This window comes from Paenibacillus sp. FSL H8-0282 (genome assembly GCF_037963825.1).
GTDB classification, from domain to species: Bacteria; Bacillota; Bacilli; order Paenibacillales; family Paenibacillaceae; genus Paenibacillus_AQ; species Paenibacillus_AQ odorifer.
This window is the reverse complement of record NZ_CP150146.1, coordinates 4,383,027-4,440,697: the sequence shown is the minus strand read 5'-3', so window position 1 is coordinate 4,440,697 and position 57,671 is coordinate 4,383,027. Positions and strand designations below refer to the sequence as shown.

Here is a 57,671-nt window from a genome sequence, read left to right as displayed (position 1 = left end):
CTCATAGACCGTAAGAAAGCCGTATAAGGGGGATTCCAACATGAAAAAGTTAACTTTGATTCTTACTTCCTTACTATTAATTCTCATGACAGGTTGTTCCTTGGAGCCTCCAGAGTGGGCTAAGCCTAGCAGTGGTGGAAGCATGGAGAACATGAAGATTGGATTATCCATATCTACATTGAATAACCCCTTCTTTGTATCCGTTAAAGATGGTGTTTTGGCCGAGGCTAAGAAGCAAGGCTTGGAAGTCCTTGTCATTGATGCCCAAAATGATTCTGCTAAACAAAGTAATGACGTCGAAGATTTGATGCAAAAAGGTGTGAATGCGTTATTGATCAATCCAGTGGATTCATCAGCGATCTCGACAGTAGTGCAAACAGCTAACAGTTTAAATATTCCCGTCGTTACGTTGGACCGTTCCGCAGATCAAGGGGATATCAAAGCTCTTGTTGCCTCTGATAATGTAAAGGGTGGCTCTATGGCGGCACAATATATTGTAGAGCAGCTTGGGAAAGGTGCAAAGGTCATCGAGCTAGAAGGATCCCCAGGAGCTTCAGCGACTCGGGAACGCGGTAAGGGATTCCATGAGATTGCGGACAGCCAGCTAGAGGTCATTGCTAAGCAAACGGCTGATTTCGACCGTACGAAAGGGCTGACCGTTATGGAGAACCTTCTACAAGGAAATCCTGGCGTACAAGCAGTTTTCGCTCATAATGATGAAATGGCGCTAGGTGCTATTGAAGCCATTCAAAGTTCAGGCAAGAATATCCCTGTGATTGGTTTTGATGGAAATGAAGATGCACTTAAATCCATCGAAGCTGGTAAATTAACAGGAACCGTTGCGCAGCAGCCTGAATTAATTGGCCAACTAGCCATTCAAGCCGCTAAGGATGTATTAGAAGGCAAAACCGTAGAGAAGCTGATTGCGGCACCGCTTAAACTAGTTGTTAAAGAGTCAAAATAATAATCATTATAGAAAAAGACTGCGCTCACCGATTTGGTGAGCACAGTCTTTTTTGCTATACATTGCAGCTTATTCTTCAATAACTCTATCCGGTAGCTGTGTAACATAGCTGTCTGACAAATGGAGCAGCTGTAAGGCACGCTCGAATTCGTCTTCTGTGGATTGCAGAGGTTGGTTGCCGTTACCAGATAAAGTATAATGCTGGCCATCCTCGAAGCCACTGCCGGATAAGAAGAGCTCTTCGTTATTTACGAAAGATCCTGTAGGCAAGTAATACCGTTGTGGTAGTAAGTTATAAGTTGATTGATTCAAGAGATCTTGTCCGAAATGAATATGATCTGCAAGAGAGACACCCAATAAATTAGATACGGTAGGTAAAATATCCACTTGCCCGCCTAGTTGTTCTTTTACACTAGGAGTTGTAATCCCTGTCGCTGACATGATCAACGGAATATTAATCAATTCACGTTCCGAATATTCATGGCCGAGAATCTCTTCCAGTAGGAGATGATCATCCTCTTTTAAAGAGAAGATAGGCAGTCCACGATGATCCCCGTACAATACGATCAAGCTGTTATCCCACACACCGTTTTGTTTGAGCTCATCGATAAAAAGTCCCAGCGCATAATCAGCATAATTCTGAGCCCGAATATAATCGCCAACAAGCGTTCCTTCGAATCGCTCTGGAAGTGTCATTTTGTATTTATCCTCTGGGATGGAGAACGGATTATGAGATGACATCGAAATTACATGGGAGTAGAAAGGTTGCTCATTCTGATCCATTCTTGCCAGCTCTGTAGCTGTTTTTTCATACAAAACTTCATCAGAAGCGCCATAGAATACTGTGTCTTCTTCTCCGAAGTAAGTTTTATCATAATAACGATTGAATCCCAAAGCACTATAAAGCTCACCACGGTTCCAAAAGTCGACTTCGTTCGTATGGAATGTTGCCGTATCGTAACCTTGTGCTTGCAGCAGCTTGGGTAAGCTTGGAAGCTCTTTAGGAGCGTACATTTGGGTAGCTGGACCATCAGGGGGTACATAAAAAGAAGTGTTCACAATAAACTCTGCATCTGAAGTGTTGCCTTGTCCAACCTGCTGGTAGAAACGCGGGAAGTAGAAGCTGCTGGCGGCAAGCTTGTTCATATTTGGTGTGATTTCTTGTCCATCAATTTTTAGGTTGATTAAGAAGTTCTGGAAAGACTCCATTTGCAGAATGATTAGATTTTTTCCTTTGGCGGCTCCAAATAAAACCGGATTAGAGATAGCTTGAATTCCTTTAGTTTTATCAATAGTGGATTGCGTAATCTCAGAAACGTCAATTTGTTCTTCCTCTTGATCAGCTAGGAGAGAGTAGGCTTCATAATTAAGAATGCCCATTTGTTCCGCTTTAATCGTTTCGTTCATACTGGCACGGTTTGGAAAAATATTCATTGCACAAATGATGATGGAAATACAGAACAGGACTGCCACCGCTTTACGGTTACTTTTGCGCGACATGGCTTTTTTCCAATCCAGCGCTTTCTGTTTTCTAAACATAACCAAGCTGATGACAATGATATCCACAAAGATAAGCATATATTGAGGACGAAGGACCGAAAATATACTTTTCTTTACGGCTCCCACTTGTTTGACCTGATCTAATACTTGCGAAGTAGCAATGATGCCAAAATGATTATGATATACAATTAATGAGAAAAATAGAGTAGTAATCAATACATTGACAAGCATGTAAATTGCAATTTTTCGTTTCGTAGCGAACCATTCAATCAAGCAAAAGACTAGAAGTACAAAAGGGATTTCTTTAAGCCAAGTGGTCCAAGTAGGGCCATCTTCAAATAGAAAATACCAGGCAAAATAGCTTTTTACAAGCATAATGAGAGAGAAGAATAGCAGAGATCTTTTACTAAGTGTACGAGGTTCTTTAAACGGCATTGCTTATGCCCATCCTTTTCTTTTTAGATTAGTTCATTCTATTACATTGAAGCGTTTAAAATCAACTAGATTTGGGTATGTCTGAGTAAAATTTTCCTGAATATTACAGTTTAGGTGGATTGAATAGTTCACGATATATAAAAATTTTTTATGAAGATGAACTTTTTACAGTGCTCCTGACTCATATAGGGGAGAGAGGTGAAGGCATGGATGTTGTTCGATTGGTGAAAAAAGCTAAAAAGGGAAATAAAGAAGTTTTGCTGCAATTAATCATGTATGAAAAAGATATTTTTTATAGGCTTGCGTACAGCTATATGGGAAATGCGCATGATGCTATGGATGCCATGGAGGAAATGATAGTTACGTTATACGAGAAGATTGATCAACTTAAGAAAGAGGAGTCTTTTTACAGCTGGAGTAAGACGATTTTGGTAAATGGCTGTAAAAGGCAACTTCATAAGCGAAGCAAGCTGGTGTTATTAGAGGACTGGAACATCACTGACGAGAAGGAAAAAGCCGATGTTACATCAGGCGATCCTTATCATAAAAGTGAACAGCAAATGGATATGCAGGCGTTATTGTTACATGTGAACGAGCAGCAAAGAGAAGCAATTCAATTGAAGTATTTTCATGATCTCGATTATCAAACGATAGCTGAGATCACACAGGTCTCGATCGGAACTGTTAAATCAAGGATCTACAATGGATTACAAACGCTGAAAAATCATTACAGAGGTGATGTTGATGAACAATAACGTCGAACAACGATTAGTGGATGAGAAGAGGAACTTAGAGTCCATAACTGCACCTGAGGGTTTAGAAATGAGATTAAGAAATGCTTTAGACTCGGCACCTCCAAAAAGAATAAAAAGAAAAAGCTCGCCCCTCTGGAAGATTGCAGCCGTCATTATATTAGTGATAGTAGTTTCTGGAAACAGCTATAATGCCTTCGCTTATTATGGAAAAAAGTTATTTGGTTTTGATGAGGTGTTAGAGGGAACTTTACAACAACTCAATGAACAAGGAATGGGACAAAGCATAGACAAAAAGACGACGTTAGCAGATGGAACAGAACTTACGATTAACGGAATTATGGCAGATGCCAATCAATTTATTGTATATTACACGTTAAACAATCCTAAGGGACTAGAGGAGACGGGAGATCATTTTAGTCCTTCAAAAATAGAAGGGTTTCTCACGAATTCCAACATAAGAAGTGGCGTATCTTTAATCAACGACGAACATACAGAAATAAAAGGCACGATGACATTTGATAGCGTAAGCCCATTCTCGAAAAAACTGACACTTCATTACTGGGGACCTCCACAGAAAGGGCAGATGAGTGAAGGGAGCATAACGTTTTCTTATAATCCAAATCAAGCGATGGTGACTCAGATCAAACAGTCGATTAATAAAAAGGTCAAAGCCGACAAAGGATCAATTACCTTCAAGTCGATCACGGCCACACCCACCATGACTGTGATTAAAGGGAGTATGAATGTCGAGAATTTCGATCGAATAAGATTAGGGTTAGAAGGCATTCAATTAATTGCCAATGGAAAGCCTGTAGAAATATTAGGTAGTAGCAATAAAACCTCGCTGGGTGGGAGATCATTTGATATTCGTTATGACACCTTGCCAAAAGAATTACATTCATTGCAGCTGGTTGTTAAAGAGTTTGTTGGATATCAGAAGCTGGAAGAGAAGTATCCTCTAAATGCTGATAGTAATGTGCCGATTCTACTAGGGGATAAAGAATTATGGATTAAAGATGTGACCAAGACCGCTCAAGGGATTGAAGTAACTATTGCTACAGTTGAGGATGTAATGCTGGATGGTGTGTCTATAGAAAATGCTAACGAAAACACGGCTTTAAAAACAACAATTAATCAAAAAGAGTCAGAACAAACGAACGGTAAACTCATGAAGGAACGCACCTTATTATTTGATACACAAACGAAACCTGAAAGTATTCTGATAGAAGGAATACATTATATGAAGGAATATAACAAGGTGATTGAGATTCCTGTGGATTAAAAAGGAGTGCCATATCCATAATTTATGAAATATAGTAAGCTATAATAGTCTGAGAAAGTGAGGGGGTTATGGAAAATATAGGTGCTTATAAGGTGAGTCGTCCGTCGTTAATGTCGCTTCTGTTTTCTATGATTTTTTCAAGTGGCATACTATTGTTAAATACCAGAAATAATATGGAGTATAAAGTATTACTTTATTTTGGTTATATATGGTCGGCTTTCTGTCTGATTGTTGTACTCATATTGCTCTATAGGATCATTACGATTAGAAAGTTCATTGAGGTTCGAATTCTTCCGGACTCTATAATAGTAGAAAACAAAGAAATTCAAGCGAATCAAATTGAGAATATTTATGTAAAGGGCTATTTCATACCCGTAATAGGCATTAAACCTGTAGATCACAAATTTCCTCCCTATAGATTATGTTTTAGTTTTCTTGACGAAGAATACAAGGGAATGAAAGAACTAACCGCATGGGCCGAAAGTAATCAGATTAAACTATCTAAAAAAAGATTTATGAGATGGCTTTAACCGGGCTCTTACCAGTCCACCATACCGCGCTATATGCGCATTGCGGAAAGGATGGGTGTCCCAAAAGCCGAAAATGGCTGCTGGGGCACCTCATTTTTTTTGCTCCATCATCGTCCCCCAAACGTCGCTCGTTTCCTCCATCCGCGAATCCTGAAACTTCGTTTGCTTCCTCCATCATCAAGAACCCTCTACTTTTGTCACCTCCGCTATCCCCCCAAAAAAACTACACTTTCTTCGATCACATTTGCACACCCGTAAGCATCTATCGGACTCAGATGACCCTTAGACGCGTCATATCCCACTTTTGGAATTCTAACGGACCGCATAGTCGCTATTGGCCTGAAAAACACCCCGAAAGCAGCCTTTTCAGGGGAATAACTGCACTGAAGTCCGAAACCTTGCTCCAAAGCCGAAATATTCGCAAATAACGTCATCTGGGTCCGAAAGTAACCGTCTTCCATCATCGAGTCCCCAAACCTCGTTCGCTTCCACTATCCGCGAATCCTCATACTTCGTTTGCTACTGCTATCACTGATCTCCCAAAAATCGCTCACATTCTCCATCGTAGACCCGCAAATCTCGCCGATCTATTCTCCATCACCGATTTCTCAAAGTTGGCTCACTTCCACTATCATCACCTTTAAGCCACGCTTTCTTGGATCAAATTTGCGCGCCCGGAAGCATCTAACGGACTCAGATGACCCTTAGACGCGCCATATCCCACTTTTGGAACCCTAACGGACCGCATAGCCGTTATTGGCCTGAAAAACACCCCAAAAGCAGCCTTTTCCGGAGGAATAACTGCACTGGGGTCCGAAACCTTACTCCAAAGCCGAAATATTCGCAAATAACGTCATCTGGGTCCGAAAGTAACCATCTTCCATCATCGAACCCCCAAGCCACACTTTCTTCGATCACATTTGCACATCCGTAAGCATCTATCGGACTCAGATGACCCTTAGACGCGTCATATCCCACTTTTGGAATTCTAACGGACCGCATAGTCGCTATTGGCCTGAAAAACACCCCGAAAGCAGCCTTTTCAGGGGAATAACTGCACTGAAGTCCGAAACCTTGCTCCAAAGCCGAAATATTCGCAAATAACGTCATCTGGGTCCGAAAGTAGCCATCTTCCATCATCGAATTCCCAAGCCACACATTCTTGAATCAAATTTGCGCGCCCGGAAGCATCTAACGGACTCAGATGACCCTTAGACGCGTCATATCTCACTTTTTGAATCCTAACGGACCGCATAGCCGTTATTGGCCTGAAAAACACCCCAAAAGCAGCCTTTTCGAGGGAATAACTGCACTGGAGTCCGAAACTTTGCTCCAAAGCCGAAATATTCGAAAATAACGTCAACTGGGTCCGAAAGTAACCGTCATCCATCATCGAATCCCCAAACCACGCTCGCTTCCTTTTGGAGTTCTGACTGCCGTATAGAGACTGATTACCCCAATACGCTAATAGGTAGAATGAATGGTAAATCCTTAGTTTTTTTGTTGCAAATACAACAATTATGGTATACTATTTTCCTGTCACATCTGCATAACACCATATAATTAGAGCTCGAAATAAGAGTTTATTTGTAAATTGATATTTTAAAAGGAGAAAACGATATGGCTATCAATATAAAAAAGTGCACGTTCGAAGATCTAGGTTCACTTCAAGGAATTAGTGTTGAAACATTTAATGAGACATTTAGTAATCAAAATTCACCTGAAAATATGAAGGCCTACCTGGATAGAGCATTTAACTTAAAACAATTAGAAAAAGAATTGTCGGATAGCTCATCAGAATTCTATTTTATTTATTTTAATGAAGAAATCGCTGGGTATTTAAAGGTTAACACCGAGGATGCTCAATCTGAAGTAATGGGTAATGATTCACTTGAAGTCGAGAGGATCTATATTAGAAAAAAATTTCATAAACAGGGGCTTGGGAAATATCTAATAAATAAAGCTATAGAAATAGCGGTACAATGTAATAAAGAGAAGATTTGGTTAGGGGTTTGGGAAAAAAATAAAAACGCTATTAGCTTTTATGAAAAAATGAAGTTTGTTCATACAGGAACTCATTCTTTTTATATGGGTGAAGAAGAACAAATAGATTTTATTATGACAAAACAACTATAACATTTGTCTAAAATGATGTTAACTAAGAGGAACGATAGGAGGCTTAGAATGAAGCAACTTTATATAAAACAAAAGGTATTCAGTCTAAGTGGTAAATTCACGGTAAAGAATCAGCAGGAGCAAGATGTCTATTACGTAGAGGGCAGTTTTATGCAAATTCCCAAGACATTCTCCATCATGAATACAACAAGAGATGAAGTCGCACTTATTACGAAAAAAGTGTTCAGTTTTTTACCAAAGTTTTTTGTAGAAGTAGATGGTCGAGAGGTATTGACGATTAAGAAGGAGTTTTCTTTCTTTAAAGCACGTTATACGATTGATGCGGCTGACATTGAGGTACATGGTAACTGGTGGGACATGGATTTTCAGGTTTTACAGCGTGGTGTAGTCATCGGTAAAGTGAACAAGGAATGGTTCACTTGGGGTGATAGCTATAAGGTTCAAATATTGAAGGATGAGATGGAGACGCTCATGATTGCATTCGTTGTCGCTATTGATTGTGTGAAGGCTGACCAGGCATCTACATCACATCAGTGAAGATTCAATATTAAAGTTAAAAACTTAGTAAGGTGATGTGGACGGAAAAAATTCAGCAGGTAAAGCTGAGTGTAATTGGTCAGTTTATCTATGATGCGCTGAACGTACCATAAGTAGAGGCAAATTAGGTTTCTGATAGTGCCTATGTTAGATCTTATTGTTGATTTTCATTTTTTGAAAAAACGCCTATTGCGCCCAAACGCTCTCTCCGCGAATGCATATGATGATTATGCCTACTCATTGAAAGGAGCGATCACATATGGGATTTTTTCCAACACCGGGAGCCGGCGGGGGATTTCCAGGATTCCCAGGCGGACCTGGCGGACCTGGCGTGCCGGGAGGACCAGGAGGACCTGGAGGACCAGGGGGACCAGGGTTTCCGGGTGGAACCCCCGGACAATTTCCGGGGGGTGCACCGGGAGGCGTTCAAGCGCCGACGGCTCCTCCACCGCAATTCGTGCCACAAATGTCGTCTACCACATTTGCCATTGATCCCGGCGGGATCAGACGCTGCCTGTTCCGCAACACATACATTTGGCTGAACAACGGCGAGCAATTCTGGTTCTTTCCGGTATTCGTCGGACGTAATTCTATTGCAGGGTTCAGATGGAACGGTTTTTTCTGGTCGTACTTCGGCATTGATTTGAATCGGATTAGCTCGTTCACGTGCTTCTAAGGCAGACAGCGATAGAGAACAGCCAGCAGGCTGTTCTCTATGTTGTGCAAATTATCGTGTCCCGGGAGTTGTGAATTTCGCAAAAGATACATAGTGAAGAATCGTTTCCCCTGACGCTAACGTTAATGCTGGATCAAAAAAGGGACTACTCTGCGAAGGATAGCCTTAAAGCTTGCCGTTACAGACAGCGCGTTGAGCCATCTCATTAATCACGGTAATGCGGAGGGATGGGCACGTTGGTGATCCATTGTGTTATGAATTCAATTAGTTTTTTTGCCGCTGGAGAGGCATTTTTAATGGAGGCGGCTGCAATACCAATAGAACGATAATACTCGCCTTCCAATGGGCGATAACATACATTGTCGGGGAGATGTGACAGAATCATTTCGGGGAGAATACTTAACCCTAAACCATTTTGTACCATGGCGATTATGGCATGATCATCTTCTAATTCATATTTGATCGTGGGTGTGAGTTTATTTTGCGAGAAAATTCGCTTTACATCGGTGTCACAACCCGCAATGGGCATGATAAAAGGTTCATCAATCAATTGCTCAAGGCGGATGGTTGATTGGCGTTCGAGAGGGTGATTCTGCCACATAATGCAGACCATCCTATCTTTTTGAAGAGGGAGCACATGAAAAGCATCTCGAGTAGGAAGATTAACAAATCCCAAGTCAGCGGTTCCATCGGCAATCCATTCTTCTATTTCAGAGTAGTTACCATCAAGTAGTTTTATTTCAATATGTGGAAACTGATTTTGAAATTGTTTAATGATTTGAGGCATCCATTGGATCGATACACTAGAGAAAGTACCTATTTTCACAGTTCCGATTTCGACACCCTTTAATGCAGCTACTTCTTGATTGAGTTTTTCATTAAGTTGGAGGATTTCTCTGATATGTGGGATTAAACGTTCGCCATCGTTGGTTAACCGGATACCCGATCTGTTTCTTATGAGAAGACACAGTCCGAATTCAGCTTCTAAGCTAGAAAGCGCATGACTGATGGCTGATTGTGTTAAATTTAATATCTCTCCTGTTTTGGTAATGCTGCCGATTTCAACTACCTTACTGAAAATTTGATATTTTAAAAGATTCATAATGATTTCTCTCCTCAATAAAGTATGAAAAAAATTCATTAAACTAATAATTAATATTCATTATTTTTATCTTAATTATAATAGTATAATCTGTTTTATATAAAAACATCTACGATTAAAGGGGAGTTTGAGCGGAATGGTTCATGAATCAAACGGATCTTATTATGCAGTCATATTTTCAAGTCAACGTACGGACGGGGATAACGGATATAACATTATGGCTGAAAAAATGGAGCAGCTTGCGTCCGGGCAACCTGGGTTTTTAGGAGTGGAAAGTGTCAGGGATTCTTCAGGAGCAGGTATTACGATTTCTTATTGGGAGAGCTTGGAGGCGATTAGTAACTGGAAACAACATCAATCTCACAAAGTTGCTCAGGAGAAAGGTAAGAAAGAATGGTACCAAAATTACAAAGTGAAAATTTGTAAAGTTGAAAGAGAGTATTCTTGAGTGGTAAAATATTACTGCAAAGTAATTGGGAATCAATCCATTGAAGCGTGCAACAACAATCATTTTATTTCAAAAGGATGCGAAGAAACTTATCCGAGAAAATAGAAGAGTCCGTTAATAATTAGATAAAATATAGATATGGGATGGTTTTTAGATGAACTATCAAATTAAAAGGGCGACCCTTGAAGAAAAAGAAATCCTCAACAACCTAATGCAATTTTATATGTATGATTTCTCCGAGTATATGGATTTGCACCTTGAAGAAAACGGAAAATTTAATGATTATCCTCTCAACGATTACTGGACAGAAGAATCGAATTTCCCATATCTGTTAACTCTGAATGGGAAAAATGCTGGATTCGTTTTAGTCAGAATAAAAAATAGAGATGATGATTTATACTTTTCCATTGCAGAGTTTTTTATTATAAAAAAGTATCGGAGAGTAGGATTAGGTAGACTAGTTGCAAAAGATATTTTTAATATACATAAGGGGCAATGGGAAGTTTACCAAATAGATAATAACGAGCCCGCACAACGCTTTTGGAAAAAGGTGATAGAGGAATACACTGGCGGAAAATTCACTGAACGAATTGAAGCAGGGAGAAAGACACAGGTGTTTGTTAATCGAGTTGAATCTTAAGCTAGGGTACAATAGATCAATAAAAAGCGGCAGTCGTGGACTTTATTTTCTAGTCCAGGGTTGCCGTTGTTTTTTTAGGATCTCCAGAAGTGATGTTATAGGCCAGTTGTCCGGGTATTTTTGAGTAGTACAAAATCACTTCTAATGTTAAAATTACCCAAAAAGTATTTTAGGAGGCTAAAACGGGAATTATGCTAAATATACAGCAGATTGTAGAACTTATTCCTCATCGGTATCCGTTTATTTTAGTGGACAGAATTATAAAGTTGGAGGAGAACAAAAGAGCAGTAGGTATTAAAAATGTATCCATTAATGAACCGTTTTTTAGCGGCCATTTTCCTGAGCATCCTGTTATGCCGGGTGTTTTAATTGTGGAGGCATTAGCCCAGGTAGGCGGAATCACAATGTGCAAAAACGAGAAGCTGATGGGCAAGATAGGGTTATTAGTTGGCATTGATAATGCCCGTTTTAAGCGCCAAGTAACGCCTGGGGATCAGCTTCTTCTCGAATTCGAAGTCAATCGGATGAAAGGTGAAATTGTAAAAGGCAAAGGCACCGCAACAGTAAATAGTGAGCTTGTATGTGAAGCTGAGATTTCTTTTGCATTTGTGCAAAAAGGAGGTTCAAAATGAAAAGGATGCCCTTTGTACGACCAACCGAACATTACGATCTGCAAATTAAGGATATTGACGAGCAAATATGTGCATTGATCAAGCAACGAAAGGAAATCTCGAATAATAATCCAGGATTCCCACCGTTTGAATCTATCTCTAAATGGGCAGAAAATTATGAGCTCTATGAGGATTTTTTGAAAGCGGTATTTGGGACGTTGCTAAGTGAAGATCATTTTAAACCGATGGTTGAGCCAATTGATTTTAGAAAACATATTGCAGTTCTTAAATCAATTGAGAAAGATGGATTTTTTTATACACTGACCTCTATACGCCAATATAGTAATGCTAGTGTGGTCACCCTTAATATAGATTGGGACATGACAACTGAGCTTCCAACAAATTCTCATAACCATAGCTTTTTCGAGCTGTTTATAGGAGAAGAATATGATAGTCGAATGATGAATGGCGGAAGTTCAACCGGACAAGCTTCTTATAATTACGTAATTTCTCCACCGCTTTCTGACGATCCTTCAGGTGTTATATTAGAGTTCAGGGAACATGGTAAACCCTTCAAGAACAATGAGACAGGAAATCAAATTGTTTTTAGGCTGTAGTACTTATTTCTTCTCCTCCGGAAAATATTGCTTATAGCTGTCTCCATTGCTATTATCAAAAGTGGAGATCCGAGCGAAGTTAGTTTGACTCCGCTCTATATCACAGTTAACGGATTTTTAGTGAAATAAAAACCGGCCATCCTGAGGGGATGGCTGTTTTCTGTGTAAGACAACTTAATGATTCATTTCCGAATGCGTTCCTTCCTCAGGAGATTTGCCTTCTGGTGGGATCCAAACGGGACGAATCGCAAAGGATAAAAGCAAAAGTAATGTTAATATAGAGGCTACGATTAAACCGAGTTTTCTAATCCTCGTAGGTGAAACTAATACTATAACAAAAATGACAAGGACAAACCCAACCGACGTTACAATTTCGATTACGGTTATGGGATGTAAAGGTGGCAGCTCTAGATTTATGAGCCCTTAAAAACTACGAAGGTACAGTTTACAATTTAGATATTCAGGAATACGAAAATTGATGACCCCACACAGACTTCAGATGTCTGTATTTTTTTGCTAATTGTGGTTCTATAGTATGATTTTTTGGGATTATTTGAAAAATGGTTGAGAAATACATAGTGTATAGTCAATACTGTGACTTATAATGTTAGCTTAGGTAATGATCTAAAACTCTTAATATAACCTTGAATATATTCATTTACGCAGTAAAAGGCTGAAAGGAAGTCATCTCTTGTTTGAAACCCTACTTTTAAATTTTTTGTTTTTGCTTTTTCCAGTATTAACATTTCTAATATTCTTTGAGAATCGGGCCTATTCCTACAATAGATTGATTCTCGTTTTTATGTCTGCAGTGACCATGAGTCTCTGTATTGCAAAACCTATCAGACTTGAAATTGGCTATATTTTTGATTTGAGGTACATTCCGTTTATTATTGTGGCACTGTTTGGAGGATATAGGAACGTTCTTCCTCTATATATTATTTTGAATGCTTACAGATTCTATGTGGGTGGAGGTGGAGTATTTTATTCGTTTCTATTTGCGACAGCGATTCTGATTTTGGTGCCGTTATATAAAAATAGATTTTTAAAATTACCATCGAAGGGCCGTGTGATTGCGGCAAGTCTGATTGCTTTGCTAATTATGGGGGTTTATCTGTTAATTTTAGGTTTTGTTCAGGATTCTTTAGACAGGCAATTTTGGATTCTTTCATTAAATGCGCTGACAACTCATGTTGGGGTGATGAGTGTCATTATGATTTTGATTGAGAAAATTATCTCCAATATTAAAAATCGGGAACGGATTGTCCAATCGGAAAGATTAAATGTCGTCAGCGAGCTAGCGGCAAGTGTATCCCATGAAATCAGAAATCCACTTACAGTGACTAGTGGTTTTTTGCAGCTATTAAATAAATCTAAAACGATGACGCCAGAGGAAAAGGGCTTTGTAGAGTTATCTCTACAAGAGCTACAGCGAGCAGAAAAAATTGTAAGTGATTATCTCTCCTTTGCCAAGCCACAATCTGAAAACATGGTTTACTCCAATATGAAGGCAGAATCAGAATATACTAAAAATATCATAATGCCTTATGCCACTATGCACAAAGTAGATGTCCAATTTAGTTTTAATAATTCGTTAAATAAAAACTATGACCGAAACCAGATTCAGCAGTGTCTAATTAATTTATATAAAAACGGTATAGAAGCGATGAAGGAAACCGATGGCGGTACGCTATTTATCGATATATTTGAAAAAAAACAAAATATTATGATCAGTATCAAAGATAACGGAGTCGGCATGACTAAAGATGAAATATCGCGACTCGGTAAGCCGTATTATTCCACTAAAGCAGAAGGAACGGGGCTGGGTATGCTTATGGTCTACAGTACCGTCGATAAAGTGAAAGGAACTATTGAAGTCGATAGTGAAAAAGGCAAAGGGACAACGTTCCTTATAACTATCCCAACATAGGCAAGTTGCAGAGAGTATCTTTTGCTGTTTATACCCCACTAGGAGTGTGTAATACCTCTCATGAATGGATTTCGTGTAAAAAGGGTAACGAGCCTGTACGAGTCCCATCTGGAGGTGCAGCAATGGAGATATTTGTAACTATAGGCATCAAATTGGTCATCAGCTTTTTTGGTTTGTGGATCATTACCTTTATTACCGGCCGCAAGACGCTGAGTCAATTGACACCACTCGATTTTCTGTCTTCATTGATTTTAAGTGAAATTGTCGGCAATACGATATATGATGATGAGGTGAAGATCTGGCATCTGCTGTTTGCTCTTTTTATTTGGACCGCATTATCTTATCTGTTCGAAAAGGTGACCACCCATTTTGTGAAATTCGGGAACATGGCGGAAGGCCGGACAGTGCTGCTAATTGACGATGGCAAAGTGGATCAGGATTTGTTGGAGAAATACGATATTGAGTATACCCAACTGCTGTTCATGCTGAGGCAACAAAATATCTTTTCCCTAAGTGAAGTACGGTATGCTCTGCTTGAAACGAACGGCTCTCTATCGGTTATGCGCAAGTCTGAAGCTGAGCAGTCTTCTGCTTTTTCCATAACAGTTATTGATAAAGGCAGGGTACTGGAAGAGTCCATGCGGGGCAGATCGATGAACAAGAAGCAGATTCAGGAACGCGTCAGAGAGTCTGGTTATAATTGCATTGAGGATATTGCCTATGCTGAATATAAAGAAGACGGAACGATCTATATCCTTCCCAAAAACAAACCATAAATCAACATGATAAGACGCTGGAGCCGGGAGGCTCAAGTGTCTTTATTTGAAATCAGGAGTGGCTAGTGAATAATAAATTTTAATGGAGGTAAGGATGATTAGTTTAGGATTATGGATCTTAACCGCTCTAATTGTGCTAGTTGTTGTAATGTTTCACGCAGGAGCATTATTAGATTTTATCCGGCCTAGTGTGCTACAAACTCAAATTTTTGGTCTTCACATTACATTGTTTGGAGTAGTTGTGATATTGGCCTATGAGGGTGGTCGCGGGATAGGCGTTTTTATTGGATTAATTGGACTGTTTACGGGGATCTTGGGCTCTTTTAGAGATTCCTCTAAACCGGAGGATAAAAAGAATATCTGACAGCTTATATATTTACTAACTTTCGGAGGGGTATAACTTTATGGAGATTTCTTTATGTAAAGCAGACGCGAGCGACGCAGAGTTTATTCATGAAATGCAAGTAAAAGCCTTTATGCCATTGCTGGAGAAATATAAAGATTATGAAACCAGCCCAGCCAATGAATCTGTGGAACAAATCAGGGATCGAATTAATCAGTCTTTTGCAGATTATTATATGATTAAGTATTTTGATATTGCTGTGGGCGGTGTCCGTATCGTTAAAAAGGATAATAAAACTTATCGGGTCAGCATCATCTTTATCTTGCCAGAACATCATGGGAAGGGGATTGCCCAGCAGGTTTTTGCAATCATTGAACAGAGATATAAAGATGCAAAGAAATGGGAGCTGGATAGTATTATACAGGAGCAAAGAAATTGCTATTTATATGAAAAGTTAGGGTATAGAAGCACGGGGGAAACCAAAAAAATAAATGACAACTTAACATTAGTTTTTTATGAAAAACATATGAGTTAAAGCCTTAGGGTTATACTTAAAAAAAAAGACAGCGGGCAGTTTATGTCCACTGTCTTTTTCACATACAAATCAATACACTCGAATACGCTTCACAAATAACGATATAATCAATCCAATACCTGCAATTGCTGCGATAAATAAGTAAGCATGTGTAATTCCAGCGGTTAATATTTCAGGCTGTGCAGCGGTTGGATGTGTGTTTGCGAATCGTGTTTGTCCGCTAGACATTAGCGTAACAGCGAACGTTGTACCAAGAGCACCTGCAATTTGCTGAAGTGTACTCATAACAGCAGCCCCATCCGGATAGTATTTCACGGGTAATTGATTTAACCCATTGGTTTGAGCGGGCATAATGACCATAGCTAATCCGATAAACATTGCGCAGTGTATTAAAATAAAGGTTAGGCTACTGGTTTCAGTAGAGTTTCTTGTAAATAGAAAACCAGCAATGGTTGCGATAAAAAATCCAAGCGGCAGCAATAATTTCGGACCGTATTTATCGAATACTCTACCCGTAACTGGAGCCATAGCCCCGTTAATAACACTGCCTGGAAGAAGTAGAGTACCAGCCATTGTGGCCGATAACAATAAACCTCCTTTTAAATATAAAGGTAATAAAATTGCAGAAGATAAAATGATCATCATTCCTAAAAAGAGCATTATAAGACCTATCGTAAACATGGGATATTTAAATACCCGTAAATTCAGCATTGGGGTTTCCAATTTAAATTGCCGTAATACAAACAAGATTAAGCTGATGAAACCAACAATAAGAGGCAGCAAAACAATGATTTCACTCAAAGAATGATCAGCAAAGTTACTAAAACCAAAGACGATTCCACCAAATCCAAAAGTAGAAAGCAAGATGGATAAAATATCTATTTTAGGTTTTGTGATGTTGGCTACATTTTTAATGAATGTTAATCCGAAACCTAATGTAAATAACAATAAAGGTAAGCTTATCCAAAAGATATACTCCCACCCAAAATGATCTACAATTAAACCAGATAGAGTAGGCCCAAGTGCCGGTGCACACATAATAACGAGCCCCATCATTCCCATGACAGTTCCGCGTTTATGTGCAGGAAAAATAATAAGAATAATATTGGTCATTAATGGAAGCAATAAGCCTGTCCCTAAGGCTTGCACTAATCGTGCAATTAATAATGAGGTGAAATTAGGCGAGAGGGCAGCAATTAATGTACCGACGATAGATAATAGCAAGGAAGCTGTGAATAATTGTCTAGTGGTAAACCATTGCATTAATAGGGCGGATATTGGAACGAGGATACCTAATACAAGTAAATATCCTGTGGTTAGCCACTGAACCGTTGAGGCGTTGATTGAAAATTCATCCATTAAATTTGTAAAAGCCATGTTTAAGGCGGTTTCACTAAATAGCCCGACGAATGCACCTAACATAAGCGAGAAGGCCATGAGGGCTGGACGTTTAACTTGAACAGTTGATGATGATTCCATAATAATGATGAACCTCTTTTCAGAATTTTGATTCGTATTATTTTTGCATGATAGATGATATATCAACTATAAGGGGGAGAGAAATGCTTTAAGCACTTCTTACATTATTCAGCACATGTGTTAGCAAAGTCTTTAACGTTGAGTAATCTGAAGCAGATAATCCTGACTCGATAATTTCGTTTAAATTGACCGTCACCTCATTTATAGTATTCTCTAATTTCCGTCCTTCTTCTGTTACATATACATTTACCGCTCGGCGATCTTGCGCACTTGTTACTTTGTGTATGTAACCTTTGCTCTCTAAGCTGGCGATCATTCGGGCAACACTGGCTTTGTCCTTACCAAGATTTGCAGCAATCTCGTTCTGAGATAGACCTTCTTTCTCAAGCATCAGAGCCATAAGTAGATGCTGTTCAGGTGCAAGTCGAAAAGGAGCAAGTAACTTTGTTAAATAATTTGCTATTTCTAAATGCAAATCTCGAATGACCAAACCTAAAGGTTCTCTTGAATCCATATGATCTCTCCTAATTGAAGAATAGATGATATATCAACGTTATTGATTTGTCTATATTAGCATAAAGTTATGTATGCTTGTCAAGTTAAAGAAAATGAATTGAATCATAGATTTAGATACAAGCGGCAAAGTTGTTTAATGCCCAATCACTTGATGATACATAGTCATATGCTGTTGTGAAATTTAAAAAAATTAATTAGGGAGGGATTTAAATGGGGTATAACTGTGTTGGGGGCGTTCAAGAACAAAAAAAGGCTCCAGTTTGTATTAATCCTTGGACATCAACGGGTACGATTCTTGTGCTTTACATTCTTCTCGTCATTATCCTTAAAACTTGTTGGATCTAGAATTCATGTAAACTGATGCCCCAAAGTTTTTTTCTTCGGGGCGTTTCTTTGTTTTCTTTAGTTAGATAATAGACACGTTAAGGATTCAGGATAGACTTAACGGGAATAATCGGGTTGTGTCATAGAAATAGGCTGAGGATTGGCAAGTACCCATTGCACCGCCAGCTCGCATAATCTGGCTGGTTGCTCATTGCCAGCGATGTTGCGGAACCGTTTGGCGAGTACAGCTGCCTCTTGAAGAAGGACGGGCTCTAAAGGCGTTCCCGTGCTAAAATGCCGTATCAGTGCATCCAGCATTTTACGGTAACCGGCATCCCAGTTTCCTCCGCCATTATTAAGGATTTCATGAGACACCCGCCCTGTGATGCGGATAACCTCACCCTGTACCGTTATCGCGTGTCCTGAAGCAGGGACGAGAAAATCCCACAGCTCTTGGTGCTGTGCGGGCCATGCGGCTTCCGTTACCTCGATAGGAGAGATTCCATCATGTCTCTGCAGTTTCGCTATAGGCTCGACATCAAATTGCCGGTACAGCTCCAGGAGAGCATTTGCCGTTTCATCCAGTCGATCTTTATTGTAATTTGTTCTGACGAATTCAAAATCCTTGCCGATACGCCGCACGGATTCCTTCATCTCCGGCGTGATTACTGCTCCTGCATCCAGCATAATTCGCGAGATTTCTGCCATGTGAACTATATCGATATTCCGGCATTGTAATAATCCTTTGGCGAGAGGTGTGTTTTTTCGGTTATTTTCTGCATGGACATTTGCGCCGCGTACCACCAGATCACGCACTACTTTTGTTTTGTAAGAAGCAGCTGCTGAGTGCAGCGGTGTCTCATTCTGGTAATCCAGGGCTTCCATATCTGCACCTAGTTCAAGGAGTAAGGGGACATTTCCGGACCAGGTTGCAGCCTGAGCATGAAGAGGGGTACGCTTATAGTTGTCGGCAGCGTTGATGTCAGCACCCTGCTCCACAAGCCAGGAAACCATTTCATCCGGTATTTGCCGGAAGCTGAGGGCGGTACCTTTGCTGTAACCCCCACGGGCATCCCATTCGCATAGCTCAAATACCTCTTTTAAGGCAGATATATCATTCGTTTTAACCAGCTCGGCAAAATTGGCGGGTAATGTTTTTTTCTTTTTGCCCATCTCATTTTTCCGCTCCTTTATTAATAGATAAATAGCAGATAACTTCTTGCAAGTTTATCATATAGGAGAATTGAACACTAATTTATGCAGGACGAAAAGGTTGAAGATATAAACGTAACTTTATTGGAAAAGAGTGGGGTATCGTTTATATGGCGATCTCGAGATCATAGACTATTAGAAAATGAAAAACATTAAGCTTGTGTCTTGGAAATATATTCGAGATTTACGAAGGACATCGAAATTACGCTAACACAAGGCAATCAGACAAAGTGATCGACTCTGCTTTTTTGATTTTTTAAGTTCGTTCATTTCTAATTTTTCTGAACTCCTTAGGAGTTATATTTAAGTGTTTTTTAAAAGACTGGATAAAGTGATTTGCGTTATTGAAACCAACTCGCTGTGCGATTTCAGTTATCGTGTAGTCAGTTGCTATTAACAAATCACAGCTTTTATTAATGCGATATTTAATTAAGTAGAAATACGGAGTCATATGGATACTTTTCTTAAAACCTCGAGTGCACTCCGATACACTTAGATGTGCTGTATCTGCTATTTCCTTCAATGTCAAATTATTAGAATAGTTTTTGTGAATAAAACTAAGCATTAATTGTAGTCTCTCTTGCTGGAGTCTGTTATATTTAGACGATTCCTCAGAGGATAGAGAAAAATTTGATATAAGGATTAACCATAACTGGACAGTTTTGATAGAAACTTCGTATTCCCATCCCCATTTTTTTTTCGATTCAAATTCTTTTTTCATAGCCCAAAGAATTTGTAGGATTTGATTATGCCAGTCCTTATCTCCTTTGATTTCTAAACTTAACAAGAATGAATTGGTATACGGAAGTACATACTTTTTTTCCATTGCACTTTCAGAATAAAAAGCGAGTAACTTCTCTGGGAAGTTAAAACTAACATATTCACCCTCTTGGTTAAGGTACGTAACAATATGAAGTACGCTCTTATTAATAAAGATGGCCTGACCTGCTTCTAAATCATAATTGATTCCGTTGACTTGTATGGTTAGTTTCCCTTTGGTCACTAAAGTAATTTGTAGTTCTTGGTGCCAATGTAGATCGTTAACCCCTCTGCCATTAGGAATAGATTCATAATTGGTATGAGTGTACATGATGTATGGAAATGCATCATCAGGAAATTGAATGGCTTCGTGTAATTGCTTTTTCAAAGTGCTTATTCTCCTTATTTGACGATATTTCAATATAAATTAAAGATATAGTTGCACAATATTGATCTTGGCGGTGATATTATTATATCCAGCCTAGACTTATCATACAATTCTGTGCACAGGGATTGTCACACATTTTGGAGGAACTATGGCTAGTTCAAATAAACCGCCTATACTATTGCATCCGTTTATTCTGTTATTTATCAGTATTTTGTCCGTTTCTATCTCTTCAATCATGATTAAACTTTCAGATACACCTACTTCAGTGGCCGGGATGTATAGATTGTTTATTTCTGTAATCATCATGCTCTGTTTTACATCTGGGAAAATGGCTCGTTCTACTGAGATGAATAAAAGAGATTGGGTCATCGTTATTTTATCCGGCCTATTTCTAGGGTTACACTTTTTATTCTGGATGGAATCATTGGTCTATACTTCAGTTGCAAGCTCCATGGTGATCTTATCGTTACAGCCGCTATTTGTTATGATGGGGTCTTACTTTTTATTCAAAGAACATGTTAACCTGCTAACCGTTTTTTGCCTGATTGTTGCTCTTTTAGGTTCGATTGTTATTGCATGGGGAGACATATGGGTTTCGAAAGATGCATTAATTGGCGATGGTTTATCGTTAATTGGCACATTCTTTGCTTCAGTCTATCTGTTGGCCGGGCAAAAAGTAAGCGGCAAAATCAATGCAAGTCTATACAGCATTTTCGTTTTTTTTATTGGTGGTACTGTTATGCTCGTGTACAATTTGATAAATAATGTCTCATTAATTAATTATGCTTCATCAGATTGGATTTATTTTTTGCTTCTTGCAATAATTCCAACTATTTTTGGTCAATACATCTTTAACCTTTTGTTAAAGTCGATTGGAGCAACTACTGTCTCGGTTGGGATTATTGGTGAGCCTGTTCTTGCTATAGTCCTTGCATATCTATTATTAGGGGAAACTATATCATTATTCCAGTTTTTAGGTGGCATAATAACCTTACTCGGTATGGGAATGTATTTTTGGTCGAAATCTTTAAAGTACAACATTCAAAATAAGTGAATGAGTAGTTGGAAAATGTTTTAGCTAAATAGGGGGATGGCAAATGGTAACTATTGATGATTTTTTAAAACTTGATGTTCGTGTTGGAACAATTATTAAAGCGGAGTTTTTTGCAAAAGCAAAAATACCTGCGATTAAACTCCAAATTGATTTTGGACCAGATATCGGAAGCAAAACATCAAGTGCACAGATTACTAAACGATATAAGGCCGAAGAGATTGTAGGGCAACAAATCATTGGGGTAGTTAACTTTCCTGCTCGAAATATTGCGGGTTTCCAATCAGAAGTATTAGTTCTTGGAGGAATACCGGATAAAGGGGATGTGGTTCTCTTGAAGCCAGATATTAAATTACCTAATGGGACACCTATTGGGTAATATAGGGTAATTGTAGTATACAAAAATTGATAGTAATCGGAGAGAAGACAATGGAAGAATTAACAAGCTTAGCATCTGAAAGTATTGAGGCAAGTAAAACGGCGCTAGTCGTGATCGACTTGCAGCAGGGAATTGTCCACAGTCCAAAGCAGGGGCCGCATACAAGTGCTCAGGTGGTTGAGAATGCCAGCAAATTAGCCCAATCCTTTACGGAGAAAGGAGGATTTGTTGTTCTGGTGAGGGTGTCATGGCTAGATGGGCAAGATATGCTTAAACCTAAAACTGATTTGAAAATGAATTCCGTGACCTATCCAGAAGGTTGGGACGACATCGTACCAGAATTAGCGAATATCAAAAATGCACATCTGATTACCAAACGGCAGTGGGGGGCATTTTTCGGTACAGATCTTGATTTGCAGTTACGACGCCGCGGAATAGACACGATCGTATTATGTGGTATTTCTACCTCGATTGGTGTGGATACTACTGCTAGAGAAGCTTATCAGCTTGGTTATCATCAAGTTTTTGTAGAAGATGCTATGACCGCGATGGCTAAAGAAGAGCATGATTATGTATGCAAAACTATCTTCCCTCGCATAGGTAAGATCCGGTCGAGCGATGAAGTAATATCCATGTTGAAATAATATAAAAAAACCTCATGCTCTCTCTGTGATCTCAGAGATTGTCATGAGGTTTTTTAATTGAAATTATGTCTTACATAAAGATGAGGAGAAGTATCCCAGCTAAGAAGCAGTAATAAGAGAAATACTTCAAATTACCTTTAGCCATAATCCCCATAAACCAGCGCATGGAGAAATAAGTAACGATAAGTGTAGTAATAAATGCAATCAAGTATGGAATGGCTAGCTGCGAGCGGTTAGGATCGTGGGCAATATCAGATGCGCCCATAACGAGTCCGCCCAAACTGACAGGAATATAAAGCATAAAAGAAAAGCGTAAAGCAGTTTCTTGCTTCATTCCCACAGCGATGGAAGAGATGACAGTTGCACCAGAACGGCTTATCCCAGGAATAAGGGCGACTGCTTGGGCAAGTCCGACTATAACTGCATCCTTCGCTTTTAAGTCACCATCTTGTTTACGTCCGCGAAGGTTACGGATCAACCATAAAGCTACCCCTGTAACAAGCAAGGCGATGGATACGGTATGAACCGACGAGAAGATATCCTCAATCTGATCCTTGAAGAGTAAGGCAACAATTACCGCAGGCAAGGTACCGATGATGATGTACAAAGAGAAGAGGAAATCCGACTTATATTCCTCTTTGCGGGTCAGAATAAATTGAACGAATCCAGTGATCAATCTTCCGATATCTTTGCGGAAAATAAAACAAATCGCAATTAGTGAAGCCGTATTTGTTAAAATTTCAAATGATAGCCCATTTTGTTTTAAGCCTAGCAATTTCTGTGCGATGATCAAATGGCCGCTCGAAGAGACGGGGATTGGCTCAGTTGCCCCTTGAACAAACCCTAGAAACAAGTATTTAAGCCACAGTATAATATCTTCCATTTTACCTCCCAGTATTTTTGTAATCTTTTCAATCATATCGTATTCAATAAAGAAATGACAATAGAACCATCGTGCCATATTCAATTGGACGAGTTATACTAATTCATAAGACTATTAAATGAGGTGGAACTATTTGTAGTACATTACTAAAAATTCAGCAGCATGATATTCCAAGAGCAGCCAGTGTTCTGGCCGAAGCATTTGCCAAAAATGATCCGTTATATCAGCATATCTTGCCTGATGAATCAACCCGATTACGCGTGTTGAATATTTTTTTTCATCGTTACATTGAGATGTTGTATCCATATTCGGATTTACTAACGACTTCTACTAACTTTGAAGCAGTGGCTTTAGTGTTCCATTCGGAGCGTCAGACAGGGACAGTGATTTCGAACGTCAGGTATATGAAACAGATAGTCCTTGCGATAATTAAGTCATTGCCGATTTGCCGAATCATTGGGGTGCGAGGATTTATACGTGGTTTATCTATTTTGTGTAGTATGAGTTCCTTGTGGTTATCAATGTTTGGGGATCAGAAGTATAAACATTTGGATATGCTTGCAGTGCAGGATCAATATCGAGGTCAAGGATATGTATCAAAAATCATGACACCGCTACTCGCGGAATGTCGTATGAGCAATACGTTATGTACGTTAGAGACACAGACACCGAGCAATTTGCCCGTTTATGAGCATTATCAGTTCCGTACGGTTAAGGTCATTCCTCTACCTAATAGCACACTTGAGCAGTATTGTATGGCGTTTACGCCAGGAGTTGCCGAGTAGTTAATAAAAAAGGGCGGTCCCATTCAGCCATTTCATGGTTTTTGGGGCTGTCTTTTTTTTGCGGAGTCTATAAGGGTTAATGAAGCTTCAACAGAAAAATCAGGGAATTTCTCCCTGTAATTCTGCGATCTTTTGTCATCCGGCTAGAATCAATTATTTTGTTTAACAAAAATAGCATAACCTTTGTAGGATTGTTATAATAGAAACATATATTCCCGTGCTTCAGAACCCTATACAGGATGTATAGGGGTTTTATTTCTTTTAGTGAGGGTGATCGAGAACAAGTATGGGGTTGTCCGTACAGGGAAAAGAGGATCGGAGAGTTCCGCAGGAAATTTTAAATTATGAAGTGATGGCGAGGTTAGCAGAAAGATGAATTGGTCGGATTTTGGCGAACGAAACAAACGATTGAATCCCCTGTGGAATTTGGGGGCTGGCATGAACCTTGGCGAAATCCAACCTTACAAAGAAATGGTATCTTTAAGCGTTCTGCTGCAAGTCTATTATCTGGAGCTAGAATCGAATGAGAGAAGATCCAAAGAGGATATTATTGAGCTTACTTGGACTGCGCTGGAACGTTTTAATATCGCCAATCTTGGGACTACCGAATCCGTAGAGCGTCTCGTGGACGGTTTATTGTGGAGCGGGAATGGTGGGGATTTCGAATCCTTTTTCTATGATGATGTGACCCGGCAAATGTCCGTGCAGAAATATAAGTATTTCACGGTGGACGAGGATGCGACTCGCAGCAGTTGGGAAGAGAACGGCAGAACCATCTATCGTCTCTCTGAATATGCAATGGAGCTCATTTTTATGAGCCATGAGATTATTGATGAATTTCAGATCAGCATCAAACTGCTCGAGATTCAAATGCATATAAAGCATGGGCGCGTAACTCGGGCTCTTCAGGATGTTAATGAACTGATCTCCCGTGTCCGCAAGATGACCCAGCAACAGCAAGAATACCGCAATGCGTTACGCCGCAATCCGAAGCATATTTTTAGTGAATTCGGAGTAGCTCGGCATCAGCGACTCGAAGAGATTCATCATCAGTTCGAGGAGGAACGCAAACATTTTGACAGTATTCACCGTTCTCTGGCCCGGCTGGCCAATGATGAGAAAGACGTGATCGACTTCAATGAGATCCGTATTCTCTCTGAACGAGTCGAGCTTTCTAGGCGTGTACACGATGAGCTGGCTGAGGTAGTATTGAATATTTTTGAGATGGAGACCAATTTAAGGTTGAACTTCCCTGAATTATTCTGGGGAGCAGCCGGGTTTAACTTCCGTACACATGTATGGGAGGAATGGGTGAAAGAAGAGGGTCTGCCAAGCGGTGACAGTCTTGAACTGCTGCTCAGCGGATTATTCGCTCCGAATCAGGACTTCGTTTATCCGCTTCCTTGGGCTTGGGAGGAACAAGAGGTAGGGTTTATCCCCGACTTAGTGATGGATGATTTCGAAGATGAGGTGGACACAGAGCCTGTTCAATATATTCCTAAAGGTATTCCATGGGCAAAAGTAGTAGAGCTGTGGCAGCCGGTTTTTGCTGCCTTGGCTGAGCAGGGAAGCTTTACCTTTACTGCAGACGCTTTTTCCGCCGAAGAACTAACAGGGTGGGCAAACACACCGGATGCTGTTGATCTGTGGGTGCAGTTTTTTCATACAGATATTTTAGTGCAGGAACAGGCACCAGAAGGTGGTAGCGGCGTTTCTGATGAATGCCAACAGCTAATCCAATATGTACTTGCAGAAGATCTTCTGTTGGAGAGTTTACGCGGCAAAACGCTGCGGACGAGCATTGCTCCAGAACCAGCCTCAGGGGTACGGTGTTCTGGTCTGGATATGAGTCCATATATGATTACGATCGTGGAGAGGTGAGAAGTTACTAACATGAGTTATACATTAGAACAGGTACAGCAAGCTTCGCGGCTATTTTTTGAATTGCTCCGTAAAAAAGTAATTCCTCTCGATGACCCTGCAGCGGCAGAATGCCTTCAGGATGCAGGAACTTATGATGCACTTCAGTACGTTGCTAAAGAAGGGGGCTGTCGGGTGATGAATTCCGGGCACCGTCTCCATCTGCTAGTTAATCCGCTGGGGTCAGTGTTTGCAACCAATTTCACCCAGTTGAAGAACAAATATTCACGTGTTGAGCGTAAAACTCACTTACATATTATCAATATTATTATTCTGGTTTTTCTGGCCGAAATGGATCAGGATGAGACTCATTTTAAGTCGGGGCAGGACAGTATGTCCTATATTCAAATTGCTGATCAGGTGTCCTCTCTCTTTCAGACGTGGATTCAGATGGATGAGGAAGGACGATTCAGCCAGCAGTGGCAGCTTGATATCCAAGCGATGTTTAAGGTATGGACCAGTCTTTACATGCAGACTAAGAGTCAGGAAGAGAGTGATCTTCTGACCAGAGGCGCAGGCTCACGAATTGGGCTGATTCATGAAGGCATGAAACTTCTGGAGGAGGAGAAGCTCGTATTCATCTCTGAGACAGAGAAGCGTATCTTTCCTCGGGAAGAGCTTTATGAGAGAATGCGTTATTTATATCATGATGTCGATCGATACCAGGAATTAAAGAGCCTCATTGGAAGAACTTTAGCTGAGAAAGACGGTGCTACCTATGCCGCGGATTGAACGCATACGAATTACAGGACTTAAATACGAGAAGATGCTCAAGAAATACGACGACATGATTCTGGACCTCTGTAACGAAGAGGGACCCGCTAATACGCTTATTACGCTCATGAATGGCGGTGGAAAGGGCGTACTGCTGCAATCTATTTTCCAGCTATTGATGCCCAAAACACCATGGGGCAAAGACGGTGAGAACCAGGTTGAGGCTTTTTTTCATAATCATAAAAAACAACTTAAACCGTACACTTTTCACGTAGCTATCGAATGGCATCTCGACAACAATGAGCGCAATGAGTATATGACCACGGGAATCGCTATGACGGCACATAATTCGCTTGATCAGCAGGATATCAAAGTGGATTACTTGCTGTACGCACTTACAGATTACGGTGAAGCGGCTGAACTTACGCTATCAACGTTGCCGTTATTTGACGAGGTGACTGCTGAACCTACGAGTTTTGAAACGATCCAGCAATTTGTGCGCGATCGGCGGGGAGAGATTGTACCTTTTGGCAGCCATAGCTCGGATTTGAAAAGATATTATGACTACCTGGCTACCCGGGATATCCATATCGCCGAGTGGCGTAATATGCGGCGGATCAATGGTGAAGAGGGCGGTATCAAAGGTTATTTTAAAAAAAATGATGCCTTCACCAATCATAACTTGTTCGAAAAGCTGATTATTCCTGAAATCGGATCTAGTCTGAATGAAGGATTAAAGGAAGACGACAATACGCTGCAGCGGATGTTTATCGATACAGCAACAGTGGCTCAGCGCTTGCCGATGCTTGAACAGCGGGAGCAGGTCTATACAGAGTTTCTTAGTATGGCTGCACCACTTTATGAGCTGGTAAAACTAGGCGTGGAAGCAGAAAACGTAGTTCAAGAAACTGAATTACGTGGACGCCAAATCTATACGGTTAGCTATGAAGAGCAGAGAAATGCAGAAGCTGAGCGAAGTAAGATTGCTGATGAACTGGCTGGACGTTATCAGGATGCGAAGCAATTGCGCTTTGAGACAGACAATCTTAAATACTTACGCAGTAAGGAAGAAACGGAACTGAAGCAAGAAGAGTTTAAGAAGCTCAGTGATGATCAGAGCCGTGCGCGTGGTCGGCTGGAGGATTCCAAAGCGCAAGAGAAGAAGCTTGAAGTAGCTTATTTTCTGGCTAAACGGTTGCTCCATACCCGGCAAATTGAGCAGTGGCAAAAAGAAATTCAAGCTATCGAAGGTTCTCTGGAGATGAAAGAACGGCAAGAGGTCATTCAGGCAGCCAAGGAACAGCTGCGGAAACAGTGGAATGTGGTATTTAATCTCTGGCAGCAAACGATCAGAGAGTTTGGGACAGCACAGCAAGACCTAACGGCGGAAGAGAGAAGATTGCGCAAGGAAAGGGAAAGTTTCTTGGTAGAGCTGGCCGGGCTGGATAATCAGATCAATGATTTGACCTTATCTATTCGGCAATACACGGAAGAACTCGGAGCATTCGCAGCCCAATATGGGCAGGATGCCGCCCATTCTCCGGCAGCTACCCTGCAGCGTACGATCTCAGCGGCCAAAACGATTCTTGAAGACATTGGAGACTTGGAAGAACAGCACAAGCAGGAAGAGATTCGGAAGCTGGCACTGCATAAGAGTCATGCTGAGCTGAGTGAGAAACGGCGTTCTTATGAGCGTGAAGCGGACGAGCTTGGGGTTCTGCTTGAGTCACAGACTCAGAAAGAATCCCAATTATGGTCACAGCTCGTTGTACTGCTGGAAATGTATGAAGAGCATAATCGTTTAGGAGCTACTGGCCTTTTTGAAGAACAAGATGTTATCCCGGCACGTTTTATCCGAAAAATAGATGAAGTAGAGCAACAGACTAAACGTTCCAGAAGGGATTACTATAATCAGCTCATGGATGTGGAACTTCAGAACCAATCCTACTGGCTACCCAATTCAGATATTCTGACGGTCAAAGATACACTCGATTCGTTAAAGATTCAATCAACACTAGGTAGTTCCTACTTAAATGACCGTCCGTATCTTGAACGTGAGGAAGAACTGGAGCAATATCCGTTACTTCCATATAGTTTGATTATGACCCGGCGCGAAGCTGATAAAATTCAGCCGGAACTGATGAAGGACACCTTGCTTAAATCAGCGGTGCCGATCTTTATCCGTGAAGAGATGGCAGCTCCGTATCAAGCATCCTTCATGCTTTTTGCGAATCAAGGGCCGCAAATGGTCTTGCAGCCGGATCGTTTCCAGGATTGGAAGAGCAGTATTCAGGGGAAGCTCAAAGAACAGGAGCAGATCCTTCAGGACTCTGAAGCTTATTTATCTAAGTTAAAATCGGTGCGTCAAGAATATGAACGTTTATTCCAAACTGAGAATACCATGACGCTTACAGCCAAGCATGATGCCCTTATTAAACTGCAGGCTGAACTTCAGCAGAGCATTAACAATCTGAGCAATGAGATGGATGAGAACGAAGGGACGCTTACCCGGATCGGACGGGAGCTCGCTGAGAACAAAGTTCTAAGTGTGGAGCATGAGCAGAGAGCGGGGGTTCTGCAAGCTTGGATTGAACGGACGAAGAAACAGGAACAAGATTATAAGGAAAAACAAAAAATAATCGAACGAAAGAATCTGGTGAGCAAAGAGTTAGCAGGTAAAGATCAGCAGCTTGAACACCTAAAGGTGCAAATGGAAAGCTTGAGTGGACAACGCAATAAATGGACGAGAGAAACCGAATATGCGTTGTTCCCCAGACTGCAACGATGGTTTCCTGAGATTGTTTTCCCAACAGACCACCAGCTTTCTGATGAAGGAGAAGTCATACCTGTAGATCCTGTAGAGCAGAATCTTCTCTTGCAGCAGCTCAGTACCGTGGAAAGTCTACAGCAATCATTAACTGAAAATGAACTGGAAGTTCGGACAAGAGCTGCACAGATTAAAGCAGCAAGCGAGAATCTGGCTGAGCTTGAATCCAGCCTGAATCAAGTGGATGTGAATTGGCGGAAGGCGACTGAACCTACGGAAACGTCTGAGACCATTATGGCTGCAAGAAATCGCCAAAAGACGGATACTACTTCGTTGGAGGAAGACTATCAGATTGTTCACGACGGTTACATCCGCTGCCAGACTGAATTGGAGAACTTGCAGAAAGAGTTGCGCAAAGTAGAGAAGGGGATCAAAGAGAAACATGAACGTGCCGTGGAGCTTTGGAATGAGGCGCTAGGGGATAAGGAGACAGAAATTCAGGAGCGCTGCCAAGCGAATGAGCTTATGCTTAATCAGTGTAAAAGATCCTTGGACCGAATCGATGTCCTCCTTCAGACTTTATCCAATCAAATCAAAATAATGAACGCGCATATTGAGGATCGCGTCAACCTACGGAGTGTGCCAGAAGAAATAACGCTGAGGGTTAGAGAAAGCTGCGAGCCTCTAGTAGCCGACTGGCTTCTCCGCATTAAGGATAGCCGGATTAGACAGGATGAGATCTCCAAAAAGGTGAAGGAAGAGAAAAATTCCTTAACCGAAAAACTTGCGAAAAATGAACGGAATTCCGAACTGGAGACCAAGATTCTAGATCGATTGAATACGGTCCATTGGGATAATTTCGCCATTGCACTGCAAGTCCTAGATTCCATGCTACGCAGTTCGCGCGATCAGATCGAGAGCATTCAAAGCGATAAGGAAGGCATGGATCTCTCCCGCAAGATGTGGGTTGGCCGGGCATCTCTACGAGTGGTACAAATCATTGATATTATGAAGCGAATGGAACGCCGGATGATTATTCATAACGAGAATAATTATGCCTTCCCGCTGGTACGTCTGAATTACAAGAATATCAATGTGCCAAGAACAAGCGATGAGGTAGAGCCGATGGTGAGTGACTACTTCAATCAATGCATCAATGAATTGCTCAAAAAGTATCCAAAGATAGAACAAGTGCCGGCGCTGGTAATCAAAGAGGTTATTAATGACGGACGAATTGTCTATGCGGCGCTGCAGAACCGCTTTCCGATACTTCAAGTGTATAAACCGGTAACGGAGAATTATTTCCTCTACGCCGCACCGGAAGATTATCATTATTCGGACTGGGAGATTATTAATCGCGGCGCACTGGATGAAGCAGTCGGCAGTGGTGGGCAACGTCAATCTGTACAGCTGCTGGTCGCAATGATGATCATGACGCATAAACGGGTGAATCGTGAGAATAAAGGCTGGACGGTCTTTTTATATGACAATCCTTTCGGAGAAATGGTCTCCAATAACGTGCTTGACCCCGTCTTCGAAATTTCCAAGGCACTCAAATTCCAATGGCTGATTGTTACGCCGCCGGAGCTGGTGAAGAATGATGTCAGCGTGCGTTTTGGCGTATATTGGCAGCTTTATTTTGGAGGCGTCAAAGGGGACATGCTGGAATCGACCCTGATCAAGGGAGGAAGAAAGCTTATTCCTGTCTCGTTGTTCTGAGTATGGAATGAAACTTAAAGAAGCTCCAGTATGCATCACGCTGCTGGGGCTTCTTTTTATTAAATGTTAAAGATGGTGTGGTTATTTAGGTTTGCGTTCGGAAATATATGAACCGGTGAGCGTTAAAAAAGTTCCCGTCAGGATTGCCCAGGTGATCTTTTCATTCAGAACAAGGGCAGAAGCTGCCACTGTAATTACAGGCACAATATAGATGTATACACTTGTTTTTACAGCCCCCAGAATCCCTACAGCTTTATTCCAAGTCAAAAAACACAGTGCCGAGGCACCCAGACCTAAGAAAAGCAGGTGAGCTACATTTGAAATCTCTTTGAATCTACTCAGACCCAGCTGGAAATCAAACAGAAACAGAGTAGGCAGCATAAACAGCAGACCATAGAAAAATACTCTGCGGGTAGCCCCTATAGTATGAACCTTTAGTAGGCTTATTTTTCGCATCAACACTGAATATATTGCCCAAACCACAGGTGCCAGCAATGCCAGCAAGTCGCCGATGGGGTTCAGTGGCAGAAGATAACTCCCGTTCAGCCCAATTAATATAATTCCTGCCAAGGCTATCAAAAATCCTATAAAAAACTGCCTATGAAATTTCTCTTCTTCTAAAAAGAAGTGAGCGATAACCGCCGTGAAAAATGGAGCGATGGAGACAATCACACCTACATTGGATGCAAGGGTATAGACTAGGGCAATATTTTCTATAAGAAAATATAACGTGACTCCACAAAGACCTGCTGAGATAAAGAGTAATTCCTCTTTAAAGGATGTAGTTCGGATTGGACGTGAATAGATCAGTAACAGTACAAAGTACCCAATAAGAAAACGGAAGAACAGAATTTCCACAGGCGTAAAGTCTTTTAACAGTATTTTTGTGGAGATAAAGGTGGTTCCCCAGATTAAAATCGTAAGCAATGCCAGCAGATGTCCTGTGTTAATCTTGCGTTGATTTATCATTTCGTAAGTTCCATTGATGACTTTACTCCCGTTTGTTGAACAAATATACGCATATATTGCTTAGGGGTTAAGCCTATGAGTCTTTTAAAAAAATTTGTGAAATGGCTCTGATCACTGAATCCGGTTAGAGAGGCCACTTCTATTGGCAATATTCCTTGTTCTAAAAGCCTTTTGGCGTGGTTGATGCGAATAGTTTCCAAGTAACGGTAAGGTGATATTCCTTTCTGTCTGGTAAATAAACGCAGCAAGTAATATTTACTTAAGCCGCTCAATTCACTTAGCTGGTTCAGCGTAATGTTCTGCGCATAATGTAACTCTATGTATTCGCAAATGATTTTAATTTCAGAAGTAGGCTCTTGAGCGGGACAGAGGGTTTCTGTCTCCGTGTATTCTCTCAGAAGCTGCTCAAGGAGAAATAGAAACAACTCTTCTTTTTGAAAATCGGATTGATCCTCTAATATCATTTGGTGCAGATCGTGTAAAGGGCTCGACAGTTCACTTTGGTAGAGGACATTGTGTGTGAACCGCGGTAAGTAGTCTATGCCGGTAATTTCTAGCACATACTCACGCATGACTTCCGGCTGAATATTGATGCAGCGATAGTCAAGCGTTCTCCCGTCTATCTGTTCACAGGCATGGGGATCCGCCGGATTAAAGATGACCACATCTCCGCTGTTAAGAATATGCTCTTCTTGGTTACATAGCAGATGTCTTTTTCCTTGTTCAATAAAACCTATGACATAATAGTCATGAAAATGGTTGGGAAACTTCTGCATAATACCTTCGAATCGATAGGCCTCAAATTTTAAGTCACGATCGAAAACAACTGTTCGAACTTCACGAGTCATTGCTGCACCTTCTTTTCCAATTATGTATAACCATTATAATGTGAAAATTAGGGGCATTCTTGCATGATGTTGCGATACCTCATCTTCTACATGATAGGTTCCTCAGGTGTAATGATCGTTGGAATACTCACAGTAAAAGTTGTTCCTTGCTCCAGAATACTTTCTATAGAGATCGCTCCGCCATGATTATGTATAATATTTTGTGTGATCATATAACCTAAGCCTGTTCCTGTTTCTTTGGTCGTATAAAATGGTTTGCCGAGGGCATTGATCTGTTCCTCTGTCATCCCACAGCCTTCATCCTGCACACTGATTCGGGCTTCTCTGTCATAGGTTTGCACATGAATATAGATGTTTCCCCCATGATTCATTGCTTCCATCGCATTTTTAAGTAAGTTAATAAATACCTGCTTCATCTGATAAGCCTCACCATTGATCCAAATGGATTGATCAGTACAGACAGGGAGGATCTTGAGATTTTTTAGGGCAGCTTGTCCATTCATTAGTGTGGTGACTTGTTCCAGCAAAGACAATAAATCCACTGGTTTACTAATATGAGTGGTTTGGGGTTTAGATAAGACAAGCAGTTCGTTGACGATGAACTCGATGCGTTTCAATTCTGACTCAATAATGGAAATATATTTATCATTCATCCGCTCGGAAGAGCGCAGTAGCTTCATAAAGCCATTAATGGCTGTAAGAGGATTCCGTATTTCATGAGCGATTCCAGCTGCTAACTGTCCTGCTGTGGATAATTTCTCGGACTGTATCAGTCGTTCATCTTCCAATACTTGCTCGGATATATCTTTGAATATGCCAATGTAGGCTTCGTTTCCCTCATAAATGATCGGCAATGTAATCCCATCTACATATTTCTGCTGGTTATTTAAACAATTAATCAGGTAGCAGACAGAACCTGTTGTTCTATCAGTGTTGAATTTCTTTCTTCGTTCTGAGAGAATTTCATAATTAGAGTAGTCTACAATATCCATAGTCGATAGACCAAGCACTTGATCTAGGCTTTCCGCATGGATTAATTGTAAACCTGCCGAATTTGCATACAGAACAATCCCTCCCCTAGTGATAAGCACGGGCTGAGGCAGTTCCTCCAGCAGCTGTAGAAAAGAGCTCTCTTTTTCAAGTAGATGGGAATTCACAACCTGAAGCTGAGTCTCCATTTCCCTGATCAGGGTTTTATTCTCGAATTGAGTAAAATAATATATGGGTTGACCATTGTCACCCAGAAGGATAGATATGGAGACCTTTAAAGATAACCGGCGTCCGGTGGGATGGAAATAATCTACTTCGAGTCTCTGCGGATCAGTGCTCGTAGGTGGAAGAGAACTTCCTAATGAATTGAATTTATGAATCTGATCTAATAGGGTACGGACGGTTGGAGAGGGTGTCGTTAATTCGGTTTCATCATACCCCAAGAGGTCGCATAATGCTGAATTCAGTTTTAGGAACGTTCCATCAAGCGAAATAAGGGCCATACCCATCACGGCTTGAGTAAAAACAAAGTCAAAACCTTGAAAATCATTTGTCCGCACAGCAGGTTACCTCTCTTCTTTATGGGGGAGTGAGTGTTATTTCAAAATGCAATATGTCTAACAGTCATAGTATAAAACATATAACTCAATAAAACATATAAAATTTCTGGGTTATTAGATATTCATACAACAGTTAAATAAAATCAGGTAGAATAGGAAGATACGTTGCATTTTAAGACAAGTGGAGGCGTTGTATTATGTTATCAGTTGTTGGTGAAATTCAAGGAATTAATCGTTACCCGGTCAAGTCATTTGCGGGTGAAAAATTAGAAAGCTGTATGATTGAACCGTATGGAATGCTTGGTGACCGTTTTTGCTCCTTTTACGATGAGTCAAAAGAGGGCTGGCGAAGATATATCACCGCTAGAAATATACCGAATATGCTTACCTATCAAGCGCAATTTATAGATGGACAAATCCATGTAACGGCATCAGACGGGCGAACCTTTGGATGGGATGATAATCTATTGGAAGAAATCCAAAGCCAAACCAAAACTCCAATCACTATGTCTGGTCTAAAAGCTGCACATCCACAGCCAGAACATCCGCAACTCCTATCCGTGGATGGCGCTAGTATTCTACTCATTACGGATGCCAGCTTAAAAAAACTGGAGGCAACCTGGGGGCATTCCTTGGATCAACGTCGTTTTCGCGGGAATTTTGTTATCGCGCTGAATGATGATTCTCTTTTTGAAGGAGATTGGATTGGACGCCGGCTCAACATTGGGGATGTACAGCTACAGGTAGATAGTTTTTGTGAGAGATGTGTTGTGATTACGATGGACCCGGATAGTCTCCAGAAGGACCCAGTGCTTTTGAAAAAATTACATAAAGAGTTTGATTTGCATTTCGGAGTCTATGCCTCTGTAATCAAAACAGGGGAAATTCGAATCGGAGATAAAGTAGAAATAGTAGATTAGTTATATAATCCTAATAGTATAAACTTCCTTTACATTACTCCATGGATAAATTATCCTTTAAAGGATGACGATTTCATATCGGGAGGTTATGTATGAAGAAAAATTTGGCATCCTTATTAGTTGCATTGCTTCTATTGGTGTATGTCCCTACTAGTGTTTTAGCAGCGGATAGCAGCAAAGGGCAAACGTATGTGAACACTCAGAAAGTGGCAGCAGAGAAGGCGGCGTTCTTAACGGAGAAGCTGGGGACGACTAGTCTCCAATATGCTCTTATTGATGGCGATAATATCGTTGTGAGCGGTCAATCTGGATTTAGCCATGTGGAGAGTAAGACAGCACCAAGCGTCACAACGATGTATGGTATTGGCTCGACGAGTAAAATGTATACAACAGCTTCTATTATGAAGCTTGTTGAGCAAGGAAAAGTAGATTTGGACGGTTCAGTCGTATCTTATTTGAATAATTTTACGATGGAAGATTCTCGTTATAAGCAAATCACTGTACGGATGCTGTTGAATCATTCATCAGGTCTTGCTGGCTCGAACTTATCCAATTCTTTCTTATTTAATGATTCCGATCCTATTGCAAAAGATAGTTTGCTAGAGACTTTGTCAACACAACGTCTGAAGGCCGATCCAGGCGCCTACTCAGTATATTGTAATGATGGATTTACGTTGGCTGAGTTGATTGTTGAAAAGGTCAGTGGCACGGACTTTACCACATTCATTCATCAAAATTTCACAGAACCTCTAGGGCTTGAACATACGAAAACGCCTGTAGATTCTGTAGCTTCTTCTCAGCTGGCTAGTGTCTATAATGCTACCTACTCAGCAGCTTTACCCAAAGAAACCATTAACGTGATTGGAACAGGTGGTATCTATTCCACTGCTGAGGATTTGGTGCGTTTTGCAACTATTTTTACAGGCCAATCGACTGGCATTTTGTCAGAAAAGTCTGTAAAAGCGATGGAACAAGAGGAATATAAGCGTGGAATATGGCCTAAAGGAGCCGATAATTCGTTAGCTTATGGATTAGGCTGGGACAGTGTGAACTTATATCCATTTAACCAGTACGAAATCAAGGCTTTGACAAAGGGTGGAGATACAGGTCTGTATCATACCTCATTAGTTGTATTGCCCGAGCAGCAGATGGCAGCAGCAGTAATATCTTCTGGCGGATCAAGTACAACGGACCAGATGCTTGCCAACGAAATTTTACTCAGCGCTTTACAGGAAAAGGGAGTTATTAAGGAACTGAAAGCTACACCTACATTTAAAACTTCGAACAAAGAGGATATGCCGCAAGAATTGCTAAACTATGCGGGTGTCTATGGTGATTCTACGCAACTGATGAAGATAGAGGTTAGTAAAACTGGGGAATTGAGTATATCTTCAATTATAGCTCCTACAATGCCGGCGCAGAAATTTTCCTATAATTCGAACGGAGAATTCTTAGATGCAGAGGGTACAAGTAAAGTTAGCTTTGTGAAGGAGAGCAATGGCCGTATCTATCTTTGGAGTCAAGGGTATGGGGTGATTCCAGGACTTGGTGAAACTGCCGTTACCCAATATGCAGCTGAGAAGCTTGAACCTAATGCCCTATCTCAAGAGGTCACTACTGCATGGCAGCAGCGCCAAGGGAAATTGTATTTTGATGTCAGCGAGAAGTACAGCTCCCAATATTACATGAGTATGCCGGTAGCTGGAATCGCTATGTTCCCTGACGCACCTGGTTATATGGGCTCGAATAAAATAACAGGACCTAATAAAGCAGAAATGACCGTGCAAATCCCAACCATCGCTGGACGCGATCTTGCGGATCTTATTTTTGAAGAGAAAAATGGTGTGGAGTATTTAAAGATTGGCAATCAATTGTTTATACATCAAGATGCGGTTAAACCTATTTATGCAGGCCCGCAATCTATGGTAACTATCCAATCAGATGGATATGCTAGATGGTATGGAGTTCCTGAAACGGCAACAGGTAAGATAATGACAGTAGAGTTGCCAACCAAAAGTTCCTTTGCCGTCTATGATGAGAATGGTGTATGTGTGAATTACTTTACCATTAGCGGTCTTAAACAAGTCAAACTTCCTAGCAACGGCAAAATTGTATTTGTAGGTGATGTCGGTGCGAAGTTTGAAGTGACCCTCAAGGCGCAATAAACGTATATAAAAAAAAGAATCCTGTTATCAAGATTTTCGTCTTGGTAACAGGATTTTTTATTTGAAATTTTGTGAGAATTCTCTTATTTTATCTACCAATATCCCTTTGAGCTGATCAGTACCTTCCTTTGGAGCCTTATAGGCCTTATAACCTCCAAAAGATTCAATACAAATCGCAGCTTCTTTCAGATCATCAGGGAAATTTTTCTCTATTAATTCTTCGGTTTTCTTAGGTTTCTCGTTGCAAATGTAGTAGCCCATCTTCTTAGTCAGTAACTCATCTTTATTTTTTTTGATAAAGTCACGAATGGCTTTATATATTTTTTCATCTCTTACTCCTGCTCCTAAAATAATGCTATCAAATGCCTCGATATTCGGCTTCTCTAATTCTATATTGCAAATTTTGCTCTGAGGTAGCTCTTCTGATAATACTTTTGCACATTGTTCTGTTGCTCCAGATTTTGTAGCGTATAGAATAAGTATTGCCATTGTGTTCCCTCTTTTCAGTTAAGATTAATCGCGTTCCCGCATAGAAAAAATCTCGCATATCAATTATCTTGATTATCAAGATATAGTATATTTTATCGAATATACTGATCATTTGTCAAGCCAACGGCAAGCTCCTGAGTGTTAATTAGATATCCTTATTATGGTATCATGGGAATAATATTAATCTAATGCTAACTATATCTTTAATGAAATATACAAAAATAAGAGGAGTGAACGTGAATTGGGGATCACCGTAATGCTAATCATCTATTTGTTGCTTGGAATATTCGTGATTAAAGTAGGCATCGATAACTCTAGAAGTACGCAACTATCAAAAGAAATATTAAATGAGTTAAAAGAAATCAAAGAACTAATGATCAGAAATAAATACGAATGAATTCTATATAAGAGTGGAGGTGAACGAAAGTGAAAATTGGACTTATACTTATAATCCTTGCTTTTTCTAACCTATTTCTAAGGATATGGATTGTTGGCCCGGATAAAGAAAAACTTCCTGAAGACGGTTATGAGCTTAATATAAAAGGGAAGCTTATACTTGCACTTGTGGGATTAATTACGGGGATTGTGATAATAATTGCCGATGGCCCAGAGGGTACGGTTATAAAATGGTTTTGGATTGTAGTTATAGTAGTAGCAATAGGGTTTCAGTCGTTTATCGACTGGAAATTTCTAAAACATACGAAACAGCACATAGTTTCACTTATTCTGTTAGTCCTAGGTGTGGTATTAGTTTATTTTATATTCTGATCTAGTTTCATTCGTACCGGTATCGGACCCAGATGATGTTAATTGCTAAATAATCGCCTTTTGAGCAGCGTTTCGGACTCCAGTGCAGCTATTCGTTAGAATGTGACTTATATTACGGGTTTTTATGCCAATAGTGGCCATGGGGTCCGATGGAATTCTTAAAGTGGAAATATACTGCTGTTAGAGTCGATGGGGTCCGTTAGTGACTTTGTGACTGCTGATGGTTTCGAATCATACGAAGAAAAGAGGTGTTCCGGCGGCCAGCATATGGCTTGTTGGGCACCTTCTTTTTGTGTTCACATTATACTTCTGCTTTCGTAGCCACGAGTGGACAGAATCCAGGGTTCGTTATACATAATTCTTGAGCGAATTCCGGTTGGAGCTTGGAGAGCTCGGCGAAATAGCTGCTGATTACGTGATTACCACTTGTAGATCCATTCTGGAAAGACAGTGAGTTAAAAGTATGGACATGATTGTAATAATACTTTTTTTCCCGTTTGGGGAGCTTATAGACATGTGGAGGTGCGTAGGTTACAACATCAAAAAGATTGGCATACCGGTAACTCTTCCGCACATATTGTTTGAAAATATTAACGAAGTCCGGATCACCTACCCGTGGGGAACCATAAGTATATAGGTTAGGTGAGGTGTAAGAGGTATTTGCCGCAATATCTAAGGTACATAAGGTGGCGAGCGCTCCACCGAGGCTGTGGCCCGTAATGTATAAGGTCTTGTCAGGAGATAGCTTGGAGAGCGCAGAGAAGATGCCGTCCCGAGCTGAAGAATAAATGTTGGTGAAGCCACGATGGGTGAGAGAGTCTTCTTTAAGATATTTGAACCGTTCCTGTGAAGCGAGGACGTTGGATATCCAATTGGTCGTCGTACTGGTTCCCCGAAAAGCGATAATAATCTCTTGTGGAGACTCCAAAATAAAGCCGAAACGTTCCCATACATTATTGAAGGATTGTGCTTCAATGGGATGACATAGCTGATAATCTAATGGAATGACGAAAACTCCATCTATATTTGAAAATTGTGTATAGGTCTGCCCGCAGACTGCAGCTAGAAAGATCGCCCTTTGCTCTTGCTCATCCCTCTTACTCACGTACATCCCGCCTTTCTTTCCTACACTATATTAGGGGGATGAAGGAGTGTTTCCTAAGAAAAAGGATTCCCTGAAACTTCTCTCTGAGTTACTATATATAAATAAGTCCAACAGCGTGAGAAAAGGGGGAAATGCATACATGAGCAACTTATTGGAAATTTTACACAAGGAAGTCGTGCCGGCAGAAGGCTGTACGGAGCCGATTGCAGTTGCGTATGCCGTCTCCTTGGCGGCAGAGCTTCTCGAGGAAGAAATTACGGGGATTCAGCTGCATCTCAGCGGTAATATTATCAAAAATGCAATGGGAGTGGGCATTCCCGGGACAGGCCAGACAGGCCTGCCCATCGCAGCAGCCCTTGGAGCGGTGGTCGGCCGTTCTCACAAGGAGCTGGAAATTCTGTCAGGTCTGACGCAGGCTGAGTTGAAGATGGCAAATGACCTGCTGGATAGAAAGCTGCTAAAAGTGGAGATAAAGGACACTCCTGAGAAATTATATATTGAAGCCCAATTGTTTACGCAGAACCATACGGCGACTGCCATTATTGCCAGAGAGCACACCCATATAGAATATTTGGCTCTGGACGGGGAGAAAATAACACCCCGGAATTCAAAAGCCGACTGTGGCAAGCCTGGTCTTTCCGACACGGAAGAGTATGCGGGCTCAGTTGACCAGATATTCGAGTTTATCTGTACCGCTCCTTTTTCAGACCTTAGCTTTCTCTTGGAAGGGGCGCGGATGAACAAAGCGATCTCTGATGAGGGATTGCGAGGCGATTATGGCTTGCAAGTAGGTAAGAAAATGAATCAGCAATCTGCGGTGAATCTGTTCGGCAATGATGTAGCGAACAGAATTATCGCGGCTACCGCAGCGGCTTCAGATGCTCGAATGGATGGCAGTGCAATGCCTGTGATGACAACTGCGGGCAGTGGCAATCAAGGCATCGCCTGTACGCTTCCCGTTATAGCTCTGGCGGAATTGCTGGACAAGGATGAAGAAATGCTAGCTCGGGCGCTTGCACTGAGCAATCTGGTCACTGTGCACATCAAACATTATATCGGGCGTTTGTCCCCATTATGTGGTTCAGGGATTGCAGGGGGAGTAGGAGCAAATAGCGGGATCATTTATCTCATGGGCGGCAGTCTTGAGCAGATCAAGCATGGGATACAGAATACGATAGCTTCTTTGTCAGGCATGATCTGTGACGGTGCGAATTCTACCTGTGCGCTGAAGATTTCCACCTCCACCAATACGGCGATCCAGGCAGCCACTCTGGCTATGAACAACATTGCTCCTACAACCAAGGATGGTGTAATTTTCGAAGAGGTGGAAGATACCATCCGCAACATGGAGCGTTTGGTTCAGGAAGGGCTGGCGGATACTGACAAGACCATTCTCAATATTATGCTCTCCAAAGGCGGAGCGAATTAGCTTCCAAATAAGTTGAAAACAAGATAGAACATCATAATTAAGACCGCCCGGTTCCCTGCATAAAATGGCAGGAAGCCGGGCGGTCTTTGTAACACTTCGGCAAAAACATAGGTCTGCGAGAAGATTTGCATTAAATTTTAACATAACTTATTCTGAGTTAATAAAGGCATAGAGACTGAGGGTATGAAAAGGAGATAATATGACAGAGAAAATAGATATAGGCTGGAATTTTGCGAACAGTTATACTCATCTGCCGGAATCAATGTTTACAAGGATTAAGCCAACGCCTGTGCGTAAACCGGAACTGATTATTTTTAATGAACCATTGGCTACTACTCTTGGGCTGAATAGCACAGCACTACAGAGTAAGGAGGGTCTTGGGATTCTTGCCGGCAACGAAGTTCCTGAAGGTACCCTGTCGCTTGCACAAGCTTATGCTGGACATCAATTCGGACATTTTACCATGTTGGGAGACGGTCGAGCAGTGCTGCTGGGCGAACAGATCACCCCTCAAGGTGATCGTGTAGATATTCAATTGAAGGGTGCGGGAAGAACCCCATACTCTCGTGGTGGCGATGGCCGGGCAGCGCTTGGACCGATGTTACGCGAATATATCATCAGTGAAGCTATGCATGGACTTGGGATTCCTACGACTCGCAGCTTGGCGGTGGTAGCTACAGGGGAGCCGCTAATTCGGGAAACGGAACAGCCGGGGGCGGTTCTGACCCGGATTGCTGCCAGTCATTTGCGTGTTGGAACCTTCCAATATGTTGCTGCATGGGGGACTGTGGAGGATCTGCGTATTCTGGCTGATTACACGTTGCAAAGACATTATCCAGAAGCTCCTGTGGAAGATAATCCATATCTTGTTCTGCTTCGGGAAGTAATGGAACGTCAAGCAGCGCTAATTGCCAAATGGCAGCTTGTAGGTTTTATTCACGGAGTGATGAATACTGATAATATGGCCCTTAGCGGAGAAACGATTGATTATGGTCCATGTGCCTTCATGGATGTGTATAATCCTGAGACAGTATTTAGTTCCATAGACCAGCAGGGTCGTTATGCTTACCACAATCAGCCCGGGATTGGCGCATGGAATCTCGCCAGATTTGCCGAGACTCTCTTGCCATTGCTGGCTGACGATCAGGCACAGGCGATTAAGCTGGCTGAGGAGGCAATTTCAGATTTTTCGGAGCGGTCCTATCAATATTGGCTAACGGGAATGAGAGCGAAGCTGGGAATCTTTAACGAAGAGTTAGAGGATGTTGCTCTGATTGATACCCTCCTTGAACTGATGCAAAAATATCGGGCTGACTACACTAATACATTTCGGTCCTTAACTCTAGGCGTAATGGAAGATGCTGCTCTGTTTGGCACCCCTGAATTTAAGGAATGGAATGAGCTGTGGCAGGCGCGACTTAGCAGGCAGCAGGAATCACAAACCTCTTCGCTGAAGCTGATGCACAGCAGCAATCCTGCGATTATTCCACGGAACCATCGTGTAGAAGAAGCGCTTGAGGCAGCGGTAGAGCGGAAAGATTACGATGTGATGGAGAGGTTACTTCAAGCTTTGACTAACCCATACGCCTACTCCTCTGAACAAGAGGAATACTCGGCACTTCCTGAGGAATCCGCATGTCCATATCGTACATTCTGCGGTACTTGATTTGCATATAATTTATCTGGAAAATGGGGGAAGGAAGAATGTTTCATGCTTATGATGTTCTAGCCAATCAGTTGCTGGCCAATGCGAATGATCCGAGTTGGTATGTGCCCCTTGAAGTGGCGGTTAAAGACTTAAGTGAAGAAGAAGCTTTTTGGAAGGTAACGGAAGAAAGCAATAGTATTGCTGAGATTGTGCAGCATCTGCTTTACTGGAATGAAACTTGGCAAACAAGGTATAAAGAAGCCAGTGTTCAGGCGGTTCCTCCAGTGGATAGTAATAATAATACCTTTGTCGTTGCAGAAGGGAAAACGTTCCAAGCGCTGCAAAAACAACTTTTAGAGGTTCTTTTACACTGGCAGGAATTGATTAAGAAAGAACAATTGGAAGCTGATGTTCAAGGATTTCCAGACAGTAAATGGTGGGAAGTCCTCGGAAATGTAACAACCCATAATGCTTATCATGTGGGCCAAATTGTTTATATTCGAAAGATACAGAAGAGCTGGAACCGCGATGTGAAGTGACATTGTGAAGTGAATCCTAAAGAATAGACATTTTAAAGGCGTTAGCGGATGCACATTCATCTGGCTTTCGTCTTTTTTTACGTATTAATACTTATATATACTTAATTATTAACTTATAAACGCTTGTAAATACTTATAAAATGACTTATGATGACTTTAGGAGGTGAATTTCATTATGTATCAAGAGGAACGATTATTAAAAATACTCGAATATTTGAAACAACACCAATCGATGAGTGTTCAAGATATCTGTACGCAATTTGAAGTCTCAAGAGATACTGCCCGACGGGATATTGTTAGGTTAGTACAAGAGGGCGTCGTTGTTCGGACGCATGGCGGTCTAGCGTTACCTGAATTGCAAAAAGAATTATTATCTTATCAAGATCGTTTGATCGATGAATCCGAGAGTAAGCAGAGAATAGGGAAGATCGCGGCCGGGCTTATCCAAGATCGTGAGACTGTAATTTTAGACGTATCGACCACTGTACAGTTTGTTGCAGAACAAATTAGTGCGCAGGATATTACGGTTGTCACGCACTCGATAGATAATGTAGGGATTTTATCCCATCGCGAGGATCTGCTAATTTATGTACTTGGTGGTTACTTGAATGTGAAAAACCGCTTGTTATATGGTTCTTCCATTATCGATAGACTTAGTGAAATTCGTGCGGATAAAGCCTTTATTGGAGCATCGGCGATCTGTGCTGATGGACTCTATTATCCTTATGAAGAAGATGCGCGGGTAAAAAGAGAAATGGCTCGAAGATCTGATCAAGTGATTTTAGTAGCGGATCACACCAAATTTAATGCTAAATCCTTTTATCGGCTAGACTTTGATTTCGTTGATATTTTAGTTACAAATCGAGAGCTTCCAATCGAGATCAGAGAAGTTCTAGATCAGAAGAACATCACAGTTATTGAGTGCTTAGATGAAGTTGAAGAGGTTCGAAATCAAGAGTGATAACGACTGGAGGAGAATGTTTATGACTTATATTTTGCAAAATGTACAAGTAGTGCTTCAGAATAGTATAGTTTCAGCGGCCAATGTATGGATTTCTGAAGGAAAGGTGATGAGGATAGACTCAGGAGATATTTCTATCCCAGAGGGTGAGTATGAACGGATTGATGGCGGAGGGCATTTGTTAGTGCCCGGAATGATAGATGTGCATATTCATGGCGCTAACGGGTTTGATATGATGGACGGTACTGAAGAGAGTATTCAAGAAGTATCGAAGGCTTGTGCAGCTTCTGGTTGCACCTCATTTCTGGCTACCTCTGTGAGTTCTACGATGGAGGATCTTTTAGAGATGATTCGTAGTGTCAAACGTGTCATTGGGTATGAAGTGGGAGCAAAGATCGCAGGCATTCACTTAGAGGGACCTTATCTAAACCCCAAGAGAAAAGGAATGCAAAATGAAAAGTATCTGCGGCATCCTAACTTAGAGGAAATGAAGCTCATTTTCCAAGAAGCTGGATCACTCATAAAAATGGTTACGATTGCTCCTGAGCTGCCGGGAGGCATGGAGCTTCTTTCCTTTTTGAAAGAACAGGGAGTGGTGATAGCGATTGCTCATTCGGATGCCACATATGAGGAAGCCAAACAAGCTTTTGCCGCTGGGGCAAGTCATGTTACGCATTGTTTTAATGGCATGCGGCCGATCCATCATCGAGATCCGGGGATTGTGGTTGCCGCTTTCGAAGAGAAGCATGTGAGCCTGCAAGCTATTGTGGATAATGTCCATCTGCATCCTGCAATTATCCGCTTGATGCATACCATGAAAGGACCGGAAGGAATGGTCTTGATCACAGATGCCTTACAGGCAATGGGGTTAGGGGATGGAAATTATATATTTGGAGGACATCAGGTTAAGGTATCTGGTGGCATAGCGCGATTGGAAGATGGCACGCTGGCCTCCAGTACAGTTACCATGAATGAAGCCTTACGTTATACTGTCGAAACTGGAATTTCGCTCACAGATGCGGTACAAATGGCTTCAACTACACCGGCCAATATTCTTGAACTTCAACAAAAGGGGACGATCACCTCTGGCTTGGATGCTGACCTGGTTCTCTTGAATAATGAATTCAAAGTGCTCTGGACAATGGTAGGAGGGCAGATCTTACAGCTGTGACCGGTATTCATGTGCGGTTATTCCGAACACGCTTTTAAAATGCCTGTTCAGATGAGTTAGATCCACAAATCCGCAATCTACAACAGCTGCATAGATATCCTTGGTTCTCTCTATGGACTGCTTGGCACGCTCTACCTTGCAATTTAAGAAAAATTGATAGGGTGATATTCCTGTATGTGTCTTAAACTCGCGAATAAACTGATATTTGGATAGACCAAACTCTGTGCAGAGATCGTCCAGCTTCAGCACATGGTCTAAACTGCAGTACATCATTTCCTTTGCTTTTTTGAGAAATTTATTATTCGTTCTGCGATCGGTAACTATTTCAGTATTGGATACTAAATGAACCAGAGTGAATAACAGTTCACTGCACAAAGACTCCTCTTTGCCATTCTGGATGGCATGGTTTAGGGCTAATATGCACTGCGCCAATTTGTCATCGTATAAGATAGGAGTGGCGAAGCGGAGTTCTTTTTTTTCTAGTATCTCTAACATTAGGGTTGGCTTAATATAAAGCATGACATAATCAATGCCACCTTTATCATACGCATTGCCATCATGCGTTTGTTCTGGATTAAACAACATTACGCCATTTTTATGAGAGGATTGCAAACTACCGTCAAGATTATATTGCTGAATGCCACGAAGGGTCACACCGAGTGCATATTCCTCATGGCAATGTTTTTTATAGGTGAAATCAGTAAGGCTGGCGGATAAGGACAGGATCTCTGCTGACTTTTTATAGTTAAATTTCTCCACGTTCTTAACCTCCGCGACTTTATAGGATTCCCGATATCATAATGGCCGAGTATACTAAAAACAGTGCCATCACGGTATTTAGAACTTTTTGATGATTTTTCATAAATGTTCTGAAGATTGTCCCAAATACAACCCATGTCGTAAATGCAAAAAATCCGATCACAGTTATAATTATAACAAATATAAACAAGGCAAGCGAAGAGGTATAGAATGGCATTACGTAGTTGGGAATGACCGTTAGTGTAAATACTAGCACTTTAGGATTCACAAGCTGCATAAGCACGCCTGAGCGGAAATTGGCATTAGGGTCAGGCTGGTCTTCCATTGAACCCATTTTAAAGATTTTATAAGCAAGGTAGAGCATATATAAACTCCCAATGATTTGCATAATGATCAGGATATTTGGGATGATTTCTACTAGAACACGGTTCAGCAGAGTAGAAAGGATGAGTAATAAGCCAAAAGCCAGCGTAGATCCGTATACATACCCCATTGATTTTTTAGCCCCGGAATGTTGCACGGAAGAAAGAATAACAATATTGGTAGGACCGGGTGTAAATGTAGCGACAACGCAATAGATCAGAAAGGACAATATATTCATGATGACCTCCAGTAAAGTAGTTCTATGAATATAAACCTTTCAGTCTGAATGCTGATAGTATATTATTGCAGGATTTTTAAGAATTCCGGCCGGGAATAGAAGAGGTGTCCGAATCAATGAATAAGAGTAATCCAATGACCATAAGCACGCTTTCTCCAGCTGATTTTGAATCCACATGCTCTGTTTTTGAAACTTCAATCCAAGATGCCTTTGAAAAAGAAGGGCTTGATCATTTACAAGACGATATCCAAAGTGAAATAGATCATAAAAAGCAAATGGTGATGACTTCACTGGATACTACGACTGGGGAGCCTTACTTCCTTCTTGCAAAAATAGAAGAGCAGGTTGTCGGTACGATTTCCTTTGGACCTTGTGGCGAAGATATTCAAACCTGCACGGATCATCAGTTAGATGAAATAGGGGAATTGGGCAGTCTATACATTATGCCAAGTTATCAGGGCCAAGGTGTGGGTTCAGCCTTAATTAAGGAAATGATGATATTTCTAAAAAAGCAAGGGGTAGAGCAGTTTTGTCTGGACAGCGGTTATAAACATGCACAGGTCAGGTGGCAACGTAAATTTGGGCAGCCTTATAAAGTAGTAGAAGACTATTGGGGACCTGATTCTGTCCATATGGTTTGGTTTTGTAATGTGAATGATCATTTAAGCTAGAGATATATAGTACATGAAAATAACAGTCCCTTTGCTACGCGCAGAGGGATTTTTTGTTTTGTTGGATAAAACGGGTGTAATGTCGTTTGACAGATGATCTTTTGCCGGGTAATATGAATCTTATATTTAGTAAATTAGTAATTTAGTAAATGAGTAAATTAGTAAATCATAAAATGGAGAGTGACTAACATGAAAATTCCAACAACTCTAAAACATAAACCTGTAGTCGTGTCAGAAAATTACGAGCAGGTTGATGGCCGCTACGCCGGGGACACAGATGCAAAAGGTCTGTCCCTAGGATTAGCACAATGGAACGATAGAGGAAAGGTCGACATCTCAGCAAAGGTATGGAGACATACAGGGGACAAATGGTCGAGACAGTCCGAAGAGCTGCCAATGCACAGAGTGCTTGACCTGGCAATTTTGATTTGCAGAAGTAGTTTGTATTTTCAAGAGGCCTATCGTTTTCCAAAAATGTATGATCCCGAGAGCCCTATGATTGATCGTATTGGACTGCAGGGAGATGCAATGAGTGTATCTGTATGTGCAGATAATCCCATGATTGATAATGATATTAAGCTGTTCGCTCAGGCGCTTAGTGATGATGGTGAAATGATCGGAGAACGACTTTCGGTATTGTCCCGTTTATTAAAAGAAATGGGGTACTGAAATTTAGCAGAATGGCCTGTGAAAGGAGAATCATAAATCATAATGGACAAAAGTAAACGTAAAGAACTTCAGGAGCAATATAAGCAGCTCAAGACGTACATGGGTGCTATTCAAATTACAAACAAAAGAAGCGGGAAAATATTCGTTGACAGCTATCCCAACCTGAAGAATAAATGGATGACTATACAGATGCAATTAGATATGGGCAGATTTGCAAATGCGGAGCTGCAAAAGGACTGGAAGGAACTTGGAGCAGAAGCTTTCAGCTATGAGGTGTTAGAGCAGAAGGAGTCAGAAGACGTAACCGACGTGCGCTGGGAGCTTAAACTATTGAAAAAGAAGTGGTTTGAGAAGTTGCAGCCTTTTGATGACAAAGGATATAATAAGCCACTAACCCATTAAGCCAAGTATAAAGAAACCTTTAGCTTTTATAGCAAGGGTTTCTTTTTTTAGGAATCGTATTTCACTCCGGATTTTATGTGTCGTAATATTATATATGTTTTGTCGCATTTTCCTACTAAAAAAGCTGTTTGTTATGTGTTATTTTTATAGCAGATGTCAGAATAACATATATACGGGAGGCACAAGTAAATGACCATTAGAATTGGTAAGCTCAGCTATTGGCATGTGCATGCATGGGATTATACCAAGCAAGCTCAGGAGCATGAAGATACCGTATTAGCTGCAGTTTGGGACGAAAACGTAGAGCGTGGGAACAAAGCTGCGGAAAGCTTGAATATTCCTTTTTTTGAATCACTGGATGATCTGCTTGCGCAAGAGGATATAGATGCCGTTATCGTGGATGCACCAACGAATATGCATAGAGACGTAATCGTGGCTGCGGCCAAGGCGGGCAAACATATTTTCACAGAAAAAGTTATTGCCCCAACGTTAAAAGAAGTTAACGCAATTATCGCAGAAGTTAACGAGAACAAAGTGAAGCTAACGGTCTCCTTGCCTCGTTTAAATGACGGCTATACATTAACTATTCAAGAGATTCTAAGTCAGGAGCTGCTCGGCAAGATTACTTACGTTAGAGTTCGCTTATCCCATAACGGAGCAACGGAAAGCTGGCTTCCTGATCATTTCTTTAGCTTGGAGCAATGTGGAGGCGGAGCTTTGATTGATCTTGGCTGTCATCCCATGTATTTGGCGAAGCTTTTCTTAGATCAAGATGTGACTGGGGTTAGTGCTAATTTTGGGTATGTAACCGGTAAAGAAGTGGAAGATAATGCTGTAGTGACATTATTTACGGATTCAGGAGCAATTGGTGTGATGGAGGCTGGTTTCGTGAATAGTCATTCGCCGTTTACTATCGAGGTGCATGGAACTGAAGGAACGCTGCTTTACGGAACACCAGAGAATAAGCTTCTTCTTAGAACGAACAAATCCACGGATAAAGAAGAAGGCTGGAAAGAAGTAGCCCTGCAAAGCAATCGTGAAAGCGCCTTCCATCAATGGGTTGATCATATTCAAAATAATACACTCGCCACTCACAATGTTGAAATGGCAGTTGAGCTTACCAGATTAATGGAGGCGGCGAACCGCTCGGCTAAAGAAGGCTGTGTAATTCCGATTGGGAGGACTTAACGTTGAGCAGCTTTCCCTATGAGATGATGTTTGAGAAGCAGGACATGCTTGAAAGATTGGATATCACGATTCTATGGGGACATTACGAGATTACAGTGTTTAGATTTCATTTGACATCTTTTCCACCGGGCAGAGTAGTCGAGTTCCATAATCATTCTGAATTTGAGTTTCATTTCATTCCGCGCGGGAAGGGAGAAGTCATTCTTGGGGATCAAAAGTATCCTCTGTCAGAGGGAATGTTCTATCTAACCGGACCAGGTGTCATGCATCGTCAAGAGGCAGCCGCAGATGAATCCATGGAAGAGCTATGCCTGCATGTTGACATCAAGAAGAGGATCCGGGATGATGCTGATCTTTGGGAGGTTGCGGAAGCTGAGACCTGTGTGGAGAAGCTGAAGTGTTTACCCTTGGTCCCAGCACAAGATTATCACGGGGCTATGAAGTGTTTTCGAGAAGCGTACGAAGCATGCGATGGGAAGTTGACCGGATATTATACTTCAATTAAGCATCTCGTGATTAGTATTTTATTAAAGGCCGTTAGAGCGTATGATTCAGGCGGGATCCGCACGGAGGCGCCGGTTAGAGATATGCTGACTTACCGGTATCAATACGCAATGCAATATATGGAAGCGAATTATTCAGGAACGGTTACCTTAGAAAATGTTGCGGAAAAGCTGAATATTAGTTCAAGGCAGCTGCAGCGGGTGTTTAAGCAAGTAAATGCAGAACAATCATTCAGTAGGGCGCTTGAGGACATCCGATTGCAAGCGGTCTGCCGCAAGCTTGAAGAAAGCAATTATCCGATAGAACAAATCGCACAGTCGGAAGGGTTTACCAATGCTACCTATTTGCATATTGTCTTCCGCAAGCGGTTAGGCATGACACCGGCAACTTATCGAAACAGCAAACAAATCCATTAGAGGTGAGGGTGAAGGATATGAGTAAGGTTTTTCGTGTAGGGATTATTGGATGTGGTGGTATTGCGAATGGCAAACATCTTCCAAGTTTGAGCAGACAAAGTAAGGTTGAGATCGTGGCTTTTTGTGACATTATTAAAGAACGTGCTGAAGAAGCAGCGGAGAAATACGGAAATAATAAAGCTACTGTCTATACGGATTACACTGAACTATTAAAAGATCAATCCATTGATATTATTCATGTGCTTACGCCTAATGATGTCCATGCGGAAATATCAATCGCTGCACTAGAAGCCGGAAAACATGTGATGTGCGAAAAACCAATGGCTAAGACAGCGGCAGATGCCAAACGAATGGTTGAAGCAGCGAAACGTACAGGCAAGAAGCTGACCATTGGATATGACAACCGATATAGAGAAGACAGCTTATATTTGAAAAAAGCCTGTGAGTCCGGAGAGCTTGGTCATATCTATTTTGCAAAAGCACATGCCATCAGACGGAGAGCCGTACCGACCTGGGGAGTATTTCTTGATGAAGAGAAACAAGGCGGCGGTCCGCTTATCGATATCGGAACTCATGCGCTGGACCTAACCCTTTGGATGATGGATAACTATAAACCTAAAGTCGTGCTGGGCACTAAATATCATGAACTTTCACAAAAAGAAGAAGCCGCCAACGCATGGGGACCGTGGGACCCTAAAAAGTTCACCGTGGAGGACTCAGCCTTTGGAATGGTCGTAATGGAGAATGGCGCAACAATCATGCTGGAAGCGAGCTGGGCTCTGAATTCACTAGACGTACATGAAGCGAAATGCAGCTTAAGTGGGACGGAAGCAGGCGCAGATATGAAGGACGGACTTAGAATTAACGGAGAGAAATTCAGCAAGCTGTACACTAATAAAATTGAGCTTGGGGCAGGCGGCGTTGCCTATTATGAAGGAAAAGCTGAAAGTGCTCCGGATATAGAATTAAGAAAGTGGATTGAAGCGATTGAACAGGATAAGGACCCGGTTGTAACTCCTGAACAGGCTTTTGTTGTTTCGCAAATATTGGAAGCTATTTATGAATCGGCGCAGACCGGCAAGGCTGTGTATCTGGATTAGATTTTGACAACTATAGCGATTTAGAGTAATATCCACTTGTGATTTAATTATAGGGATCTGAGACAAGACTCTCTCTTTACCGGGAGAGTTTTTTTGTTTTTTACTTGTTTAGACTCTGGGTAATAGGGGTGGAAATCGTGGATACTATTGATCGCAATCATGTGCTTATTGTGGAAGATGACGATAATATTAGACGTTTTATATCTATAAATTTAACGAATAACGGGTTTGTGGTTAGTGAAGCTGCTTGTGGAGAAGAAGCCTTGCAGAGCTTTGAGGTGAGCCGTCCAGATGTTCTGGTTCTGGATATCATGTTGCCTGATTCTAATGGGTTCGAAATATGCCGAAAGCTAAGAGAGAAAGACGCTGGGGTCATCATCATTTTCTTAACCGCTCGTGGACAGGATATGGACAAAATCAATGGCCTTGAAATGGGTGCTGACGATTACATTGTTAAACCTTTTAATCCATTAGAATTGGTAGCACGTATTAAAGCGATTTTGCGCCGTACAGAATCAGCTCTCAAGCCGCAAAAAACGATACTTCAAGCTGGACCGATTCGGCTGGATCTGAATGCAAACAAGATGTTTAAGCAGGATGACAGCATTGAATTAACTCCGAAGGAATTTCAGATGATGAAGACCTTTCTGGAGCATCCGGATACAGCACTCTCTAGGAATGAATTAATGAATCTTGTCTGGGGAGAGGATTATATTGGAGATCCTAAGACGGTAGATGTTCATGTGCGTAAGTTAAGAGAGAAAATTGAGGTTGATCCTTCTAATCCGCTTTGGATTGAGACGGTATGGGGGCTCGGATACCGCTTTAGAAAGGATGGTTGAAGAATGGGGATTCAGAAAAGATTAGTAGGAAGCTATTTTGTAGTCATCTGTCTTACTGTGCTCATTCTTGAAATCATTCTTAATGTATCTGTGCGATATTATTATTTTCATAACATAGGGGAAACCCTGATGAATCAAGCAGAGCTATCGGCTTCTTTTTTTCAGCAATACTTTGGGGACCAGGATCTGGAGGAACAATCGGATAGGTTACTGAAGGGTTTTGCGAGTCATTCCGATGCACAGGTACAGATTATTAATGTTGAAGGCCGGCTGTTACAGGATTCAAATGGACTTCAAGGCGATCTTACTATGACTGAGTACATAGATGTGCAAGCAGCAATAAAAGGGCAGCCCGGCAGTTGGAAAGGTGCGGACCCTAACACAGAGGAAGCGATTTACGCGGTATCCTATCCTTTACAAGCGAATGGAAACATCGTGGGGGGAGTCAGATTTATCACGTCCTTAACGGAAACTATACATACAGTTAAACAGATTACGGTTTTACTGATCGGGGTGGGGATCATCGTCATTGGCATTGTCACCTTACTTGGATTATTACTGTCTTGGACCATAACCAGATCCATTAAAGATTTGAAGCAGGCAGCAGACCAGATGACCGAAGGTGATTTTAGCATCAGAGTGCATAAGCGCTATCAAGATGAGCTGGGTTCATTGGCGGATACGTTAAATATGATGGCAAGCCGAATCTCCAAGAGTGAACAGCTTAAGAATGATTTTATCGCTTCCGTATCCCATGAACTGCGAACACCCTTGACCTCGATCAAAGGTTGGGCAATTACCTTAAAGGCGAGTGAGGTGAGTAATCAACCTCTGTTTTATGATGGGCTTGATATTATTGAATCCGAAAGTGACAGGTTAACTAATATGGTGGATGAATTGTTGGATTTCTCCAAGTTGGATAACGGAAGAATCGCCGTTCACTTCACATCTGTGGATCTAACAGAACTACTGCAGCATATCGGCAGACAACTTACCCCTAGAGCGACCCGACAAGGCATCTCACTAGATGTAAAAATAGAAGAACATCTGCCAGTGATTCAAGCTGACGAGAATCGTGTGAAGCAAGTCATGATTAATCTCATTGATAATTCACTCAAATTTACTGGTTCATCAGGTCGAATCTTTATCACCGCTCATACGGTTCCAGGGAAAGTCGTGATTTCTGTAGAGGATACAGGCTCAGGCATCGCTGAGACGGATTTAGAGAATGTGCGGCAAAAATTCTACAAAGGGGATCAACAGGCTTCGGGCAGCGGCTTGGGATTATCCATCTCGGAACAGATCATTAAATTGCATCATGGAGAGCTGCGAATAAGCAGCACTTTAGGCAAAGGAACGATTGTCCAATTTGACTTACCGATAGAATAAGAATTCAAATTTAACTATTTCATAACCACTTTCATCTCTTTCACAGATAAAATACTATATATGCGGACAAGCGAGGAGTCGATGATCCAAATGCCGAGCAAATTCATAAAAATAGGTACCCTGTTGACAACTTTATTTTTGCTCGGAGGATGCGGAGTCCCGGCGACACCCGGAGAGCTGATTAAACCTCCATCATCAGAAGCAAATCTGCAGCGAGACAAAACGAGCCAGGAATTTATTAAGTGGCTTCCAGACAAAGCTCAATTGATAACTCCGATGAAGGGACAAGAAGATAATGCCATCTCCTTTGGCGATATGGATGGAGACGGAATCGACGAAGCTGTAGTTGTGTATGAGTACAGTAAAAACAAAGGATACACTATAAAAGCAATGTTGTTGAGGCAGGAAAATGAAGCTTGGCAGAAGATTTCCGAGGTTGAGGGGTTTGGGTATGGTCTAGATTATGCCGGATTCTTTGATGTTGATGAAGATGGCCATAACGAGCTTGCACTGGGCTGGTCATTGGGTGAGGCTGGGAATGGTCTGGATATTTATACGCTAAGTGAAGATAAACTTAAGCTGTTATCGAAGAAGGCGTATCAGGGCAAATTTGATTTGAGGTAATCATTTAACCTAATCATCCGCAGCGCTTCATTGAGAAAAAAGAAGTAAAAGTGCTCAGCGGATTATTTATAATGCCCATTTTCATGTATATATCCCCTACACAACAAGAAAACTACAGAAATAAAATAGAGGTTGTAAATGCTTATCTCTACCAAAATTGCAAAGCTGGACAGATCCGTACTTTTTCTCACCACCTGCTTAGTTGGCATGGGTACTGTTGCTATTTATGAAGCGACTACGGATACGCGGTTAGACGGTCTTTACATAAGTTATTTGTATTTATTTGCTTTATTTTGCCTACCCATGTTATTCATTGCTTTGGTAGATTATAAGATTCTATTAGGCAGGTTAGCGTATCTCTTTTATGGCGTGGGCATAGGTTTACTAGTACTAGTCAAGCTGGTTGGAGAAAACCTCAATGGTGCCGTGCGTTGGTTAAGTATTGGGAGCTTTCAGCTTCAGCCCTCCGAGCTGGCTAAAATATGTACGGTGCTGCTCATTGCTCATCTATTAGGTACACGAGAGGGCCAGCGGCTGCGGTTTTTTCAAGATTTAGTGCCGGTCGGTTTTGTTTTTTTAATTCCTTTCATTTTAATAATGGATCAGCCCGATTTGGGTACAGCACTCGTATTTGCTGGCATATTACTTAGTATGCTGTGGATTGGTAACATCCGTGCTCTATATATGATTCTGATCCTTGGTGTTGTGATTATTTCGATCGGCACGATACTATGGCTGTATTATGCTAACTTCGACCTGTTATCCAAGATTGTCGAGCCCCATCAATTGTCACGAATCCAAGCTTTTTTGGACCCGCAGAGCGATCCAGATAAGTCTTGGCATGTGAAAAACGCAATGATAGCCATTGGCTCCGGAGGATTATCGGGCAGTGAAGGTATTTTTTTGCGAAAAGGATATATTCCATATGCGTATTCCGATTCGATCTATGTAGTCATCGGGGGAAAATACGGTTTTATAGGTTCATCCGTGCTGCTGATGCTTTATTTGCTGCTCGTGTACCGAATGATCTTTATTGCGCTGGATAGTAGGGACCGTGCGGGTACCTATATTGTCACCGGGTTTATCGCTATGTTCATCTTTCAAGTTTCCGTTAATCTTGGGATGCATATTGGGTTACTGCCCCTAACGGGGATTTCATTGCCTTTTATTAGTTATGGAGGCAGCTCGTTGCTAACTAATATGATAGCGATTGGCATAGTGCTAAGTGTTAAAGTTCATAAGGATGAAAGCGCTGATTGAATAAGCTATTGGAACTGAGTGGAGGAAATTATGTCTAACAAACGCAAGTGGACAACAACCCGTAAAATTCTGACGAGCATTGGTCTTGTCTTAGGCGCAACTATTATAGGGATTGGAGTATATGCAGGGTATTTATACAAAAAGACGGATGATGCGATACAGCGTATGGCAGCTCCAGTCACCGTACAACCCACTGCTGCTCCAGAGGAAAAAAAGGAGGCGGTATCGGTTGAACCTATGATTTTTCTGCTTGCCGGGGTAGATAGCCGGGACGGTGGCGGTGGAGTAATGAATACTGATGTTCTGATGCTTGTCAGCTTCAATCCGGACACGAAATCGACGAGTTTCTTATCTTTACCCAGGGATTTGTTGCTAAAACCTAAATCGTTACCTTCCCGTAAAGCCAATTATTATTATGCTTATCATTACATAAAAGACAAAACAGAGGCTATTCCGAATACAAAAGAGTTTTTCAGCAATTTGCTCGGTCTGCCGATTGATCACATGGTTGTGGTGAATTTTGATGTGTTGCAGGAGACCGTGGATTTGCTTGGCGGACTGACTATAGATGTAGATATGGATATGAAATATACCGATACGGCAGATGGTACACACATCGATTTAAAGAAAGGCTTGCAGAAGCTGGATGGCCAACAAGTTCTTGATTTTGTGCGGTACCGTAAATCGAATCAAGGAACGGCTGAATCCTCCGATTTCCAGCGTAATGATCGGCAGCAGCAAGTAATCAAGCAGATTCTGGATAAGCTAGGAAACTTCCAAGGTGTGTCCCAATGGGGAAATGTATTGGATATCATTGGTGAAAATGTGAAGACGGATATTCCTCAAGCAGATCTGCAGCAGTGGTTATTCAACTTCCCTAAACTTAAACCAGAGCATATTAATTCCTTACATGTGGAATCTCTTTGGAAGAGCCCGTATGTCTATGTGAATAAAGAGGATCTAAAACAAGCACTTACTACTCTGAGTACGGAAGCAGGCGTCAGCTCCGAAAGCTCATTACACTTGGAGAATGTTGGAACGGTGGATTAACATCTATGACCCTGCTCTTAAGAGCAGGTTTTTTTGTTTGTTCTACTATAAATCCCGCTAACCAGTAAAGTAATCCGCCAAGAGGTAGAGGCCTGACTTCCATGCATAGTACCATAAACACAGCGATTATGACGAATCGTATATTGTTTCTGGTTTACTTGAGAGGAGAAGGGAATTTTATGAAATACAGACGGGGTATTATGTTTCTAATCGTACTTACAGGAATGATCTCAATAGCTGCTTTTAATCCGATTATTGGTCCGCTTGCGCGAAATTT

58 protein-coding genes (2 of these 58 cut by a window edge) are annotated in these 57,671 nt (G+C 41.3%); 44 read left to right on the top strand and 14 right to left on the bottom strand.

All coding sequences use genetic code 11. From position 1 onward, the window contains the following. Positions 1-27, top strand: the final stretch of a protein-coding gene (gene rbsC, locus NST94_RS19230) for a ribose ABC transporter permease (protein ID WP_076127362.1). It extends 942 nt beyond the left edge of the window; only the last 27 of its 969 coding nucleotides appear in the window; the start codon falls outside the window, past its left edge; the stop codon is at positions 25-27. A gap of 13 nt (positions 28-40) precedes the next feature. Then, positions 41-964: a ribose ABC transporter substrate-binding protein RbsB gene (gene rbsB / locus NST94_RS19225; protein ID WP_076183044.1), complete on the top strand. Its 924-nt coding sequence runs from the start codon at positions 41-43 to the stop codon at positions 962-964. Between the two features lie 69 nt (positions 965-1,033). On the opposite strand, the gene NST94_RS19220 is transcribed toward rbsB, so the two are convergent. Beyond that, positions 1,034-2,899, bottom strand: a complete 1,866-nt coding sequence (locus tag NST94_RS19220; RefSeq protein WP_248548544.1) for an LTA synthase family protein — start codon at positions 2,897-2,899, stop codon at positions 1,034-1,036. Between the two features lie 206 nt (positions 2,900-3,105). Here NST94_RS19220 and NST94_RS19215 point away from each other — a divergent pair, with 206 nt between their 5' ends. From NST94_RS19215 to NST94_RS19190, 6 genes are all read left to right on the top strand, one after another. After that, a complete protein-coding gene (locus NST94_RS19215) occupies positions 3,106-3,654 on the top strand; it encodes a sigma-70 family RNA polymerase sigma factor (RefSeq protein WP_076127357.1) in 549 nt (182 codons plus the stop codon). After that, positions 3,644-4,936: a DUF4179 domain-containing protein gene (locus tag NST94_RS19210; RefSeq protein WP_076301735.1), complete on the top strand. Its 1,293-nt coding sequence runs from the start codon at positions 3,644-3,646 to the stop codon at positions 4,934-4,936. Before NST94_RS19215 ends, NST94_RS19210 begins: the two co-directional genes overlap by 11 nt. Before the next feature lie 68 nt (positions 4,937-5,004). Continuing rightward, on the top strand, positions 5,005-5,466 hold the full coding sequence (locus NST94_RS19205) for a hypothetical protein (RefSeq protein ID WP_076301734.1): 462 nt from the start codon (positions 5,005-5,007) through the stop codon (positions 5,464-5,466). A gap of 1,620 nt (positions 5,467-7,086) precedes the next feature. Next, positions 7,087-7,602, top strand: a complete 516-nt coding sequence (locus NST94_RS19200) for a GNAT family N-acetyltransferase (protein WP_076183033.1) — start codon at positions 7,087-7,089, stop codon at positions 7,600-7,602. Positions 7,603-7,650: 48 nt separating this feature from the next. After that, the gene (locus NST94_RS19195; protein WP_076276104.1) at positions 7,651-8,139 is read left to right on the top strand and encodes an LURP-one-related family protein; all 489 of its coding nucleotides are present in this window, start codon (positions 7,651-7,653) and stop codon (positions 8,137-8,139) included. A 259-nt stretch (positions 8,140-8,398) separates the two neighbouring features. Beyond that, positions 8,399-8,815 (top strand): transporter, encoded by a 417-nt coding sequence (locus NST94_RS19190; protein ID WP_076218170.1) that lies wholly within the window; start codon positions 8,399-8,401, stop codon positions 8,813-8,815. A 205-nt stretch (positions 8,816-9,020) separates the two neighbouring features. On the opposite strand, the gene NST94_RS19185 is transcribed toward NST94_RS19190, so the two are convergent. Then, positions 9,021-9,917 (bottom strand): LysR substrate-binding domain-containing protein, encoded by an 897-nt coding sequence (locus NST94_RS19185; protein WP_076301731.1) that lies wholly within the window; start codon positions 9,915-9,917, stop codon positions 9,021-9,023. A gap of 136 nt (positions 9,918-10,053) precedes the next feature. Between NST94_RS19185 and NST94_RS19180 the strand changes: the two genes are divergently transcribed. The 8 genes from NST94_RS19180 (at position 10,054) to NST94_RS19145 (ending at position 15,817) form a co-directional block, all read left to right on the top strand. After that, on the top strand, positions 10,054-10,365 hold the full coding sequence (locus tag NST94_RS19180; RefSeq protein ID WP_076183024.1) for an antibiotic biosynthesis monooxygenase: 312 nt from the start codon (positions 10,054-10,056) through the stop codon (positions 10,363-10,365). 154 nt (positions 10,366-10,519) lie between these two features. Then, positions 10,520-11,005, top strand: coding sequence for a GNAT family N-acetyltransferase (locus tag NST94_RS19175; RefSeq protein ID WP_339281186.1), 486 nt, complete (start codon positions 10,520-10,522; stop codon positions 11,003-11,005). 191 nt (positions 11,006-11,196) lie between these two features. Further along, positions 11,197-11,637 carry a 3-hydroxyacyl-ACP dehydratase FabZ gene (fabZ, locus tag NST94_RS19170; protein WP_076301730.1) on the top strand — a complete coding sequence of 147 codons (441 nt, stop codon included), beginning with the start codon at positions 11,197-11,199 and terminating at the stop codon, positions 11,635-11,637. Next, positions 11,634-12,233 carry a chorismate mutase gene (locus NST94_RS19165; RefSeq protein ID WP_076278720.1) on the top strand — a complete coding sequence of 200 codons (600 nt, stop codon included), beginning with the start codon at positions 11,634-11,636 and terminating at the stop codon, positions 12,231-12,233. The genes fabZ and NST94_RS19165 overlap by 4 nt, the downstream gene beginning before the upstream one ends. Before the next feature lie 691 nt (positions 12,234-12,924). Continuing rightward, complete coding sequence (locus tag NST94_RS19160; RefSeq protein ID WP_076127331.1) at positions 12,925-14,163, top strand: ATP-binding protein; 1,239 nt, start codon at positions 12,925-12,927, stop codon at positions 14,161-14,163. Positions 14,164-14,285: 122 nt separating this feature from the next. Then, positions 14,286-14,939: a DUF421 domain-containing protein gene (locus NST94_RS19155; RefSeq protein ID WP_339281185.1), complete on the top strand. Its 654-nt coding sequence runs from the start codon at positions 14,286-14,288 to the stop codon at positions 14,937-14,939. 94 nt (positions 14,940-15,033) lie between these two features. Next, entirely contained in the window at positions 15,034-15,303 is a 270-nt protein-coding gene (locus NST94_RS19150; RefSeq protein ID WP_076301727.1) for a hypothetical protein, read from the top strand. Between the two features lie 40 nt (positions 15,304-15,343). Then, positions 15,344-15,817, top strand: a complete 474-nt coding sequence (locus tag NST94_RS19145) for a GNAT family N-acetyltransferase (RefSeq protein ID WP_076301726.1) — start codon at positions 15,344-15,346, stop codon at positions 15,815-15,817. A gap of 69 nt (positions 15,818-15,886) precedes the next feature. On the opposite strand, the gene NST94_RS19140 is transcribed toward NST94_RS19145, so the two are convergent. Together NST94_RS19140 and NST94_RS19135 are read right to left on the bottom strand one after the other, a co-directional pair. Further along, positions 15,887-17,296, bottom strand: coding sequence for an MDR family MFS transporter (locus tag NST94_RS19140; RefSeq protein ID WP_076183007.1), 1,410 nt, complete (start codon positions 17,294-17,296; stop codon positions 15,887-15,889). A gap of 88 nt (positions 17,297-17,384) precedes the next feature. After that, on the bottom strand, positions 17,385-17,810 hold the full coding sequence (locus tag NST94_RS19135) for a MarR family transcriptional regulator (protein ID WP_076183004.1): 426 nt from the start codon (positions 17,808-17,810) through the stop codon (positions 17,385-17,387). 266 nt (positions 17,811-18,076) lie between these two features. Between NST94_RS19135 and NST94_RS19130 the strand changes: the two genes are divergently transcribed. Next, positions 18,077-18,157 carry a YjcZ family sporulation protein gene (locus NST94_RS19130; protein ID WP_232061537.1) on the top strand — a complete coding sequence of 27 codons (81 nt, stop codon included), beginning with the start codon at positions 18,077-18,079 and terminating at the stop codon, positions 18,155-18,157. Between the two features lie 96 nt (positions 18,158-18,253). Here NST94_RS19130 and NST94_RS19125 read toward each other — a convergent pair whose 3' ends face one another. Beyond that, on the bottom strand, positions 18,254-19,309 hold the full coding sequence (locus NST94_RS19125) for an ankyrin repeat domain-containing protein (RefSeq protein WP_076301724.1): 1,056 nt from the start codon (positions 19,307-19,309) through the stop codon (positions 18,254-18,256). A 295-nt stretch (positions 19,310-19,604) separates the two neighbouring features. Beyond that, complete coding sequence (locus tag NST94_RS19120) at positions 19,605-20,495, bottom strand: AraC family transcriptional regulator (RefSeq protein ID WP_076301723.1); 891 nt, start codon at positions 20,493-20,495, stop codon at positions 19,605-19,607. A gap of 148 nt (positions 20,496-20,643) precedes the next feature. Between NST94_RS19120 and NST94_RS19115 the strand changes: the two genes are divergently transcribed. From NST94_RS19115 to NST94_RS19105, 3 genes are read left to right on the top strand one after another with little or no spacing between them, the layout of a single operon-like run. After that, on the top strand, positions 20,644-21,549 hold the full coding sequence (locus NST94_RS19115) for a DMT family transporter (RefSeq protein WP_280753050.1): 906 nt from the start codon (positions 20,644-20,646) through the stop codon (positions 21,547-21,549). 43 nt (positions 21,550-21,592) lie between these two features. Then, positions 21,593-21,925: a chaperone CsaA gene (gene csaA, locus NST94_RS19110; RefSeq protein ID WP_076134367.1), complete on the top strand. Its 333-nt coding sequence runs from the start codon at positions 21,593-21,595 to the stop codon at positions 21,923-21,925. A 50-nt stretch (positions 21,926-21,975) separates the two neighbouring features. Then, complete coding sequence (locus tag NST94_RS19105; RefSeq protein WP_076127313.1) at positions 21,976-22,569, top strand: hydrolase; 594 nt, start codon at positions 21,976-21,978, stop codon at positions 22,567-22,569. Positions 22,570-22,639: 70 nt separating this feature from the next. Here the strand turns inward: NST94_RS19105 and NST94_RS19100 are convergent, their stop codons facing one another. After that, positions 22,640-23,452: an undecaprenyl-diphosphate phosphatase gene (locus NST94_RS19100; RefSeq protein WP_036688882.1), complete on the bottom strand. Its 813-nt coding sequence runs from the start codon at positions 23,450-23,452 to the stop codon at positions 22,640-22,642. A gap of 404 nt (positions 23,453-23,856) precedes the next feature. On the opposite strand from NST94_RS19100, the gene NST94_RS19095 reads away from it, so the two are divergent. The 4 genes from NST94_RS19095 to NST94_RS19080 all read left to right on the top strand — a co-directional run bounded on the left by NST94_RS19095 (position 23,857) and on the right by NST94_RS19080 (position 31,357). After that, complete coding sequence (locus NST94_RS19095) at positions 23,857-24,237, top strand: GNAT family N-acetyltransferase (RefSeq protein ID WP_256720975.1); 381 nt, start codon at positions 23,857-23,859, stop codon at positions 24,235-24,237. Positions 24,238-24,609: 372 nt separating this feature from the next. Then, complete coding sequence (locus tag NST94_RS19090; protein ID WP_143766408.1) at positions 24,610-26,118, top strand: hypothetical protein; 1,509 nt, start codon at positions 24,610-24,612, stop codon at positions 26,116-26,118. A gap of 12 nt (positions 26,119-26,130) precedes the next feature. After that, positions 26,131-26,889, top strand: a complete 759-nt coding sequence (locus NST94_RS19085; protein WP_076190642.1) for a DUF6063 family protein — start codon at positions 26,131-26,133, stop codon at positions 26,887-26,889. Then, a complete protein-coding gene (locus NST94_RS19080; protein WP_339281184.1) occupies positions 26,867-31,357 on the top strand; it encodes a hypothetical protein in 4,491 nt (1,496 codons plus the stop codon). The genes NST94_RS19085 and NST94_RS19080 overlap by 23 nt, the downstream gene beginning before the upstream one ends. Positions 31,358-31,438: 81 nt before the next feature. Here NST94_RS19080 and NST94_RS19075 read toward each other — a convergent pair whose 3' ends face one another. The 3 genes from NST94_RS19075 to NST94_RS19065 form a co-directional block, all read right to left on the bottom strand. After that, positions 31,439-32,323, bottom strand: a complete 885-nt coding sequence (locus NST94_RS19075; RefSeq protein WP_256720981.1) for a DMT family transporter — start codon at positions 32,321-32,323, stop codon at positions 31,439-31,441. Continuing rightward, positions 32,323-33,174, bottom strand: coding sequence for an AraC family transcriptional regulator (locus NST94_RS19070; RefSeq protein ID WP_076218426.1), 852 nt, complete (start codon positions 33,172-33,174; stop codon positions 32,323-32,325). The genes NST94_RS19075 and NST94_RS19070 overlap by 1 nt, the downstream gene beginning before the upstream one ends. Before the next feature lie 86 nt (positions 33,175-33,260). Beyond that, the gene (locus NST94_RS19065; RefSeq protein ID WP_256720974.1) at positions 33,261-34,724 is read right to left on the bottom strand and encodes an ATP-binding protein; all 1,464 of its coding nucleotides are present in this window, start codon (positions 34,722-34,724) and stop codon (positions 33,261-33,263) included. Positions 34,725-34,921: 197 nt separating this feature from the next. Between NST94_RS19065 and NST94_RS19060 the strand changes: the two genes are divergently transcribed. Beyond that, positions 34,922-35,644, top strand: a complete 723-nt coding sequence (locus NST94_RS19060; protein ID WP_076276121.1) for an MOSC domain-containing protein — start codon at positions 34,922-34,924, stop codon at positions 35,642-35,644. Positions 35,645-35,736: 92 nt separating this feature from the next. After that, on the top strand, positions 35,737-37,809 hold the full coding sequence (locus NST94_RS19055) for a serine hydrolase domain-containing protein (protein WP_076182972.1): 2,073 nt from the start codon (positions 35,737-35,739) through the stop codon (positions 37,807-37,809). A gap of 57 nt (positions 37,810-37,866) precedes the next feature. Here the strand turns inward: NST94_RS19055 and NST94_RS19050 are convergent, their stop codons facing one another. After that, on the bottom strand, positions 37,867-38,298 hold the full coding sequence (locus NST94_RS19050; protein ID WP_076301718.1) for a flavodoxin domain-containing protein: 432 nt from the start codon (positions 38,296-38,298) through the stop codon (positions 37,867-37,869). Between the two features lie 426 nt (positions 38,299-38,724). On the opposite strand from NST94_RS19050, the gene NST94_RS19045 reads away from it, so the two are divergent. Then, the gene (locus NST94_RS19045; RefSeq protein ID WP_036688860.1) at positions 38,725-39,066 is read left to right on the top strand and encodes a DUF4181 domain-containing protein; all 342 of its coding nucleotides are present in this window, start codon (positions 38,725-38,727) and stop codon (positions 39,064-39,066) included. A 301-nt stretch (positions 39,067-39,367) separates the two neighbouring features. Here NST94_RS19045 and NST94_RS19040 read toward each other — a convergent pair whose 3' ends face one another. Further along, positions 39,368-40,177 carry a lipase family protein gene (locus NST94_RS19040; protein WP_076127292.1) on the bottom strand — a complete coding sequence of 270 codons (810 nt, stop codon included), beginning with the start codon at positions 40,175-40,177 and terminating at the stop codon, positions 39,368-39,370. A 133-nt stretch (positions 40,178-40,310) separates the two neighbouring features. Here NST94_RS19040 and NST94_RS19035 point away from each other — a divergent pair, with 133 nt between their 5' ends. The 5 genes from NST94_RS19035 to nagA all read left to right on the top strand — a co-directional run bounded on the left by NST94_RS19035 (position 40,311) and on the right by nagA (position 45,919). After that, a complete protein-coding gene (locus NST94_RS19035) occupies positions 40,311-41,600 on the top strand; it encodes an L-serine ammonia-lyase, iron-sulfur-dependent, subunit alpha (protein WP_076218429.1) in 1,290 nt (429 codons plus the stop codon). A gap of 199 nt (positions 41,601-41,799) precedes the next feature. Beyond that, positions 41,800-43,266, top strand: a complete 1,467-nt coding sequence (locus NST94_RS19030; protein ID WP_339281183.1) for a YdiU family protein — start codon at positions 41,800-41,802, stop codon at positions 43,264-43,266. A gap of 38 nt (positions 43,267-43,304) precedes the next feature. Then, the gene (locus NST94_RS19025) at positions 43,305-43,787 is read left to right on the top strand and encodes a DinB family protein (protein WP_076301716.1); all 483 of its coding nucleotides are present in this window, start codon (positions 43,305-43,307) and stop codon (positions 43,785-43,787) included. Positions 43,788-43,962: 175 nt separating this feature from the next. Next, positions 43,963-44,748 carry a DeoR/GlpR family DNA-binding transcription regulator gene (locus NST94_RS19020; RefSeq protein WP_339281182.1) on the top strand — a complete coding sequence of 262 codons (786 nt, stop codon included), beginning with the start codon at positions 43,963-43,965 and terminating at the stop codon, positions 44,746-44,748. A 22-nt stretch (positions 44,749-44,770) separates the two neighbouring features. Continuing rightward, positions 44,771-45,919: an N-acetylglucosamine-6-phosphate deacetylase gene (nagA, locus tag NST94_RS19015; protein WP_339281181.1), complete on the top strand. Its 1,149-nt coding sequence runs from the start codon at positions 44,771-44,773 to the stop codon at positions 45,917-45,919. On the opposite strand, the gene NST94_RS19010 is transcribed toward nagA, so the two are convergent. Both NST94_RS19010 and NST94_RS19005 read right to left on the bottom strand, forming a co-directional pair. Next, the gene (locus NST94_RS19010; RefSeq protein ID WP_076190665.1) at positions 45,908-46,678 is read right to left on the bottom strand and encodes an AraC family transcriptional regulator; all 771 of its coding nucleotides are present in this window, start codon (positions 46,676-46,678) and stop codon (positions 45,908-45,910) included. The genes nagA and NST94_RS19010 overlap by 12 nt on opposite strands. 19 nt (positions 46,679-46,697) lie before the next feature. Further along, a complete protein-coding gene (locus NST94_RS19005; RefSeq protein WP_076190668.1) occupies positions 46,698-47,279 on the bottom strand; it encodes a LysE family transporter in 582 nt (193 codons plus the stop codon). Between the two features lie 116 nt (positions 47,280-47,395). Between NST94_RS19005 and NST94_RS19000 the strand changes: the two genes are divergently transcribed. The 12 genes from NST94_RS19000 to NST94_RS18945 form a co-directional block, all read left to right on the top strand. Continuing rightward, positions 47,396-47,950, top strand: a complete 555-nt coding sequence (locus NST94_RS19000) for a GNAT family N-acetyltransferase (protein ID WP_076190670.1) — start codon at positions 47,396-47,398, stop codon at positions 47,948-47,950. A 189-nt stretch (positions 47,951-48,139) separates the two neighbouring features. Then, a complete protein-coding gene (locus tag NST94_RS18995) occupies positions 48,140-48,619 on the top strand; it encodes a DUF6530 family protein (RefSeq protein WP_038572158.1) in 480 nt (159 codons plus the stop codon). Positions 48,620-48,661: 42 nt separating this feature from the next. Continuing rightward, entirely contained in the window at positions 48,662-49,021 is a 360-nt protein-coding gene (locus NST94_RS18990) for a GIY-YIG nuclease family protein (RefSeq protein WP_038572157.1), read from the top strand. A 189-nt stretch (positions 49,022-49,210) separates the two neighbouring features. After that, positions 49,211-50,209 (top strand): Gfo/Idh/MocA family oxidoreductase, encoded by a 999-nt coding sequence (locus NST94_RS18985; RefSeq protein ID WP_339281180.1) that lies wholly within the window; start codon positions 49,211-49,213, stop codon positions 50,207-50,209. Positions 50,210-50,211: 2 nt separating this feature from the next. After that, positions 50,212-51,129 carry an AraC family transcriptional regulator gene (locus tag NST94_RS18980; RefSeq protein ID WP_248548564.1) on the top strand — a complete coding sequence of 306 codons (918 nt, stop codon included), beginning with the start codon at positions 50,212-50,214 and terminating at the stop codon, positions 51,127-51,129. A 17-nt stretch (positions 51,130-51,146) separates the two neighbouring features. Continuing rightward, positions 51,147-52,229, top strand: a complete 1,083-nt coding sequence (locus tag NST94_RS18975) for a Gfo/Idh/MocA family oxidoreductase (RefSeq protein ID WP_076190679.1) — start codon at positions 51,147-51,149, stop codon at positions 52,227-52,229. Between the two features lie 137 nt (positions 52,230-52,366). Next, complete coding sequence (locus tag NST94_RS18970; protein ID WP_076127275.1) at positions 52,367-53,071, top strand: response regulator transcription factor; 705 nt, start codon at positions 52,367-52,369, stop codon at positions 53,069-53,071. Between the two features lie 3 nt (positions 53,072-53,074). After that, positions 53,075-54,460 carry a HAMP domain-containing sensor histidine kinase gene (locus tag NST94_RS18965; RefSeq protein WP_339281179.1) on the top strand — a complete coding sequence of 462 codons (1,386 nt, stop codon included), beginning with the start codon at positions 53,075-53,077 and terminating at the stop codon, positions 54,458-54,460. Positions 54,461-54,550: 90 nt separating this feature from the next. Further along, on the top strand, positions 54,551-55,084 hold the full coding sequence (locus NST94_RS18960) for a hypothetical protein (protein WP_076127272.1): 534 nt from the start codon (positions 54,551-54,553) through the stop codon (positions 55,082-55,084). A 138-nt stretch (positions 55,085-55,222) separates the two neighbouring features. Beyond that, positions 55,223-56,344 (top strand): FtsW/RodA/SpoVE family cell cycle protein, encoded by a 1,122-nt coding sequence (locus tag NST94_RS18955; protein ID WP_076127270.1) that lies wholly within the window; start codon positions 55,223-55,225, stop codon positions 56,342-56,344. A gap of 30 nt (positions 56,345-56,374) precedes the next feature. Beyond that, positions 56,375-57,394 carry an LCP family protein gene (locus tag NST94_RS18950; RefSeq protein ID WP_076127268.1) on the top strand — a complete coding sequence of 340 codons (1,020 nt, stop codon included), beginning with the start codon at positions 56,375-56,377 and terminating at the stop codon, positions 57,392-57,394. A gap of 179 nt (positions 57,395-57,573) precedes the next feature. Continuing rightward, positions 57,574-57,671, top strand: partial view of an MFS transporter gene (locus NST94_RS18945; RefSeq protein ID WP_339281178.1) — the start only. The gene runs 1,078 nt beyond the window's last position; 98 of the gene's 1,176 nt are visible here — the first part of the coding sequence; its start codon is at positions 57,574-57,576; its stop codon lies beyond the right edge, outside the window.

Coding starts and splice junctions, on each gene's coding strand:
- NST94_RS18990 (WP_038572157.1), top strand. CDS start 48,662: ATGGACAAAAGTAAACGTAAAGAACTTCAGGAGCAATATAAGCAGCTC.
- NST94_RS19020 (WP_339281182.1), top strand. CDS start 43,963: ATGTATCAAGAGGAACGATTATTAAAAATACTCGAATATTTGAAACAA.
- NST94_RS18950 (WP_076127268.1), top strand. CDS start 56,375: ATGTCTAACAAACGCAAGTGGACAACAACCCGTAAAATTCTGACGAGC.
- NST94_RS19070 (WP_076218426.1), bottom strand. CDS start 33,174: ATGACTCGTGAAGTTCGAACAGTTGTTTTCGATCGTGACTTAAAATTT.
- NST94_RS19135 (WP_076183004.1), bottom strand. CDS start 17,810: ATGGATTCAAGAGAACCTTTAGGTTTGGTCATTCGAGATTTGCATTTA.
- NST94_RS19035 (WP_076218429.1), top strand. CDS start 40,311: ATGAGCAACTTATTGGAAATTTTACACAAGGAAGTCGTGCCGGCAGAA.
- NST94_RS18965 (WP_339281179.1), top strand. CDS start 53,075: ATGGGGATTCAGAAAAGATTAGTAGGAAGCTATTTTGTAGTCATCTGT.
- NST94_RS19085 (WP_076190642.1), top strand. CDS start 26,131: ATGAGTTATACATTAGAACAGGTACAGCAAGCTTCGCGGCTATTTTTT.
- NST94_RS19125 (WP_076301724.1), bottom strand. CDS start 19,309: ATGGGCAAAAAGAAAAAAACATTACCCGCCAATTTTGCCGAGCTGGTT.
- NST94_RS19055 (WP_076182972.1), top strand. CDS start 35,737: ATGAAGAAAAATTTGGCATCCTTATTAGTTGCATTGCTTCTATTGGTG.
- NST94_RS19205 (WP_076301734.1), top strand. CDS start 5,005: ATGGAAAATATAGGTGCTTATAAGGTGAGTCGTCCGTCGTTAATGTCG.
- NST94_RS18985 (WP_339281180.1), top strand. CDS start 49,211: ATGACCATTAGAATTGGTAAGCTCAGCTATTGGCATGTGCATGCATGG.
- NST94_RS19185 (WP_076301731.1), bottom strand. CDS start 9,917: ATGAATCTTTTAAAATATCAAATTTTCAGTAAGGTAGTTGAAATCGGC.
- NST94_RS19165 (WP_076278720.1), top strand. CDS start 11,634: ATGAAAAGGATGCCCTTTGTACGACCAACCGAACATTACGATCTGCAA.
- NST94_RS19155 (WP_339281185.1), top strand. CDS start 14,286: ATGGAGATATTTGTAACTATAGGCATCAAATTGGTCATCAGCTTTTTT.
- NST94_RS18995 (WP_038572158.1), top strand. CDS start 48,140: ATGAAAATTCCAACAACTCTAAAACATAAACCTGTAGTCGTGTCAGAA.
- NST94_RS19000 (WP_076190670.1), top strand. CDS start 47,396: ATGAATAAGAGTAATCCAATGACCATAAGCACGCTTTCTCCAGCTGAT.
- NST94_RS19220 (WP_248548544.1), bottom strand. CDS start 2,899: ATGCCGTTTAAAGAACCTCGTACACTTAGTAAAAGATCTCTGCTATTC.
- NST94_RS19095 (WP_256720975.1), top strand. CDS start 23,857: ATGAAACAGATAGTCCTTGCGATAATTAAGTCATTGCCGATTTGCCGA.
- NST94_RS19200 (WP_076183033.1), top strand. CDS start 7,087: ATGGCTATCAATATAAAAAAGTGCACGTTCGAAGATCTAGGTTCACTT.
- NST94_RS19030 (WP_339281183.1), top strand. CDS start 41,800: ATGACAGAGAAAATAGATATAGGCTGGAATTTTGCGAACAGTTATACT.
- NST94_RS19150 (WP_076301727.1), top strand. CDS start 15,034: ATGATTAGTTTAGGATTATGGATCTTAACCGCTCTAATTGTGCTAGTT.
- NST94_RS18955 (WP_076127270.1), top strand. CDS start 55,223: ATGCTTATCTCTACCAAAATTGCAAAGCTGGACAGATCCGTACTTTTT.
- NST94_RS19175 (WP_339281186.1), top strand. CDS start 10,520: ATGAACTATCAAATTAAAAGGGCGACCCTTGAAGAAAAAGAAATCCTC.
- NST94_RS19145 (WP_076301726.1), top strand. CDS start 15,344: ATGGAGATTTCTTTATGTAAAGCAGACGCGAGCGACGCAGAGTTTATT.
- NST94_RS19060 (WP_076276121.1), top strand. CDS start 34,922: ATGTTATCAGTTGTTGGTGAAATTCAAGGAATTAATCGTTACCCGGTC.
- NST94_RS19140 (WP_076183007.1), bottom strand. CDS start 17,296: ATGGAATCATCATCAACTGTTCAAGTTAAACGTCCAGCCCTCATGGCC.
- fabZ (WP_076301730.1), top strand. CDS start 11,197: ATGCTAAATATACAGCAGATTGTAGAACTTATTCCTCATCGGTATCCG.
- NST94_RS19105 (WP_076127313.1), top strand. CDS start 21,976: ATGGAAGAATTAACAAGCTTAGCATCTGAAAGTATTGAGGCAAGTAAA.
- NST94_RS19195 (WP_076276104.1), top strand. CDS start 7,651: ATGAAGCAACTTTATATAAAACAAAAGGTATTCAGTCTAAGTGGTAAA.
- csaA (WP_076134367.1), top strand. CDS start 21,593: ATGGTAACTATTGATGATTTTTTAAAACTTGATGTTCGTGTTGGAACA.
- NST94_RS19215 (WP_076127357.1), top strand. CDS start 3,106: ATGGATGTTGTTCGATTGGTGAAAAAAGCTAAAAAGGGAAATAAAGAA.
- NST94_RS19190 (WP_076218170.1), top strand. CDS start 8,399: ATGGGATTTTTTCCAACACCGGGAGCCGGCGGGGGATTTCCAGGATTC.
- NST94_RS18960 (WP_076127272.1), top strand. CDS start 54,551: ATGCCGAGCAAATTCATAAAAATAGGTACCCTGTTGACAACTTTATTT.
- NST94_RS19005 (WP_076190668.1), bottom strand. CDS start 47,279: ATGAATATATTGTCCTTTCTGATCTATTGCGTTGTCGCTACATTTACA.
- NST94_RS19180 (WP_076183024.1), top strand. CDS start 10,054: ATGGTTCATGAATCAAACGGATCTTATTATGCAGTCATATTTTCAAGT.
- NST94_RS19050 (WP_076301718.1), bottom strand. CDS start 38,298: ATGGCAATACTTATTCTATACGCTACAAAATCTGGAGCAACAGAACAA.
- nagA (WP_339281181.1), top strand. CDS start 44,771: ATGACTTATATTTTGCAAAATGTACAAGTAGTGCTTCAGAATAGTATA.
- NST94_RS19025 (WP_076301716.1), top strand. CDS start 43,305: ATGTTTCATGCTTATGATGTTCTAGCCAATCAGTTGCTGGCCAATGCG.
- NST94_RS18975 (WP_076190679.1), top strand. CDS start 51,147: ATGAGTAAGGTTTTTCGTGTAGGGATTATTGGATGTGGTGGTATTGCG.
- rbsB (WP_076183044.1), top strand. CDS start 41: ATGAAAAAGTTAACTTTGATTCTTACTTCCTTACTATTAATTCTCATG.
- NST94_RS19100 (WP_036688882.1), bottom strand. CDS start 23,452: ATGGAAGATATTATACTGTGGCTTAAATACTTGTTTCTAGGGTTTGTT.
- NST94_RS19090 (WP_143766408.1), top strand. CDS start 24,610: ATGAATTGGTCGGATTTTGGCGAACGAAACAAACGATTGAATCCCCTG.
- NST94_RS19210 (WP_076301735.1), top strand. CDS start 3,644: ATGAACAATAACGTCGAACAACGATTAGTGGATGAGAAGAGGAACTTA.
- NST94_RS19115 (WP_280753050.1), top strand. CDS start 20,644: ATGGCTAGTTCAAATAAACCGCCTATACTATTGCATCCGTTTATTCTG.
- NST94_RS19040 (WP_076127292.1), bottom strand. CDS start 40,177: ATGTACGTGAGTAAGAGGGATGAGCAAGAGCAAAGGGCGATCTTTCTA.